This is a genomic window from Bacillus sp. SD127 (assembly GCF_058566445.1).
Window position 1 is genome coordinate 691,707 of the sequence record NZ_CP191226.1, and the last position, 57,671, is coordinate 749,377.

General features: G+C 45.6%; 58 protein-coding genes, 1 tRNA gene and 1 pseudogene (2 of these 60 cut by a window edge). 43 read left to right on the plus strand and 17 right to left on the minus strand.

Annotated features, from left to right (window positions below):
• Window positions 1–91, plus strand: partial view of an HPr family phosphocarrier protein gene (locus tag ACQVGS_RS03575; RefSeq protein ID WP_024122965.1) — the 3' portion only. 167 nt of this gene lie to the left of the window's left edge; 91 of the gene's 258 nt are visible here — the last part of the coding sequence; the start codon falls outside the window, past its left edge; the stop codon is at window positions 89–91.
• A gap of 10 nt (window positions 92–101) precedes the next feature.
• Window positions 102–857, plus strand: coding sequence for an arylamine N-acetyltransferase family protein (locus ACQVGS_RS03580; RefSeq protein ID WP_106019615.1), 756 nt, complete (start codon window positions 102–104; stop codon window positions 855–857).
• A 35-nt stretch (window positions 858–892) separates the two neighbouring features.
• Here the strand turns inward: ACQVGS_RS03580 and ACQVGS_RS03585 are convergent, their stop codons facing one another.
• Window positions 893–1,102, minus strand: coding sequence for a hypothetical protein (locus ACQVGS_RS03585; RefSeq protein WP_010331995.1), 210 nt, complete (start codon window positions 1,100–1,102; stop codon window positions 893–895).
• A gap of 148 nt (window positions 1,103–1,250) precedes the next feature.
• Between ACQVGS_RS03585 and ACQVGS_RS03590 the strand changes: the two genes are divergently transcribed.
• From ACQVGS_RS03590 to ACQVGS_RS03605, 4 genes are all read left to right on the plus strand, one after another.
• Window positions 1,251–1,964: a response regulator transcription factor gene (locus ACQVGS_RS03590; RefSeq protein WP_106019614.1), complete on the plus strand. Its 714-nt coding sequence runs from the start codon at window positions 1,251–1,253 to the stop codon at window positions 1,962–1,964.
• The gene (locus tag ACQVGS_RS03595) at window positions 1,958–3,028 is read left to right on the plus strand and encodes a HAMP domain-containing histidine kinase (protein ID WP_106019613.1); all 1,071 of its coding nucleotides are present in this window, start codon (window positions 1,958–1,960) and stop codon (window positions 3,026–3,028) included. Before ACQVGS_RS03590 ends, ACQVGS_RS03595 begins: the two co-directional genes overlap by 7 nt.
• A gap of 84 nt (window positions 3,029–3,112) precedes the next feature.
• Complete coding sequence (gene psdA / locus ACQVGS_RS03600; protein WP_024122961.1) at window positions 3,113–3,892, plus strand: lantibiotic ABC transporter ATP-binding protein PsdA; 780 nt, start codon at window positions 3,113–3,115, stop codon at window positions 3,890–3,892.
• The gene (locus ACQVGS_RS03605; protein WP_105953978.1) at window positions 3,867–5,807 is read left to right on the plus strand and encodes an FtsX-like permease family protein; all 1,941 of its coding nucleotides are present in this window, start codon (window positions 3,867–3,869) and stop codon (window positions 5,805–5,807) included. Before psdA ends, ACQVGS_RS03605 begins: the two co-directional genes overlap by 26 nt.
• 37 nt (window positions 5,808–5,844) lie before the next feature.
• Here the strand turns inward: ACQVGS_RS03605 and ACQVGS_RS03610 are convergent, their stop codons facing one another.
• A complete protein-coding gene (locus ACQVGS_RS03610) occupies window positions 5,845–6,822 on the minus strand; it encodes a 2-hydroxyacid dehydrogenase (RefSeq protein WP_095712950.1) in 978 nt (325 codons plus the stop codon).
• Between the two features lie 403 nt (window positions 6,823–7,225).
• On the opposite strand from ACQVGS_RS03610, the gene ACQVGS_RS03615 reads away from it, so the two are divergent.
• Complete coding sequence (locus tag ACQVGS_RS03615) at window positions 7,226–7,810, plus strand: beta-class carbonic anhydrase (protein WP_095712951.1); 585 nt, start codon at window positions 7,226–7,228, stop codon at window positions 7,808–7,810.
• Window positions 7,811–7,828: 18 nt separating this feature from the next.
• The gene (locus ACQVGS_RS03620; protein ID WP_106019611.1) at window positions 7,829–9,439 is read left to right on the plus strand and encodes a SulP family inorganic anion transporter; all 1,611 of its coding nucleotides are present in this window, start codon (window positions 7,829–7,831) and stop codon (window positions 9,437–9,439) included.
• A gap of 30 nt (window positions 9,440–9,469) precedes the next feature.
• Here the strand turns inward: ACQVGS_RS03620 and ACQVGS_RS03625 are convergent, their stop codons facing one another.
• Window positions 9,470–9,790, minus strand: a complete 321-nt coding sequence (locus tag ACQVGS_RS03625; RefSeq protein WP_106019610.1) for a MazG nucleotide pyrophosphohydrolase domain-containing protein — start codon at window positions 9,788–9,790, stop codon at window positions 9,470–9,472.
• A 116-nt stretch (window positions 9,791–9,906) separates the two neighbouring features.
• Between ACQVGS_RS03625 and ACQVGS_RS03630 the strand changes: the two genes are divergently transcribed.
• Window positions 9,907–10,482: an LOG family protein gene (locus ACQVGS_RS03630; RefSeq protein WP_106019609.1), complete on the plus strand. Its 576-nt coding sequence runs from the start codon at window positions 9,907–9,909 to the stop codon at window positions 10,480–10,482.
• A 34-nt stretch (window positions 10,483–10,516) separates the two neighbouring features.
• Here ACQVGS_RS03630 and clpP read toward each other — a convergent pair whose 3' ends face one another.
• Entirely contained in the window at window positions 10,517–11,113 is a 597-nt protein-coding gene (clpP, locus tag ACQVGS_RS03635; protein ID WP_003219849.1) for an ATP-dependent Clp endopeptidase proteolytic subunit ClpP, read from the minus strand.
• 280 nt (window positions 11,114–11,393) lie between these two features.
• On the opposite strand from clpP, the gene ACQVGS_RS03640 reads away from it, so the two are divergent.
• Window positions 11,394–11,469: transfer RNA gene (locus tag ACQVGS_RS03640), tRNA-Arg, on the plus strand.
• A gap of 151 nt (window positions 11,470–11,620) precedes the next feature.
• Window positions 11,621–12,964: an FAD-binding oxidoreductase gene (locus ACQVGS_RS03645; protein ID WP_151174537.1), complete on the plus strand. Its 1,344-nt coding sequence runs from the start codon at window positions 11,621–11,623 to the stop codon at window positions 12,962–12,964.
• Window positions 12,965–13,041: 77 nt separating this feature from the next.
• Here the strand turns inward: ACQVGS_RS03645 and ACQVGS_RS03650 are convergent, their stop codons facing one another.
• A complete protein-coding gene (locus ACQVGS_RS03650; RefSeq protein WP_188323327.1) occupies window positions 13,042–13,191 on the minus strand; it encodes a hypothetical protein in 150 nt (49 codons plus the stop codon).
• A 62-nt stretch (window positions 13,192–13,253) separates the two neighbouring features.
• Here ACQVGS_RS03650 and ACQVGS_RS03655 point away from each other — a divergent pair, with 62 nt between their 5' ends.
• The gene (locus ACQVGS_RS03655) at window positions 13,254–13,769 is read left to right on the plus strand and encodes a DUF3231 family protein (protein ID WP_024122953.1); all 516 of its coding nucleotides are present in this window, start codon (window positions 13,254–13,256) and stop codon (window positions 13,767–13,769) included.
• Between the two features lie 44 nt (window positions 13,770–13,813).
• Here the strand turns inward: ACQVGS_RS03655 and ACQVGS_RS03660 are convergent, their stop codons facing one another.
• The 6 genes from ACQVGS_RS03660 to sacB all read right to left on the minus strand — a co-directional run bounded on the left by ACQVGS_RS03660 (window position 13,814) and on the right by sacB (window position 19,960).
• Complete coding sequence (locus tag ACQVGS_RS03660; protein WP_024122952.1) at window positions 13,814–14,128, minus strand: DMT family transporter; 315 nt, start codon at window positions 14,126–14,128, stop codon at window positions 13,814–13,816.
• A complete protein-coding gene (locus ACQVGS_RS03665; protein WP_044160350.1) occupies window positions 14,128–14,463 on the minus strand; it encodes a DMT family transporter in 336 nt (111 codons plus the stop codon). Before ACQVGS_RS03665 ends, ACQVGS_RS03660 begins: the two co-directional genes overlap by 1 nt.
• A 77-nt stretch (window positions 14,464–14,540) precedes the next feature.
• Window positions 14,541–15,125, minus strand: a complete 585-nt coding sequence (locus ACQVGS_RS03670) for a TetR/AcrR family transcriptional regulator (protein ID WP_101864733.1) — start codon at window positions 15,123–15,125, stop codon at window positions 14,541–14,543.
• A 95-nt stretch (window positions 15,126–15,220) separates the two neighbouring features.
• The gene (gene aspP / locus ACQVGS_RS03675; protein WP_024122949.1) at window positions 15,221–16,783 is read right to left on the minus strand and encodes an aspartate/proton symporter AspP; all 1,563 of its coding nucleotides are present in this window, start codon (window positions 16,781–16,783) and stop codon (window positions 15,221–15,223) included.
• Between the two features lie 127 nt (window positions 16,784–16,910).
• Window positions 16,911–18,461, minus strand: a complete 1,551-nt coding sequence (locus ACQVGS_RS03680; protein WP_151174536.1) for a glycoside hydrolase family 32 protein — start codon at window positions 18,459–18,461, stop codon at window positions 16,911–16,913.
• 77 nt (window positions 18,462–18,538) lie between these two features.
• The gene (gene sacB / locus ACQVGS_RS03685) at window positions 18,539–19,960 is read right to left on the minus strand and encodes a levansucrase (RefSeq protein WP_095712955.1); all 1,422 of its coding nucleotides are present in this window, start codon (window positions 19,958–19,960) and stop codon (window positions 18,539–18,541) included.
• Between the two features lie 595 nt (window positions 19,961–20,555).
• On the opposite strand from sacB, the gene ACQVGS_RS03690 reads away from it, so the two are divergent.
• The 8 genes from ACQVGS_RS03690 to padC all read left to right on the plus strand — a co-directional run bounded on the left by ACQVGS_RS03690 (window position 20,556) and on the right by padC (window position 26,829).
• A complete protein-coding gene (locus ACQVGS_RS03690) occupies window positions 20,556–20,897 on the plus strand; it encodes an ArsR/SmtB family transcription factor (protein ID WP_105990931.1) in 342 nt (113 codons plus the stop codon).
• Window positions 20,898–20,908: 11 nt separating this feature from the next.
• The gene (locus ACQVGS_RS03695) at window positions 20,909–22,207 is read left to right on the plus strand and encodes an arsenic transporter (protein ID WP_095712957.1); all 1,299 of its coding nucleotides are present in this window, start codon (window positions 20,909–20,911) and stop codon (window positions 22,205–22,207) included.
• Between the two features lie 22 nt (window positions 22,208–22,229).
• Entirely contained in the window at window positions 22,230–22,649 is a 420-nt protein-coding gene (gene arsC / locus ACQVGS_RS03700) for an arsenate reductase (thioredoxin) (protein ID WP_151174535.1), read from the plus strand.
• Window positions 22,650–22,982: 333 nt separating this feature from the next.
• A complete protein-coding gene (locus tag ACQVGS_RS03705) occupies window positions 22,983–23,549 on the plus strand; it encodes a C1q-like domain-containing protein (protein ID WP_106019602.1) in 567 nt (188 codons plus the stop codon).
• Between the two features lie 132 nt (window positions 23,550–23,681).
• A complete protein-coding gene (locus ACQVGS_RS03710) occupies window positions 23,682–25,046 on the plus strand; it encodes a serine hydrolase (RefSeq protein WP_151174534.1) in 1,365 nt (454 codons plus the stop codon).
• 25 nt (window positions 25,047–25,071) lie between these two features.
• On the plus strand, window positions 25,072–25,758 hold the full coding sequence (locus ACQVGS_RS03715) for an aspartate/glutamate racemase family protein (protein WP_151175182.1): 687 nt from the start codon (window positions 25,072–25,074) through the stop codon (window positions 25,756–25,758).
• A gap of 107 nt (window positions 25,759–25,865) precedes the next feature.
• Window positions 25,866–26,321 (plus strand): DUF3237 domain-containing protein, encoded by a 456-nt coding sequence (locus ACQVGS_RS03720; RefSeq protein WP_101864739.1) that lies wholly within the window; start codon window positions 25,866–25,868, stop codon window positions 26,319–26,321.
• A gap of 22 nt (window positions 26,322–26,343) precedes the next feature.
• Complete coding sequence (gene padC, locus ACQVGS_RS03725) at window positions 26,344–26,829, plus strand: phenolic acid decarboxylase (RefSeq protein WP_003235304.1); 486 nt, start codon at window positions 26,344–26,346, stop codon at window positions 26,827–26,829.
• A 28-nt stretch (window positions 26,830–26,857) separates the two neighbouring features.
• On the opposite strand, the pseudogene ACQVGS_RS03730 reads toward padC, so the two are convergent.
• From ACQVGS_RS03730 to slrR, 3 genes and pseudogenes are all read right to left on the minus strand, one after another.
• A pseudogene (locus ACQVGS_RS03730) lies at window positions 26,858–27,044 on the minus strand (hypothetical protein); the annotation flags it as partial.
• Between the two features lie 10 nt (window positions 27,045–27,054).
• Window positions 27,055–28,515 (minus strand): para-nitrobenzyl esterase, encoded by a 1,461-nt coding sequence (gene pnbA / locus ACQVGS_RS03735; protein WP_151174533.1) that lies wholly within the window; start codon window positions 28,513–28,515, stop codon window positions 27,055–27,057.
• A gap of 74 nt (window positions 28,516–28,589) precedes the next feature.
• Window positions 28,590–29,048, minus strand: coding sequence for an HTH-type transcriptional regulator SlrR (gene slrR, locus ACQVGS_RS03740; protein ID WP_101859908.1), 459 nt, complete (start codon window positions 29,046–29,048; stop codon window positions 28,590–28,592).
• Window positions 29,049–29,293: 245 nt separating this feature from the next.
• Here slrR and ACQVGS_RS03745 point away from each other — a divergent pair, with 245 nt between their 5' ends.
• From ACQVGS_RS03745 to ACQVGS_RS03815, 15 genes are all read left to right on the plus strand, one after another.
• Window positions 29,294–29,986, plus strand: coding sequence for a YveK family protein (locus tag ACQVGS_RS03745; protein ID WP_394373937.1), 693 nt, complete (start codon window positions 29,294–29,296; stop codon window positions 29,984–29,986).
• A gap of 22 nt (window positions 29,987–30,008) precedes the next feature.
• Window positions 30,009–30,692 (plus strand): protein tyrosine kinase EpsB, encoded by a 684-nt coding sequence (gene epsB, locus ACQVGS_RS03750; RefSeq protein WP_024122936.1) that lies wholly within the window; start codon window positions 30,009–30,011, stop codon window positions 30,690–30,692.
• Window positions 30,693–30,925: 233 nt separating this feature from the next.
• A complete protein-coding gene (locus tag ACQVGS_RS03755; protein WP_491830988.1) occupies window positions 30,926–32,746 on the plus strand; it encodes a polysaccharide biosynthesis protein in 1,821 nt (606 codons plus the stop codon).
• An 11-nt stretch (window positions 32,747–32,757) separates the two neighbouring features.
• On the plus strand, window positions 32,758–33,903 hold the full coding sequence (locus ACQVGS_RS03760) for a glycosyltransferase family 4 protein (protein ID WP_491830990.1): 1,146 nt from the start codon (window positions 32,758–32,760) through the stop codon (window positions 33,901–33,903).
• Window positions 33,900–34,736: a glycosyltransferase EpsE gene (epsE, locus tag ACQVGS_RS03765; protein WP_255002034.1), complete on the plus strand. Its 837-nt coding sequence runs from the start codon at window positions 33,900–33,902 to the stop codon at window positions 34,734–34,736. The genes ACQVGS_RS03760 and epsE overlap by 4 nt, the downstream gene beginning before the upstream one ends.
• Entirely contained in the window at window positions 34,729–35,877 is a 1,149-nt protein-coding gene (locus tag ACQVGS_RS03770; RefSeq protein WP_099043507.1) for a glycosyltransferase family 1 protein, read from the plus strand. Before epsE ends, ACQVGS_RS03770 begins: the two co-directional genes overlap by 8 nt.
• 2 nt (window positions 35,878–35,879) lie before the next feature.
• Window positions 35,880–36,983, plus strand: a complete 1,104-nt coding sequence (epsG, locus tag ACQVGS_RS03775) for a biofilm exopolysaccharide biosynthesis protein EpsG (protein WP_151174529.1) — start codon at window positions 35,880–35,882, stop codon at window positions 36,981–36,983.
• Between the two features lie 24 nt (window positions 36,984–37,007).
• Window positions 37,008–38,042 carry a glycosyltransferase family 2 protein gene (locus ACQVGS_RS03780; RefSeq protein ID WP_487446415.1) on the plus strand — a complete coding sequence of 345 codons (1,035 nt, stop codon included), beginning with the start codon at window positions 37,008–37,010 and terminating at the stop codon, window positions 38,040–38,042.
• A gap of 4 nt (window positions 38,043–38,046) precedes the next feature.
• Window positions 38,047–39,123 carry a polysaccharide pyruvyl transferase family protein gene (locus tag ACQVGS_RS03785; RefSeq protein ID WP_491830994.1) on the plus strand — a complete coding sequence of 359 codons (1,077 nt, stop codon included), beginning with the start codon at window positions 38,047–38,049 and terminating at the stop codon, window positions 39,121–39,123.
• The gene (locus ACQVGS_RS03790) at window positions 39,120–40,154 is read left to right on the plus strand and encodes a glycosyltransferase (protein ID WP_188323321.1); all 1,035 of its coding nucleotides are present in this window, start codon (window positions 39,120–39,122) and stop codon (window positions 40,152–40,154) included. The genes ACQVGS_RS03785 and ACQVGS_RS03790 overlap by 4 nt, the downstream gene beginning before the upstream one ends.
• Window positions 40,151–41,668: an MATE family efflux transporter gene (locus ACQVGS_RS03795; protein ID WP_151174527.1), complete on the plus strand. Its 1,518-nt coding sequence runs from the start codon at window positions 40,151–40,153 to the stop codon at window positions 41,666–41,668. Before ACQVGS_RS03790 ends, ACQVGS_RS03795 begins: the two co-directional genes overlap by 4 nt.
• Entirely contained in the window at window positions 41,665–42,273 is a 609-nt protein-coding gene (locus ACQVGS_RS03800; protein WP_101864748.1) for a sugar transferase, read from the plus strand. The genes ACQVGS_RS03795 and ACQVGS_RS03800 overlap by 4 nt, the downstream gene beginning before the upstream one ends.
• The gene (locus ACQVGS_RS03805) at window positions 42,270–42,908 is read left to right on the plus strand and encodes an acetyltransferase (protein WP_188323320.1); all 639 of its coding nucleotides are present in this window, start codon (window positions 42,270–42,272) and stop codon (window positions 42,906–42,908) included. The genes ACQVGS_RS03800 and ACQVGS_RS03805 overlap by 4 nt, the downstream gene beginning before the upstream one ends.
• A gap of 16 nt (window positions 42,909–42,924) precedes the next feature.
• On the plus strand, window positions 42,925–44,091 hold the full coding sequence (locus ACQVGS_RS03810) for a DegT/DnrJ/EryC1/StrS family aminotransferase (RefSeq protein ID WP_188323319.1): 1,167 nt from the start codon (window positions 42,925–42,927) through the stop codon (window positions 44,089–44,091).
• Window positions 44,070–45,038 (plus strand): polysaccharide pyruvyl transferase family protein, encoded by a 969-nt coding sequence (locus tag ACQVGS_RS03815; protein WP_188323318.1) that lies wholly within the window; start codon window positions 44,070–44,072, stop codon window positions 45,036–45,038. The genes ACQVGS_RS03810 and ACQVGS_RS03815 overlap by 22 nt, the downstream gene beginning before the upstream one ends.
• Before the next feature lie 9 nt (window positions 45,039–45,047).
• Here the strand turns inward: ACQVGS_RS03815 and yvfG are convergent, their stop codons facing one another.
• Window positions 45,048–45,266 (minus strand): protein YvfG, encoded by a 219-nt coding sequence (gene yvfG / locus ACQVGS_RS03820; protein WP_010331943.1) that lies wholly within the window; start codon window positions 45,264–45,266, stop codon window positions 45,048–45,050.
• 78 nt (window positions 45,267–45,344) lie between these two features.
• Here yvfG and rpoN point away from each other — a divergent pair, with 78 nt between their 5' ends.
• Window positions 45,345–46,655 (plus strand): RNA polymerase factor sigma-54, encoded by a 1,311-nt coding sequence (rpoN, locus tag ACQVGS_RS03825; RefSeq protein WP_106021974.1) that lies wholly within the window; start codon window positions 45,345–45,347, stop codon window positions 46,653–46,655.
• Between the two features lie 26 nt (window positions 46,656–46,681).
• On the opposite strand, the gene lutP is transcribed toward rpoN, so the two are convergent.
• Window positions 46,682–48,373, minus strand: a complete 1,692-nt coding sequence (gene lutP, locus ACQVGS_RS03830; RefSeq protein WP_106019586.1) for an L-lactate permease LutP — start codon at window positions 48,371–48,373, stop codon at window positions 46,682–46,684.
• Between the two features lie 224 nt (window positions 48,374–48,597).
• Between lutP and lutR the strand changes: the two genes are divergently transcribed.
• The 7 genes from lutR (at window position 48,598) to ganB (ending at window position 57,485) form a co-directional block, all read left to right on the plus strand.
• Window positions 48,598–49,320, plus strand: a complete 723-nt coding sequence (gene lutR, locus ACQVGS_RS03835) for an L-lactate utilization/bacilysin biosynthesis transcriptional regulator LutR (protein WP_024122919.1) — start codon at window positions 48,598–48,600, stop codon at window positions 49,318–49,320.
• A 172-nt stretch (window positions 49,321–49,492) separates the two neighbouring features.
• Window positions 49,493–50,485 (plus strand): galactan degradation operon transcriptional regulator GanR, encoded by a 993-nt coding sequence (ganR, locus tag ACQVGS_RS03840; RefSeq protein ID WP_151174524.1) that lies wholly within the window; start codon window positions 49,493–49,495, stop codon window positions 50,483–50,485.
• A 150-nt stretch (window positions 50,486–50,635) separates the two neighbouring features.
• Complete coding sequence (gene ganS / locus ACQVGS_RS03845; RefSeq protein WP_151174523.1) at window positions 50,636–51,901, plus strand: arabinogalactan oligomer ABC transporter substrate-binding protein GanS; 1,266 nt, start codon at window positions 50,636–50,638, stop codon at window positions 51,899–51,901.
• Between the two features lie 39 nt (window positions 51,902–51,940).
• Window positions 51,941–53,197 (plus strand): galactooligosaccharide ABC transporter permease GanP, encoded by a 1,257-nt coding sequence (ganP, locus tag ACQVGS_RS03850; RefSeq protein WP_024122916.1) that lies wholly within the window; start codon window positions 51,941–51,943, stop codon window positions 53,195–53,197.
• A gap of 3 nt (window positions 53,198–53,200) precedes the next feature.
• On the plus strand, window positions 53,201–54,052 hold the full coding sequence (gene ganQ, locus ACQVGS_RS03855; protein ID WP_188323317.1) for a galactooligosaccharide ABC transporter permease GanQ: 852 nt from the start codon (window positions 53,201–53,203) through the stop codon (window positions 54,050–54,052).
• Between the two features lie 18 nt (window positions 54,053–54,070).
• Entirely contained in the window at window positions 54,071–56,134 is a 2,064-nt protein-coding gene (ganA, locus tag ACQVGS_RS03860) for a beta-galactosidase GanA (protein WP_188323824.1), read from the plus strand.
• Window positions 56,135–56,198: 64 nt separating this feature from the next.
• Complete coding sequence (gene ganB / locus ACQVGS_RS03865; RefSeq protein WP_127696460.1) at window positions 56,199–57,485, plus strand: arabinogalactan endo-beta-1,4-galactanase; 1,287 nt, start codon at window positions 56,199–56,201, stop codon at window positions 57,483–57,485.
• A 49-nt stretch (window positions 57,486–57,534) separates the two neighbouring features.
• On the opposite strand, the gene rsbP is transcribed toward ganB, so the two are convergent.
• On the minus strand, window positions 57,535–57,671 hold the end of the coding sequence (gene rsbP / locus ACQVGS_RS03870; RefSeq protein ID WP_474393402.1) for a phosphoserine phosphatase RsbP. 1,063 nt of this gene lie beyond the right edge of the window; the window shows 137 of its 1,200 coding nt (coding positions 1,064–1,200); the start codon falls outside the window, past its right edge — the gene reads right to left on this strand; its stop codon occupies window positions 57,535–57,537.

The window sequence follows — 57,671 nt, forward strand, 5'->3', positions numbered from 1 at the left end:
CACAGGCACAGAAGTCACATTGATTGCCGAGGGAGAAGATGAACAAGAGGCGCTGGAAAAGCTTTCGGCGTATGTTCAAGAGGAAGTTTAGGTGATGCAAAATGAATGATTTTCTGAAAGACTGTTTTAAGAAAATCGGCTGGAAGAAGGATCATGTCAGCTTCGACGATCTTCCCCTTTTTCTAAAAGCGATGGCGTACCGATACCCTTTTGAAAACCGGGCAGTTCTTGCAAAAGAGAATTATAAGGTAACCAAAGAGGAGCTTTGGCGCCGTCTGATCAAAGAGCAGCATGGGGGACTATGCTACGACCTGAATGGTTTTCTTTACTATGTCTTACGCGATGCCGGTTTTCATGTGAAGCTCATTCGCGGAACAGTTTATGCAGGAAAGCAAGAAGAGTGGGCATTAGAAGGAACCCATGCTGCTGTATGGCTGTCGGCAGAAAAGGGAGATTACATCGTTGATATTGGTTTTGGCATCAACCTGGCGCTGGAGCCGATACCGCTTTCCGGAGAAACGGTACAATCTCCTGTGGGAGCATTCCGAATCAAGGAAAAAGCGACGGAAATGGGCACCCATCTTCTGTTGATGGACAAAGGAGAAGGCTGGAAAATCGGTTATGCCTTTACCCTTGAAGAGAGGGATCCCGGTGATTTAGATGACATGAAGGACCTGATTCATTCTCATGAAAAATCTCCTTTTAACAAATCACTGCTCGCCTCAAAGTTGACACCGAACGGGCGGATGGTCATGTCAGACCGCCATTTTACGATTCATGAAAACGGCGGAGAAGGCCAAAAAAGTGACATCGCCCCTTCAGAGTTTGAAGAGAAATTAAACACTTATTTTTTGTAATGTGAAAAGCTTGCAGACATACTGCAAGCTTTTTCTTATGAACAAGTATTGATTACTACATCAAATGCATCTTCCGGGATATACAGTTTCCCTTTTTCATATTGATAAGGAATGTGATTCTCTTTAAAGCACTCTTTTTCGTATTCAGTCAGTGAATCTCCAATTTCTATGTATTCCCCGGTATAGTTCGGCTGGCATGCTGAAAGAGTTGACGTAATGGTTACAAGTAGCATGATTATCTTCATAATGACACCTACTTATTAAGAAATTTTCCCCTTTTTTCATTCTACCATAACGAATAGAAAAAGACCGATTTACTATCCCCCACATGCTATAATGAATTTTGGAATCTTCTAGAAAAATCAACGCGCTAGACATATAAGGGGGATAAACGTGTATCGGATCTTACTCGTGGAAGATGATGAACGGATTGCTTCATTGCTGGGCGGCCATCTTCAGAAATACGGATATCATATAAAAATAGCTGAAAAGCTGAATAACATAAAGGAAGAATTTGCGGAAATGAAACCGGATCTTGTGCTGCTCGATATTAATCTTCCTTTTTTTGACGGGTTTTATTGGTGCAGGCAAATCCGAACGGTTTCAAATGCTCCGATTATTTTTATCTCGGCGCGGACTGATGAACTGAATCAGGTGATGGCGATTGAGAACGGGGGCGATGACTATATCACAAAGCCGTTTCACTTAGAAGTCGTCATGGCCAAAATCAAAAGCGTGCTGCGCAGGACCTATGGTGAGTATTCTCCTTCTTTGTCCCAGGAATCAAGACTGGTGGAGCTTGGCGGTCTAACGATATATCCAGACCAATATGAAGCGGAGTGGAAGAACAGCCGCATCTCGTTTTCACAAAAAGAATTTCAGCTGCTTTCGATTTTCATAAGAGAGCACAAAAAAATTGTCTCGCGTGATGAATTGCTGGAGGCATTATGGGACGACGTTGATTTTGTTGATGATAATACATTAACGGTCAATGTCAATCGGCTGCGGAGAAAGCTGGAGAATGCCGGATTGAAAGATGCCATTGCAACCATCAGGGGGCAGGGCTATGTATTTGAAGTCAATCGGAAGGATGAACGGGAGTGTTAAAGACTTATATCATCGACCGATTAGCCATTATTCTTTTTTCCTTATTAAGCATAGGTGCCGCCATGTTTATCGCATATTTAAGCATTATAGAGAGCGGTGCCGAGCCTTCTGCAGAAAATATGATGTACATATGGGTTCTGCCTGGTGTCCTTTTGGCGGCCGGTTTTACTGCCGATTACATCCGGCAAGTGTCCTTTCTGGCATTTTTGAAAAAACTGGCCGACCAGGCACCCGCTTCAAATGACATAGGGCGGTCACTTGAAGCCCGCAAGCCAAGAACAAGAGAGCAAGCCCTCTGGACAAAAATGATTAACGCGCTTGGCGATCAATATGCCGGAAAGCTCTCACAATATATCAATAAACAAAAACAGCATTATACATTTACGAATCAATGGATTCACCATATGAAAACACCCGTATCCGTCATTTCCTTAATGATTCAAGAAGGAAAGAACGGGACCGCTTCTTCCTTTCAGACATTTTTAGAGGAGCTGGAAGATGAAAATGAACGGTTTCGCCATGGGCTGGATATGATGCTGCAAACAGCCCGGTTGGAGGAGTTCGCTTTTGATGTAAAACCAGAAACCTTTGATTTGACAGAGCTTGTCCGCTCATTGATCAATCAGGAAAAACGGCAGTTTATTAAACGGCGGCTTTTTCCGAAATTACATGTGCCATCAAACGCCGTCCAGGTTTCCAGTGATCAAAAGTGGCTCTCCTTTGTTGTGGAGCAAATCCTTTTCAATGCCCTGAAATATTCAAAGCAAGGCGCTGGGGACCATATTACCATCCGGATTGAAACGCAAGGCCGTGAAACGCGTTTATCAGTTGCAGATGACGGTATCGGCATTCCGGCGCAGGATCTTCCCCGGATTTTTGATCCGTTTTTTACTGGTGAAAACGGGCGAAGCATGACGCAGGCGACAGGAATGGGCCTATATTTGGCGAAAGAGGTGTGCAGCCAGCTGGGCCATAAACTGTACGCGCAATCAAAAGAGGGAGCGGGCACCGTGATGACAATCGTCTTTTCAAGTGACACCCTGGCGAATGTGACAGTATTGTAAGGTTCGAAAGCGAGATTGAAAGAAAGTTCGATGGGAGGCTGCTGACTTCCTTTTTATAATAAAGAAAAAAGGAGGATCAGAGGCATGAACGTGCTGCAAACAACGAAGCTGTCAAAAACATATTATTCAAATAAAGGAACGATGTCATATCAGGCACTTAGCGATTTTGACCTCAGTGTAAATAAAGGAGAATTTGTCGGCATCATGGGGCCGTCAGGAAGCGGAAAAACCACGCTCCTGAATTTGCTGGCCACCATTGATAAGCCGACCCAGGGCGAGATGATGATCAACGGCATTCAGCCGAAAACGTTAAAGGATCAAGAGATGGCTCTGTTTCGCAGAAGAGAGCTGGGCTTTGTCTTCCAAGACTTTAATCTGCTTGATACGCTGACGATTCGGGAAAACATCCTGCTTCCGCTCGCGTTGGACAAGGTAAAGCTGAGTGAAATGGAAAACCGCTTAGATGAACTGGCAGATACATTGCAAATCAAACATATTCTGGACCACCGTACATACGAAGTGTCCGGAGGCCAGCAGCAGCGTGCGGCCTGTGCAAGAGCCATTATTCATAATCCGGCTCTGATATTGGCAGATGAACCGACAGGCAACCTTGATTCAAAATCTGCAAAACAGGTCATGAACACGCTGGCTCAGCTAAATGAAGAAAAGGAAGCAACGATACTATTGGTTACGCATGATGCCACAGCGGCAAGCTTCTGTAAACGGATCGTCTTTATTAAAGACGGAAGATTTTTTTCAGAGATCCGCAGGGGAACGAATCAGCAGGTGTTTTATCAAAGTATCCTGGATACCCTGAGTGTGTTGGGAGGCGATTTTCATGAATTTGAGAACCATCGCCCGTAAGAACATTATTGGGAATCTGCAAAGATATGTTGCTTACTTTTTAAGCTGTGTGTTTGCCGTCTCGGTCTTTTTCGTCTTCACATCTTTTATTTTTCACCCGGATGTGACGGAAGACAATGTGTATGGCGGAAGCCTTGTGAAAACGTGTTTGAGCGCGGCTCTTATCGTCATCATCGTGTTTTGTATATTCTTTATTTCTTATTCAAATTCAGCATTTTTACAAGCGAGAAAAAAAGAGTTTGGCTTGTTTACGCTGTTCGGGACATCAAAGCAGCAGCTCCGAAAGATGATTTATTATGAGCAGTCGCTGATTTCTCTTGCGGCGATTGCGGCCGGTATCGGCACGGGGCTGTTATTTTCAAAACTGTTTTTTATGGTCATGACATGGATGCTCAGTGTGAAGGTGCCGATCTCGTTTGCGATTGTACCGAAAGCATTTGTGCTGACGGCGGTCGGTTTTCTCATATTGTTTCAAGTCCTGCTTATTTTATCGCTGGGGCAGATTCGCAAGCTCGAAATCATAGATTTGATTAAATCAGCTCAAAAACCTAAAAATTTACCGGCCTATTCAAAATGGCTCACTGTGCTGTCTTTGCTTTGTCTGGCTGGCGGTTATTATCTGTCTGCCACAGCCAATGCGATCGACATGATGTTTCGTGTCTTTCCGATTTTGATTTTAGTGTTAATCGGCACGTATTTCTTTTTTACACAAAGCAGTGTTGCGTTTTTCCGCATGCTGTACAGAAAGAAACACAGCTTTTACAAAGGAACCAATATCATTGTGCGTTCCAACATGATATTCAGGCTGAAAGATCACGCACGCATGCTGTTTTTAACCTCTGTGATTACAGCAGTCATTTTAACCGCTACAGGTGTGATCTATATGTTTTATGCTGATTTAGAAAGGCAGGAGGAGCAAAGCATTCCTCAATCTGTTGCCTGGGTGGAAAAAGACGCTTCCCGTTTTCAGGTTATGAAGCCTGAGACGGCTGAGAATACATTGAAAAGAGCAGATGCTGAGATTAAATATAAGGTGAATGCCACAGGTATTCCTGTTACATTTCAATCAGACTTGCCGTATGGAAACAGGAAGGCGGAAGCAGAGGCCTTGCTGATCTCAGAGAAAATCTATAATCAAGTCGCAAAGGAAAAAGGTTTTCCCGTTATTCATTTACAAGAAAATGAAGCGTTTATCAATGTTCCGTTTCAAATGATGGTGAAAGATACGTTCGGGGAAGGGGAAAAAGCAGCGTTTCATATGAAGTCAGGAAAATCACTTTCCTATGTCATGAAAAAGCAGCAAAACAAAGGGATATTGATGTCAGTCGGAGGAGTCAGCCGTTTATTGGTTGTCAGCGAAAAAAGCTTTGACAGCCTGACACAGGAGGTGCCGCTGAAGGATCAGACGAGAGTGGTAGGCTATGAGCTTGAGCATTGGCAGGAGACGGTGGACGTCTCTGAGAAGCTTGAAAACATGGTGCCGAAAGAACATACATCTGATTTTCAAACGCGTGCTCCGAGTTTTCAAGTTGTGAAGCAGGGAGTCGCATTAATGCTGTTTATCGGTCTGTTTGTCAGCGTGCTGTTTTTTATCGTTCAAGGAAGCATGCTGTATTTGCGGATGTTTACTGAAATAGAAGATACGAGAGTGCAAGTGTTAGCATTAAAGAGAATGGGGATTACGGACAAAGAGATTCACTCCATCCTTGGAAGACAGATTGGATTTTTGTTCTTCATCCCGTTTATCGCGGGCACGATTCACGCCGGTTTTGCGTATGTGGCGTTAAGCAACATGCTGAATGCTAACTTATTTCTTGAGGCCGTGATTGTCATCTTCATTTATTTTGTGTTCCAGGCTGTTTATTATATCGTCACTCGTCATATTTATAAGCGTGCTGTTCTCCAGCATATGTAATATGAAATCCGGTCTTCATCAGACCGGATTTTTTAATTTACTGAAATTCTCTTGTCAGATTTTTCGGTGTTTCCCCTTTGATAGCTGCGATCATGTTTTCAGCGGCCTGTTTACACATATTGAAACGCACTTTAGCTGTTGCTGAGCCAATATGCGGCAGTAGGGTGACATTATCGAGCTGCAAGAGCGGGTTGTCTTTTGCAACAGGTTCTTCTTCGTACACGTCTAAACCGGCACCGCGAATCCAGCCTTCTTGAAGAGCGCGGATGAGGGCTTTTTCATCAACCGTCTTTCCCCGGGAAATATTGACGAAAATTGCGGAATCCTTCATCAGTTTAAATTCACGTTCCCCGATCATGTGATACGTTTCGTCAGTCAGCGGAGTAATCAGCAGAACAAAATCTGATTGCTCCAGCAGTGTGTCAAGCTCAGCGTATTTGACGCCGATGCTTTCTTCAGTTTCTTGTTTGCGATGGCGGTTATGATAAAGCACGTCCATATCGAAACCGAATTTGGCGCGTCTGGCCGCTTGCTCGCCGATTCTGCCCATGCCGATAATGCCTAATGTTTGATGATGGACGTCAATGCCGAAAAGGTCTTCTTCTTCAACCGTACCCCATTTACCGGCCCGGACGAAACGGTCCAGTTCAGCAACACGTCTGGCCGATGATAGAATTAAAGAAAAGGCCAGATCGGCCACTGTGTCATCCAGTGTATAAGGCGTATGAGTGCCGACGACGCTTTTTTCTTTCATCGCTTCTATATCAAAATTATCGTAGCCGACGGATTGATTGCTGACGACCTTCAGCTTAGGAGCATGTTCAAGCAGCTCGCTGTTGATGGACGGCCCAGATGTTCCAGTAGTTAAAAGCCCTTCAGCATCTTTCATTTTTTCGAATAGCACCTCTTGCGGAAGTGTATCCTCCTGCCATATCTCATAGCGGCAATGCTCACTGATCATGTTTTCAATCTCTTCAGGAATCGGTTTGGTGATAAATACAAATGGTTTCAACAAGGCTCCCCCTTTATGGCTGTTGTCTATTTTATTATATCGGAAAGAAATAGAAGTTAGAAATATTGCTGCGTTTGTTAAAATTTCTGGTTCTTTTGAACTTAAAATGATCGTGATGAATGAAAAAATAGCAGCCTCTGCTTAAATAAGTTTTTTAATTATCTGAATTCGCCTATATTTTTTGTCAGACAAATCACCAAAATACCAGCAGAACCTGGATTATAGGATTCAATAAATATAAATTTTATTATCTTTGAAAGATATAAATTTTTGAGTTTTTATTTTACAGTCCAATTAGATCGTCTTTTGTTGAAAGCCTTTTCGCGGCCTGTTCCTATGCTATAATTCCTTACTGTAAGCTGGGTAAGAAGGCTTGCAAAATCATATGGATGGGAGATGAATTAGAATGGTTTCTTTAACATCAATTTTGGAACACAATCAGCAGTTTGTCAGAGAGAAGAAGTACGAACCCTACAAAACGACAAAATTCCCTTCAAAAAAGCTCGTTATTGTTACCTGTATGGATACAAGACTCACAGAACTTCTTCCGCAAGCAATGGGGCTTAAAAACGGCGACGCTAAGATTGTAAAAAACGCGGGAGCCATCGTTTCTCACCCATTTGGAAGTGTCATGCGCAGCATATTGGTCGCCATTTATGAATTGCAGGCTGAAGAGGTTTGCATTATCGGCCACCATGAATGCGGGATGTCAGGCCTGAATGCGGCCTCGATTCTTGAAAAAGCAAAGGAACGTGGGGTAGAAGCAAGCTGTCTGAGTTTGCTTGATAGCGCCGGATTAGACTTAAAAACTTGGCTGACCGGCTTTCACAGTGTGGAAGAAAGCGTTTCCCACAGTGTCAATCTGATCAAGAATCATCCGCTGCTGCCAAAAAAGCTGCCGGTTCACGGGCTTGTGATACACCCGGAGACAGGCAAACTTGATGTCGTGATTAACGGTTATGAAACTGAGTTCATAAAGACTAATTCATAAGGGAGGTTTTAACAAAATATGCGATTCTCTGGGAGATTCAAGGGATACAATTTGCAGAAATTTCAGAAAGACCTCATTGCAGGTATCGTAGTAGGAGTCGTGGCAATTCCTTTAGGGATGGCGTTTGCCATTGCCTCGGGAGTCGAGCCTGAATACGGGCTGTATACTGTTGTCGTGGCGGGGATCTGTATTTCTTTGTTCGGGGGATCTAAATATCAAATTGGCGGTCCGACTGGCGCGTTTGTCCCGATTTTATTCGGTATTGTGATGCAGTACGGGCTGGAAAATCTGCTGATAGCGGGATTTATGGCAGGCGTCATGCTGGTGCTGTTCGGATTGTTTAAGCTCGGCAAAATTATGAAGTATGTGCCGAAGCCAGTTATCGTCGGGTTTACGGCTGGAATCGCCGTGTTAATCTTCACTGAACAAATCGCTAATTTTCTCGGTTTGAAAAACGTAGAAAAACATGAGAACTTTCATCACAACATGTTTGAAATTGCACAGAAGCTCGGCACCTTTAACGGATATGCCATTTTGACAGCAGTCATCGGACTTGTCATTTTGCTTGTATCCGCCAAAGTGATGCCAAAAGTACCCGGAGCTTTATTGGCTCTTCTCATTTCTACGCTTGTTGCGGTTGTGTTTTTCCCTGACCGCATGGCAACGATTGGCTCAACCTATGGAGATATTCCTCGCCATTTGCCTGAATTTCAGTTTCCGGAGCTGACAATAGATAAAATGGTCATGCTGTTTCCGGCAGCGCTTGTCATCGCGCTTCTTGGCGGCCTCGAGTCAATATTATCCGCGATGGTTGCCGATAATATGAAAGGGTCAAAGCACGACAGCAACAAAGAGCTTGTCGGCCAGGGGATTGCGAATATGGCCGCGCCGCTGTTTGGCGGAATCCCGGCTACCGGAGCGATTGCGCGGACGGCAACCAATATTAAAAACGGAGCGGTTTCGCCTGTCTCAGGTGTCGTTCACGGCGTCGTGGTTCTTCTTGTACTGCTTGTATTCGCGCCTTATGCTTCCCACGTTCCGCTTGCAAGTATGGCGCCGATATTGATGGTTGTCGCATGGAATATGAGTGAGCGGAAGGAAGTCGCAAACATGCTGAGATTGAAAAACGCCGATTCCTTCATTTTAGCCGCTACCTTTGCCCTGACGGTTCTGTTTGATTTAATCGTCGGTGTGGCGACCGGATTGCTACTCGCATTTGTGTTCTTCATCAGAAGAATGAGTGAAGCGACCCGTATTCACAATCAGGAGTCTCATCCAGCTCTTGCGAAAGCGGCTAAGAGGGAGCAGGGGACAGATCCTTCTGTCAGCATGTACTCCATAGAAGGACCGCTGTTTTTCGGATCGATTGATTCGCTTGAATCGTCATTGTTAGAGCATGTACAGAAAAAGCCGAAGACCCTGATTTTACTCATGAATAAAGTGCATTACATGGATACGTCCGCAGAAGCGGTGCTTGTGAACATCATGAACAGAATTAAGCGCCACAACGGAAAGCTGATGATCGTAGGGCTGCAGTCTCAACCTAAAGAGCTCCTGCATAAAACAGGCCTCTTTCACAAAATAGGAAAGCAGCATTTCTTTGATCATCATGATGAAATCACAGGATGAAAAAACGGCCGACTAACGGCCGTTTTTTTTTTATGCATGCTCAAATCGCTTTGTCAGTTTTTCTTGGTGGGTTTTCATCACGTCTTCTAAAGAAACGCCGTACATATCAGCAAGGATGGCGATATTTCCGATGACGTCTCCCATTTCTTCAATCAATTCTTGTTTTTGCTCAGCTCGTGTCGATTCTTTCTCATCCGGCCGGTCTCTGCCGATTTCATATGCTCTGACAGCCCGTGCCAGCTCTCCGGCTTCCTCCATTAAAAACCCCACTCGAATAAACGGTCCGTATTCCGTCCAGCCCCTTTTTTCGTAAAACTCTTTCATCCATTTTTCAGCATCAGCCAGCTGCAACATCATCACTCCTGCATTCTTTATGTATTTCATATTGATATTATCACATGAAGATGGGACAATATATAGTGTGTTTTTTGAATGTTAACACGATATATAGATGCGGAGATGACGAGATGAAAACAATTTGTGTATTTGCGGGCTCAAACCCGGGGGGAAATGAAGCGTATAAAAGAAAAGCGACAGAGCTTGGCATGTATATGGCAGAGCAGGGAATCGGCCTGGTATACGGGGGCTCTCGTGTAGGGTTGATGGGCGCGATTGCCGATACGTTAATGGAAAACGGCGGCACTGCAATTGGCGTGATGCCAAGCGGCCTGTTCAGCGGAGAGGTTGTCCATCAAAATCTGACAGAGCTGATTGAAGTCAACGGCATGCACGAACGGAAGGCAAAAATGAGCGAACTGGCTGACGGCTATATCGCCATGCCGGGCGGTTTCGGTACATATGAAGAATTATTTGAAGTGCTTTGCTGGGCGCAGATCGGCATTCATCAAAAGCCGATCGGACTTTACAATGTGAACGGGTATTTTGAGCCGATGATGAAAATGGTCAAATACAGCATTCAGGAAGGATTTTCTAACGACTCTCATCTTAAACTGATCCACAGCTCTTCACGGCCCGATGAGTTAGTTGAGCAAATGAAGAACTACTCATATCCGATTTTAGAGAAAAAGTGGACAGAAATTTAAAAAAGAGCCCTCCGAAAGGAAGGCTCTTCTCGTTTTACTTTTGCTCTTCTGTGTTGCGAGTCAGAATTTTGTCAATCAGGCCGTATTCAAGCGCTTCTTCAGCAGACTTGAAGTTATCGCGGTCTGTGTCGCGTTCGATCACTTCAAGCGGCTGGCCAGTACGTTCAGCAAGCACTTTGTTTAATTTGTCGCGAAGCAAGAGAATACGTTTCGCGGCAATTTCAATTTCCGTTGCCTGACCTTGCGCACCGCCAAGAGGTTGGTGAATCATAACTTCACTGTTCGGAAGCGCATAGCGTTTGCCTTTTTCTCCGGCAGCAAGCAAGAACGCGCCCATTGACGCAGCCATACCGATACAAATTGTAGATACCTTCGGCTTAATAAACTGCATGGTATCATAGATCGCCATACCAGCCGTGATAGAGCCGCCCGGGCTGTTGATGTAAATGGAAATATCTTTTTCAGGGTCTTCCGCTTCTAAGAATAAAAGCTGTGACACGATGGAGTTCGCAACGTTGTCATCAATCGCAGATCCAAGCATGATGATACGATCCTTTAATAGACGAGAATAAATGTCATACGCTCTTTCCCCGCGGTTCGTTTGTTCAATGACTGTAGGTATTAAATTCATAATGCTCCTCCTTCACCTTTTAGGTAAGTATGTAGTTACATGATACATTTTTGGTCAATAAAGGTCAAACAAAAAGCTGGCTTGACATGCAAACTCTTCTCTTTTTCCCATTTTCCCCAAAAATACAACGGTTCAAACCATCGTATGTGAGCTTCGGAAAGAAGATGATGTGTCTTCTTAAAAAAACAGCCCTTTAAAATAGAGGGTTGTTATTTCGGCTGAAATGCGGTATAATGAGTTATGCTGACGTTATCATCACGAAGTGAAAATATGTCAATATGCGCTCGTAGCTCAGTTGGATAGAGCGGTGGTTTCCGGTACCACGTCTGCCGGGGGTTCGAATCCCTCCGAGCGCGTCCAATAGAACAACAGGAAAGACAAGGGTTTGGCATTTTGCCCCTCTTGTCTTTTTTGTATGTTTTTAAGTTCGTAGAAAATTTGTCTAAGAATTTATCCGGATCCTACATATGCTGATATCGGAATCAAATTTTATTGGGAGTGAAATATATGGGATCAACACAGTTAACAGGGCGTGTAATCTTCAAAGGGGACCCCGGCTATACACAGGCAGTTAAGAATTGGAACCCTTATGTTGATGTCTATCCTCTTGTCTTTGTTTTTGCACAAGATTCATACGATGTAAGTAATGCTATTAAATGGGCTCGTGAGAATAATGTGCCCTTACGTGTCAGAAGTGGTCGCCATGCTCTAGATAAGAACCTTTCAGTAGTAAGTGGAGGAATTGTTATTGATGTGAGTGACATGAATAAAGTTTTCTTAGATGAAGAAAACGCGATTGCAACCGTTCAAACTGGCATTCATGTTGGCCCGCTTGTAAAAGGATTAGCTCGAGATGGTTTTATGGCTCCGTTTGGAGACAGTCCAACAGTTGGAATCGGAGGAATTACGATGGGCGGTGGATTTGGAGTAGTCTCACGATCGATTGGCCTTATAAGTGATAACCTTCTCGCACTGAAAACGGTAGATGCAAAAGGCAGAATTATTCATGCAAATCAATCTTGCAATGAGGATTTACTATGGGCTTCTAGAGGTGGCGGCGGAGGGAATTTTGGATATAATACCCAATATACTTTCAAAGTTCATAGTGCCCCTAAAACAGCAACTGTCTTCAATATTATTTGGCCATGGGAACAATTGGAGACGGTTTTTAAAGCCTGGCAGAAATGGGCACCGTTTGTAGATGAACGATTAGGATGCTACCTTGAAATTTACAGCAAAATAAATGGTTTGTGTCATGCAGAAGGAATTTTCCTCGGTCCAAAAAATGAATTGATTAAATTATTAAATCCTTTATTAAATGCTGGAACTCCAACACGAGCAGATATCAAAACATTATCCTATCCAGATGCTATAGATTTCTTAGACCCTGACGAACCCATCCCTGGCAGAAATGATCAGAGTGTTAAATTCTCCTCAGCCTGGGGACATGATCTTTGGCCTGACGAACCCATTTCAATCATGAGAAAATTCTTGGAAGAGGCCACTGGAGCAGACTCCAATTTCTTTTTTATAAATTGGGGGGGGGCTATAAGAAGAGTACCTAAAGACGAAACAGCCTTTTTTTGGCGCCATCCACTGTTTTATACGGAATGGACGGCTAGTTGGCAAAATAAATCACAAGAAGCTTCAAACCTTGCCTCAGTTGAAAGAGTACGTCAGCTGATGCAACCATATGTAGCAGGTTCATATGTTAATGTTCCAGATCAAAACATTGAAAATTTCGGAAAAGAATATTATGGTGCAAACTTTGCAAGGCTTCGAAAAATAAAAGCGAAATATGATCCCGAAAATTTATTTTGTTTTCCACAAAGCATCCCGACAGCTCGTTAAAAATTAATTCGTTTCGAAAATAAAACCCCCTGAGTTTATAACTTTAATTAAAAAATAGATGGAATCAATAACTCATACTACAAAAGCATTTGAATGGTTTCCGGTACCACGTCTGTCGGGGGGCGAATCCCTCCGAGCGCGTCCAATAGAACAACAGGAAAGACAAGGGCTTGGCATTTTGGCGCTTTTGTCTTTTTTTGTTTTATAAAAATTCCCCGCTGAAACATAAATATTCCTCCTCTCGGGCACGTTATGAGATGTACGATATGAATTTGCAAGGAGGATGAACATGGGTATTTTAAGCGGAAACCCGCAGGAAGAACCGATGCATTACGGTGAGGTATTCAGTTTGTGGAGTTATGTGATGGCGGGAAATAAAATGATCGGCAATTACCAGATGTTATTGCATCATGTTGGTGATGGCGATTTAAAGAAGCTGCTTCGTGAGTCCATCGAGAAATGCCAAGATGAAATCAAACAGGTCAGCAATATCCTGAAAGAAAATGGCGTGGGGCTTCCGCCCGCTTCTCCTGAGCCGCCGGATGCAGATCTTAACGACATTCCGCCGGGCGCACGGTTTCTCGATCCGGATGTGGCCGCATCTGCAGCGGCGCAAAATGCAGCCGGTCTTGTGACATGCAGCAAAATTATGGGGCAGTCGATTCGCGAAGACATCGCCATGATGTTTGGGCAATTTCATATGACCAAGGCGGCAACAGGGGCAAAATACTTAAGGCTGCTGAAAAACAAAGGCTGGCTCATCCCGCCGCCGCTTCATCTTCATAAACATCAAGATGATGAGTAAAAGATAAAAGGCATATACAGCTTTCTGTATATGCCTTTTATGATCTAAGACGTAAGACGCAGGCCGATGACGCCGGCAAGTATCAGGCAAAGAGAAATCAGCTGAGAAAGCTGAAACCGTTCCTTAAACCAAATCAGGCTGACTGCTGTTACGCCTATGCTGCCTATACCGGTCCAGACGGCATAAGCAACACCGGAAGGCAGGACTTGCATGGCCTGTGATAGACAGTAAAAAGATAAAGCAAATCCGGCAGTCATCACAATAATCGGCCATTTTTTCTTTGTGCCGTCTATATATTTCATGGCGATGGCAGCTATAATTTCTTCTATACCCGCAATGAATAATAAAAACCACGCCATTATTTTTCACCTCTCGGCTGAGTTTTATTTTCTTTTGTGAAAAGCTTCATTCCTAAAATACCGGCTAGCAGCAGCATCAAAAAGAAGATTTGCGCTGCTGAGAAGGATTCGCCTAAGAAGATCCCGGTCGTGTAGGTTCCGACCGTTCCAATTCCGACAAATACGGTATACGCCGCGGCCATAGGAATTTTTCGATAAGAGCGGATTAACAGTATAAAGCTTATCGCTATTAATAGAAAAACGATAATCCAATCAAAAAGCGAATCCGCATGTTTGAGGGAGGAGGCCCAAACCACTTCTAGAAGCCCTGCTATCAAAACAAGTACCCAATACAACAGTAACACCTCTTTTTGTGAATGAACGTCAGTCATTTTTAGGCATTAAAAAATGAGCGGTGTCACCCAGTCATTTTTTAAGCTTTACCTAAGCTCCGTTTTAAGAATGTGAAAATTTCTTTTTTAGATACTTCAAGGTTTTCATCTTGTTCAAACCCGATATAAAACCGTTCTGCTGTGTTCTCAACCAAATTGATGATGGTTCTTGCCGTCCACTTTGCATTGATGCCTTCGATCACATCTTGGCTGTCGATCGCCTTGTTGATGATGTTCTCAAGCCAGGAATAATAAGGCTGATAAATGGTCTCCCATTTTTCCATGGAATGGTCGATGGCAAGCCCCGAATAGCAGAGGACAATAATATCTTTATGGCGCTCTGTGATGTGAAACGTCTCATCAATTAAGGTTTGTAAGACGGTCCAAAAATCTTCCTCGCCATTCAGTCTTCCTTTGATTTGCTCCAGCGTATGAGTGAGAAGGTTTTCCGCAATGGCCGGAATCAGAGCATTTTTGGATGAAAAATATAAATAAAACGTTCCTTGGGCAGTGCCGGCTCTTTTTACGATCTCTGAGATGGAGGCTTTATCGAGTCCCTTTTCCGAAATGACTTCAATCGCCGCCTGCAGAATCTTTTCATATTTTCCTGATGTTTGTTTTGGCACGGGGAACACCTCCTGTAATGACTGACTATCATTCATTTTATCTTAAGTGATGGTGTTTGTAAAGCGAAAAAAGAAGCAAGAGAAACTCCTGCTTCTTATTTATCATAATCTATCGCGGCTTTCGGGAGCCCGGTATACTTTGCCCAATAGTAAATCGCAAGCGAGCCGATGGCAACCAATATGAGATCGACGGGATTGCTGATAATGCCTAAGCCATGCCCGAAAGAGCCGATATAGGAAAAAATCAGCATCATGACATAAAATCCGACGAGCCACCAGGCTGATTTCAGCTGCTGGGCCAGGCTGACGTCTTCTTTAGGCGCGTATTTGCTGAAGCAGAGATAGATCAAAAACATGACGAGCTGTGAGCCGAGAAGCCAGGAAACGGTTGTCCATCCTGACCAGTACACAATAAACGCCGTAAAAATAAATGAAAGCGGCCCGATGATGCTCATTCCTTTTAAATAAAACGGCCTGTTTAAGTCCTTCGCATTTACTCTCAGTGCGGCTGAACAAATTGGTGCAATCGCATAAGAAAGGATGAGAGCGACAGAACAGACATTGACGAGCGCGTTCCACGAAGGGAAGGGGAGCGTCCAGAAAATCGACATGGCAAATGAAAGCCAGAGTGAAGCACGGGGTGTCCCCGTTTCTTTATTGACCTTTGAAAATATGCCAAATAATGTGCCATTCCGCGCCCAAGCGTAAACGAGGCGAGATGTCGTATTCATAAAAATATTCCCGTTTCCTCCCGGAGACAGAATGGCGTCTAAAATGACAAGCGTTGCAAGCCATCCTAAACCGAGCATAACCGCAATGTCTTTAAACGGCAATGAAAATTCACGGCCGATTGCCGGCCAGCCGTTTTTCAGCGTTTCTGTCGGAATCGCACCGATAAAGGTGATTTGCAAAATCGTGTAAATAATGGTTGAAACGATAATACAGATAATTAAAGCGATCGGGATATTGCGTTTCGGATTTTGTACCTCACCGGCAACAGACACAATAGGGTGCAGCCCGAGATATGCAAACATGACACCCCCCGTCGAAATGGCGGCCTGTATGCCTGTAAAACCAAAAGGCGCAAACCCTTCAACCGATAAGTTTCCCGGCTGAAAATGAAAAAACAGCACAATAATGATCGTGACCGGTACGATATATTTAAAAATAGAAATAATGAAATTGGCCTTTGCAAAGGTTTTAACGCTCCAGTAATTCAGCAGGAAAAACAAGCAGAGCAAGGCAAACTGCAAAATCCAGCCTGCAATGGTCGGTGAGTCAGAGCCCTCTTTGGTCAGGCCAGGAAACCAATAGGCCACATATTGCCGGACGGCTGTGACTTCAATCGAAATCAGGCTTGTGTAAGCTACAATTGTGACAAATGAAATTAAATAGCCGACCAAATGGCCGTGTGAATAGACCGGATACCTGATGATGCCTCCAGTGCGGGGTAAAGCGGCTCCGAGTTCTGCGTACACCAGTCCGATTAACAGAATAATGGCTCCTCCGATAATCCAGGAAAAAGCGCCGGAGGGTCCTGCTTTTGAAGCGACATTACTGACAGCGAACAGCCATGCTGATCCAAAGATAGCTCCCATCCCGATCAGAATCAGATCAAACAGCGACATCGATTTTTGAAAATTTCCTTGTTTAGACATCCGCTTCCTCCTTAGAAACAAGCCTTATATTTCTTACAATGCCCAATATGAAACAGACAATACGCACAGGCTGACTGCTGTTTCGGCTCTCATAAAAAAACAGATGCAGCAAGCGCTGCATCTGTTTTTATTGATGAATCGTATCAAAATGTTTCACTTTTATATTTTTAAAGGAAGCTGAGCCGCCTTCAGAAAAGAGAGTAATGCCTTTATCCTCGGATTTTGGGAACACTTCATTTGAAAAAACGGTTTTCCCGTCACCGACAAACACTTCTATCGTTGTTTTATCAACGAGAATTTTTAAGTGCGCGTTTTGTTTGCTGGTGTCATAGGGCGCTTTGCTTTCAACGTACATTTTGCTTTTATCCGGCTGGTCTGTGAAAGCTCTGTTGACATACGCATAGCCGCCTTCAGCGAATATGCCGACATCAATATGGCGTTTTTTGTCTGCCGATTCTCTCAGCCGGACGCCAGCGTTTTTCATATCTGTCCAAGAAAGGTCCATATCCAGCTGATACGTATCGCCTGCTACGGACAGGGTTTTGGAGCCGTTGACATTCAGTTCTTTCACTTCGTCAGTGGAAGCGGAAAGCTGCTGCAATGCTTCGACAGGCTGTGAGATGAGACTGTATGCGCCGTCCTGCTGCTGGAGCCGGATTTCCCGCACGATTGAATCTGTGCCGTTAAAGCCATTTTTTCTGGTCGGCGTGTTATTGGCGTAATCCCAATTGTTCATCCAAGCCAGCGCGTAACGCTTATTCAATTGATCTGTGTTTTTCCCGTCCTCAAATGTTACGCCTCCGTACCAGTCAAATCCGTAATCAAGCCATTGGGGTTCGGTTTGATCCGCAGAAAATTCTTTTCCGTCAAAGCCTCCGGTCCAGTAGGCGTACGTATTGGGTTTGCCCCACGGTTTCCCGTTTGCGCTGGCGCCGAGAATCCATTTCGTCGTCCCGTCACTTGCCCGCATCATGTAAAGGTCGGGGCATTCAATGATGCCTGCCTGCTCTGTAAAGAAACCGCTTGTGTACTGCCAGTCCTTTAAATTATCGGATTCGTAAAAGCCGATTTTTGTTCCTTCAGCCATGACCATTACCCATTTATTATGCTGATCATCCCATATGACTTTTGGGTCTCTGAAATCCTTTGTCCCCGGATTGGGCATAATGGGATCGTCAGTGTAGGGCTTAAATGTTTTCCCTTTGTCTGTGCTGTACCATAAATGCTGCTCCTGCTTTTTGTCTTTGGCTGAAGGCTGAGTCACAATGGCGACAAGTGCATTTTTGCCAAAGCCGGCTGTATTTTCTTTATCGATGACGAATGATCCGGTCCAGATGTCGCCGTTTGGATTTGTGTATTTGGGAATTGCCACGCCTTCATCTGTCCAATGCACCAAATCCTCTGACACAGCATGCCGCCATTCCGTGCCATTGCCGTTTGGATAATCACCGTTATACAGATAGTAGTAATGATACTTTCCATCGAAATAGATGGGTTTTTGGGGATCATTTTTCCATTTGTCAGGAGCCGTAAAATGATATGCCGCCCGGTAGTCCGGTCTATGGGCAGATTTTGATTTTTTGTCGGGCTCCTCGTTTGACCATAAGTCTATAAACAAAAGTATTCCTGTAAAGATGAGGAATACGGCTGACCATTTGCATGTTTTTTTATATTTCATTTCGGTTTCTCCGCTTTAGATTTTAATAAAGAAATAAAAGAAAATGCCAATAGGGTATCGGCATTTTCTTTTGCGTTTTATTTGTTAACTGTTAGTTGGCCTTGTTCAAGGATGCTGTTTTTCACGACAGATGTCTTTTTGCCTTTGATGTTCAGTAAGAAGCTTGGCGCAAACGTTGCCTGTTTGTCTGCATAGAAACCTCTGTTTGTCATGTAGCTTGTAATAACGACATTGTTCCCTTCAGCTTGCGGTACGGCAAAGTGTGAGTAAGTAAAGGTCACATCGTTAGGATCTAGATCCATTTTCAGCACAAGGCCGGTTTTGTTCAGCGGCTTGTACGGGCCTGTTAAGGAGTTAGAGACATAACCCAGCATGTAAATATCGTTAGATGTAATGCCGTCGATTGTCATTTTTGATCCTCTAGAGTCAGTGAACAGATACCATTTGCCGTTCATTTTGAAGACATTCGCACGTTCGATTTCGTCAGTTACTGTGTTAGATGTGATCAGCGGCTTCATGACTTTCTTCAGTGTGTAGTCATCGTTAAGCTCAATCATGCCAAGTGCGCCGTTAGCTAATTCTGCAGTGCGTTTTTTATCGCTTTGCAGAAGTTTTTGACTTTCTTGACGGAAGAATGATGAGCTTTTGCCATAATAAGCTTTGTTAAATAAAGATTCTTCGCCTTGGTAGCCGTCTTCAGTTCCTGTGTTCGCTTCAAATACCAGGTATTTGCGGCCATGATCTTCCACATAGTGAGGGTCTCTCAGCGTATGGTTATCGCCTGAACTATAGTTGCCCTCATCAATGAACTGCTGAACATTTTGATATGTTTTGCCGTCGCCGTCAAAGATGGACTTGTGATCTTCTACACCGTTAATCGTAAGAGAGCTGTCTGAAGTTGACACGTTAACCTGTGCAGTTGTCAGTGTTTGTTTGCCGTAATGTTTACCGGAAAAGTCAGTGTAGAATAAACGGATTTTGCCGTCAGATGTAAATGTAGCTGATCCTGACCATTCTTGTGTCTGATCTTTTAAGATGGGATCATTTGCATCAAACTTGTCACTGTCTTTAAAGACACGGCCTGCGTTCTTCCAGCTGTCAATGGAAGTCTCGCCAACTTTTTGATAGAACATGTAAATCGATGTGTCATCCGCGTTTTTAGGGTCTCCGGCTAATGCAAAGACAACATGGTAGCCATGATAGTTTGCGACTGTGCCGTCCGCGTTTTGCAATGGCCAGCTGTCCCACACGTCCAAACCTTTTGCAGAAGAGATGTTTTTAATCTTCGATTGGTCAAATTCAGGCACCTGATATTTTTCATTCTTTTGCTGTTCAGGGATTTGCAGCATGTCGTGGCGGGTAATATGGGAAATGCCGTATGTTTCTTTATACGGTTTGTGATCTGCTTCTTTCGCAAACGCTTGAGTCGCGCCTCCTGCCAGCAGTGCGGTTGTAAAGGTTAATACTGTTGCCTGTTTGGCAAACTTTTTGATGTTCATCGTTCATGTCTCCTTTTTATGTACTGTGTTAGCGGTCTGCTTTCTTCCAGCCCTCCTGTTGATAATGGCAAGTCGGTTACGTGCAATAAAAAAAGACCTAAAATATGTAAAGGGGTGACGTCAGAGAATACACTTTGCCCTTAACACATTTTAGGTCTTGCCTGCTTTATCAGTAACAAACCTGCGTAATTTACTTTTCGACATAATTCTATTAGACACTGATTCTTATTTCAACGGGTCTATTTTCCTCTTTTGTTTGATAGAAAATGAAGAAAAAGAATTTAAGAGTACAGGTCTTATGGACTAATCTGGCTGATTGTTTCTTTGCATCTTCTACAGGTTATAAAAAGCTTTCGCATGGGCATAAAGTTCCTTTTTATCAGGCCTATCCGACAACACAAAAGTGATAAAGAAATGTAAATTCATAAATCATTCACAATATGTGACAGTATAAATAAAGCCATTTTAGCTTCATAAGGGCAGGAATGATAATAAAAAAGATTTTAAACGGTGGTCCTTTTTCTTCTAGCATATAAGTATTGACTTATATAATTGGTGAATTATACAATGAACGCGGAAGGGAGCTGATGCTTTGATGAAGCATGCCTTGACATCTGCTGAAATCAGTCACTGCCTGAAGCTTCTTCATGATCAAACCAGGCTTTTGATCATGAAGCTGCTGGAGGAAAAAACATACTGTGTCTGCCAGTTTGTCGATATGTTTGACATGAGCCAGCCAGCTATCAGCCAGCATTTACGGAAGCTGAAACAGGCCGGATTTGTGAAAGAAGAGAAAAAGGGACAATGGCGGTTTTATTCAATTAATTCGGCTTGTCCTGAATATGGATTGATTCAATCGATTCTCGGTCACATCAGCTCAGATGATGACGTGTTGCAGTCTATTCAGAAAAAAGAAACTCAAGTTTCTTGTAAGTAGGAGGTTCTCGTTTGAGTTCAGCAGTTTTAGCAGCAAGTATCTTTATCCTTACACTTATTTTTGTTATTTGGCAGCCGAAAAATCTGTCTATTGGCTGGTCAGCCTGCGGGGGAGCGGTTTTGGCCTTGCTTGCGGGGGTTGTGAGCGTAAAGGATGTGGCGGACGTTACCGGCATTGTATGGAATGCGACTCTGGCGTTTGTGGCGATCATTCTCATCTCGCTCATTTTAGACCACATTGGCTTTTTCGAATGGGCTGCTTTGCATATGGCGAAGGCGGCCAAAGGCAGCGGCCTTCGTATGTTTATTTATATTTCCGTTTTAGGCGCCGTCGTGGCGGCGTTTTTTGCCAATGACGGTGCGGCGCTTATTTTAACGCCGATTGTGCTTGCGATGATGCGGGCTTTGCGTTTTGAAGAAAAGCTGGTGTTCCCATTTATTATCGCGAGCGGGTTTATCGCTGATACAACATCGCTTCCGCTTGTGGTCAGCAATTTGGTGAATATCGTGTCGGCCGATTTCTTTCACGTCGGGTTCATTGAATATGCGGCACGGATGATTGTCCCGAATCTCTTTTCGCTTGCGGCAAGTATACTCGTCTTATACTTATTTTTCAGAAAAGGGATTCCGAAACATTATGATCTCAGTCAGGTGAAGAAACCGGCTGACGCCATTAAAGATATAAACATGTTTCGTATGTCATGGCTTGTGCTGGCCATGTTATTAATCGGTTATTTTGTAAGCGAAATATGGTCCATCCCCGTATCCTTTATCGCCGGTGCGGTGGCTGTTTTCTTTCTTATTATGGCGAAGAACAGCCCGGCCGTTCATACGAAGCAGGTGGTCAAAGGAGCACCGTGGGCGATTGTGTTTTTTTCCATTGGGATGTATGTCGTCGTGTACGGGTTAAGAAACGCCGGCTTAACAGACCTTCTGTCCAGCCTTATACAGGCAGCCGCAGACCAGGGGCTGTTGGCGGGAACCATGGGAATGGGCTTTATCGCGGCTATTTTATCATCGGTAATGAATAACATGCCGACCGTCATGATTGATGCTATTGCGATAGCTGGTACGGATACACATGGAATGATGAAAGAAGCCTTAATTTATGCAAATGTCATCGGTTCTGATCTGGGGCCGAAAATCACGCCGATTGGGTCGCTGGCGACGCTGTTATGGCTTCATGTTCTCGCGCAAAAAGGAGTGAAAATCTCTTGGGGGACATACGTGAAAACAGGGGTGATCCTGACTGTTCCGACCCTGCTGATGACTCTTTTTGGCCTTTATATCTGGTTATTGATCATTCACTAAAACATCTGGGAGATGAACAAACATGACTAAAAAAATCATCTACTTTTTATGCACGGGCAACTCCTGCCGCAGCCAAATGGCTGAAGGCTGGGCGAAACAATATCTGGAAGATGAATGGAATGTATACAGCGCGGGAATCGAAGCGCACGGGCTCAATCCGAATGCTGTAAAAGCGATGAAGGAAGCGGGGATCGACATCTCCGGCCAAACATCAGATATCATCGATCCGGCTATATTAAACAGTGCTGATCTTGTCGTGACGCTTTGCGGAGACGCGGCTGATAAATGTCCGATAACGCCGCCTCACGTCAAGCGCGAGCATTGGGGCTTTGATGACCCTGCAAAAGCAGAAGGATCGGAAGCGGAAAAATGGGTGTTCTTTCAGCGAGTTCGTGACGAAATCGGCGAGCGGCTCAAGCGCTTTGCGGAAACAGGTAAATAAGCTGGAAAGGCCGGGAGGATGGTATCCCGGCTTTTTTGTGGCTCTCATCGCGGTGATGATGCTGGCTGTACCCGCAGATAACAGGGGATACCAAACGATATTGCCATTGGTAATTCTCGTAATCGCAATTTAAAATGTGAATTGATCTTATATCTTTTTTATAGGTCTTGTAATAGAGGCAGTAATCCGTTTTGGAACTAGCAGCTTTCATTTTTGTTTTGAGTTTAGTCGGGCAGATACCGTTTCAAACCCTGTAACGATCAATATAATAATGTATTGCGAAAGCAAACAAATGATAGAAGCGAAAGAAAAAGTATAAGGAGGAATAAGTCAATGCCGCCACGGCCAACTAAATGGATTAAGAGAAACGATCGACCGGAACCTCTTTTATCACCAAGTGTCATGCAAGGCAGAAATGGAAATACCCCATCCACTCAACAAAACCAGCTCTTCGCACCAATTACATCAGATACGAACCAGCCTATTTCTGCTTTCAGAGCCACCAGCAATGCGAACCTGTCAGTGGCTGCAAATGCAGCTAGCGGAGTCCGATTTCAAAATGTACAATTTGATTTGGCGAATGAATATAACCCCAACACATCTACATTTTCACCGAGAACAGCAGGCGTATATTCTTTAAATGCATCAGTTGAGTTTCAACCGAATGCGATTGTTGACTTCAACTTAGAAGTCGTATTTCTCGTGAATCAAGATGTGGTAGGCGGAAATAGCCAATTTCAAGCAGGAAATCTTCCGGCAGTCGTAGCCATTACGGAAATTCTTCAGTTAAACGCCGGAGATACGGTGACAGTTGCAATGAGAAGTACTGCCGCCGGATTCATTCAAGCGACTCCGAGAACCCGTTTTGCAGCCGCCAGAGTTCCTTCTCCGACTGCGTAAAAAGGAGATTTTGATTCAATGTAAATCTAAAGTTGATTTTTCCTGTTAGAGGATTGATCAGCTTTTTTTATATTTTCAAAATAATTGAAACATTAATAGCTCAGTATCGTATGAAAAAGGGGAGGTGGAGCAATGAAGCAGAAGAAAAGGAAGGAACTTAAGACTTTATTTGAAACATTAGGTGAAAGAAAACATTTCAACGGGGCGGTTTTAGCCGCAGAGGATGGCGACATATTATATCATCACGCTTTCGGTTATGCGGATTTGCCGGGAAAACGGCTTTTGCAAGAGAATTCTTTGTTTGAGCTGGCATCACTATCAAAGCCTTTTACAGCAATGGCAGTTGTTCTATTGGAGGAGAAAGGGATGCTTGGTTATGAGGATACGGTGGAGCGCTGGATTCCCGGATTTCCTTATGAAGGCGTTACGATTCGGCACTTATTGAACCATACATCCGGGCTTCCGGAATATATAGAGTGGTTTTTTGCCAATTGGAATAAAAGCAAGATTGCAGTGAATCAGGATGTAGTGGATATGCTGATGAATGAGCAGCCGCCTTGCTATTTTGCTCCGAATGAAGGCTGGCTGTACAGCAATACGGGGTATGTGCTGCTGGCAGTTTTGATTGAGAAGGCATCGGGCATGAGCTATGCGGACTTTTTGAAACAACATATTTTCACCCCGGTCGGTATGGCGAACACGAGAGTATATAACAGAAGGCTGCGTCCTGAGCAGATTGAAGGCTATGCGTATGGTTATGTGTATGATGTGCATTCCGGACAGTACGTTCTTCCTGATGATCTGGAGGAAACCAGCTATGTTGTGTATCTGGATGGAATACAGGGAGACGGTACAGTGAATTCTGTCACAAGCGATTTATTTCGATTTGATCAGGCTTTATATCAGGACAAATTGATCAGCGAGGTTTCTAAGGAAGCAGCGTTTTCTCCTGTACAACTGAACAATGGGGAAACGGTTGACTACGGATTTGGCTGGGTGCTGCAAAACAGTCCTGAAAAAGGACGAATTGTCAGCCATAGCGGAGGCTGGCCCGGCTATTCGACGATGATGATCCGATATATAGACCATCGTAAAACGCTGATCTATTTGAGCAATATGGAACAGGATGCTGATTATGAGCAAGCGATACTGAAGGCGGCGGAGAATATTTTATTTGACCAGCCTTATGAAATCCCGGAACGTCCTGCTGATAAAAAGAAAAAAGACATTGATACAGCGATTTACAGCCGCTATGTTGGCAGCTACTCCATTCATGATGGGACAGCTGCGGCGGTGACAGCCGAGAACGAGCGGCTTTATCTGCAAATTACCGGACAGATGAGGTTTGAATTATTTCCTTCCTCGGAAACCCGTTTCTTTATGCAATCATTGCCTGTTGAAGTTGAATTTATGTTAGGGGATGGTGCTGCGAAGAGCTTTATCATTTATCAGGACGGAACAGAGGAAGAAGCGGTCCGGACGGATAGAAAGGAATGAATTTGAGATTGGCATATTAGCTGGAATGGGGCCAAAATCGACCTCTCCGTTTTTAGATAATGTCATTGATTACTGTCAGAAGCTCTATGGCGCTTCACATGATATCGACTACCCGCAGATGATGATTTATTCCTGTCCGACACCCTTTTATGTCGATCGTCCAATCGATCATGATGAAATGAAAAAAGCGATTATTGATGGAGCCGTCAAGCTGGAGAAGACCGGTGCGGACTTTATTTCTCTTCCTTGTAATACCGCGCATGCCTATTTTGAAGACATCCAGCAGGCATTGTCGATTCCTTTGTTACATATCATTGAGGAAACGATGAAGGAGCTTCCGGATTCAGCACAAAAAGTGGCTGTTTTAGGAACAGATTCAACCATACAATCCTGTATTTATCAAAAAGGGTTGAAGGCGGGCGGACATGAGTTTATTCATGAGAAACATTGGCAGCGGGAAGTCAATCAGCTCATCGCCGCGATCAAACAGCCGAATCATGTTCACAAAACTCAGGACATATGGCGGGAGCTATATTTGGAAATCAGTAAAAGAGCGGATCTCATCATTTCGGCTTGCACAGATTTGAACACGGTGTTAGATCATTTTCACGGTGATATCCCGATTATAAATTCCTCTGATTGTCTCGCAAAAAGCACGGTCAGCACGTATCTTACCTATCAAAACGAACCATTCAACAAGGGCTGTATGTAATCGGCTCTTGTTTTTTTGTGTTCTTATCGTTTGACAGCCTCATGTAATGTTGTTAAAGTAAACATGTAAATAGTTACACGATCTCTTCTGAAGGTCAGGTGGTGCTTATGAAGAAGCCAGTTTTAAAGAAATTCGTCTCTCTAGACATGAAGGTTGATCCTCCGATCACCATTGGTGAGACAGGCTTAGGGCTGAGACGTTGGATTCCGATTCGATCGGGAACAATAACCGGGGAAGTGGAAGGACGTATTTTGCCGGGCGGAGCTGATTCGCAAATCATTCGCGCTGACGGCAGAACAGATTTATCTGCCAGATATGTCATAGAAACTGCAGATCATGAACTGATTTACATTGAAAACAATGGAATACGGCAAGTCAGCGAGCCGTTCCGAACCCAAGCAGCTGCCGGAGAAATTATTGACACCGAGCATGTTTATTTCCGTACGGTGCCGACTTTTGAGACAGGCAGTGAAACCTATCAATGGCTGCATGACCGCTTGTTTATCGGTTCCGCAGAAAGAACCCCTGATTACGTTCGATTAGATATTTATGAAGTAGAGTAAAAGACTAAGGAGAGTGTGAAATATGGAAAACTTTATCGGAAGCCACATGATTTATACTTATGAAAACGGTTGGGAATACGAGATTTATATTAAAAATGACCATACAATTGATTATAGAATTCATAGCGGAATGGTTGCCGGACGCTGGGTTCGGGATCAGGAAGTGAACATTGTCAAACTGACAGAGGGCGTATATAAAGTGTCTTGGACAGAGCCGACAGGCACAGATGTTTCGTTAAACTTTATGCCGAATGAAAAACGCATGCACGGCATTATTTTCTTCCCGAAATGGGTGCATGAACATCCTGAAATTACGGTCTGCTACCAAAATGACCACATTGACCTGATGAAAGAATCACGCGAAAAATATGAAACCTATCCAAAATACGTAGTGCCTGAATTTGCGGAAATTACATTTTTGAAAAATGAGGGAGCCGATAATGAGGAAGTCATTTCTAAAGCACCTTATGAAGGAATGACAGACGATATTCGCGCAGGAAAATTGTAAAAAAACAAAAACCCGGTAAAGAGAATGACTTCTCTTTACCGGGTTCTTTTTGCTGAGTATGTGGGCACCATCACAATTCCTGCGAAAAACAGTATGATTCCAATCCAGCGAATGGGCTGGTAATAAGCTGTGTCTCGCAAAAAAACGACTGCTGATAAAATGAAGATACACGCTGCCACAACGATGACGGCACCCAAGCAGCCCGATTTCCCCATGTGATTCTCCTTATGAGTTTAATAGTTTTTTCCGCTTCTCACCATCAGGATCATGCTCAATAGAAAGTTCGGAATTCAAAATCAAGGTTTCTCGTTTGTCTTCAGTATAAGCCGGCCATTGTACATCCTCGCAGCTTGGATTTCCTGTTTTTGCGAAGGCAAGCCATGCTGATTGTATCGTGTGTGAGAGCTGTTTGACCTCATCCGTAATGTCTGCTTGTACCATTCGTTTCAGTCCGTTTAGATTGCCGAACACAAACGGCAGTTCCAGTGCGTGAAACGCTTTATTGTACGGCGGCTTGTCCGGATGCCAGTCGAATCGGTACATCCAGACAGGTGCGTAACGGGACTGGGCGGAGGCGCAGGCGACGGCCGGGCGCCAAAACAGCAAATCGGTCATGATATGAATTTGGCTTTCGAGAGAGCGCGGATACAGCTCGGCCGCTTTCTTTGCCAGCGGCTGACCCAATAGATACTCAAGCGCTTCATCAATTGTTTCCTGAGAGTGAACTTCTGAATCCGGCGTGAAAAATAAATACCCTTCATCACGATTTGTTCCGATTAACAGCGGAATGCCGTCAGCGGCTCCTTCAGCGATGGCTTTCTCCGGCTCAGCAGGCAGTGTTTTCGGATCAAGTGCAGGCTGGAAGAACAGCTGAAAGATATTTTCATTTTCGGTTTTTCGCAGCTGGTCGGCGGCTTTAAGCAAATCTTCCGCAGACACAGTATGCAGCCTGTCCAATTGGTAACGGTCAATTCCAAGGATTCGTAAAAAAGCATGCGCGGTGCTTGCCGCTTTTTCTTCTGTCATGGTTCGGGAAGAGCCGCTTTCCAAGATTGCTTTCTGGAACAGGCCTTTTGCAGCAGGCATGGCAAGCAGTGCGGCAATGCTCATACCGCCTGCTGATTCTCCAAACACCGTTACATTTTCCGGATCGCCGCCAAACGCAGAGATATTGTCCTTGACCCATTTCAGAGCCGCGGTTTGGTCAAGCAGTCCAAGGTTGTTGGAATACGCTTCATCAATGGAAGACAAATGCAAAAAGCCGAATGGCCCCAGCCGATAGTTCAGAGTGACGACAATGACATCTCCCTGAGCTGCCAGGTTCGAGCCGTCGTATAAAGGCTCACTGCCCGCGCCGAGATAAAATGTGCCGCCATGAATCCACACCATGACAGGACGATTTTTGCCCGGAGTGTCAGGTGCAAATACATTTACATACAGGCAGTCCTCAGACTGGCGGGGGAGTTCAGGGTATGAATATGACAGTAAATCAGGCGGCTGCGGGCAAACCGGGCCGTATGCAGTTGCGTCCAGTACGCCTTCCCAGGCCGCCGGCGGATCAGGTGCTTTAAAGCGCAATTGTCCGACGGGCGGCTTTGCGTAGGGGATGCCTTTCCATGTTTGGACACCGTTTTTTGAAATGCCTTTCACTGTGCCGTATTGCGTTTTGACCACTGATTCAGACATAGCGTTCTCTCCCTTTTTCCCCCATTATAAACAAATTTGTCCTTACGATGCGAACCTCAGCCCTTCTACGATATTCATTTTCCCATCGTTTTTAAAAAGGATTTGACTTCCTGAACCGTCAGGCCGATTTCTCTCGCTTCCGCCATCAGCGCTTTCCACTCTTCTATATTCGATTCTGTCAGCTTTCGGTTTCGGTAGGAGGCGGTTTCAGGCTCCTCTTTCTTTAGCTTGTTCGTAAAAGTGAACAATTCTTCTTTTTCCATTCCGGCTTGAACAGCTTGTACAAGATGCACACGCCATTCTTCCTCTCCGCCGCTGATTTTTTGATACATCATCGTTTCAGCGTCGAATAATTCTGTTAATTCGACATCCAGGGTTGCTGATACTTTTTTCAAAAATTGAACGGACGGATTCGTATGAACGCCTCTTTCAATCTTGCTTAAATAGGATTTAGAAACGCCTGACTCGATAGCCAGCTGATTAATAGAATAGCCTTTTCTTTTGCGGTACAAACGGATAATTCTTCCAATCATAATATGAAATTCTCCTCTATTCCTGTCGTTATTTCGTTCATTATAAGGAATTATTCGTTCTTTATAAAATTTAAAATAATAAGGGAAGCGCAGTAAATAAGAGGAAAATCATGATATTGTTCTCTAAAGAGAACTTATTGGCTTATTTTGCAATTTTTAAATAATAAAGTTTTCTTTTATAATCCAATCATTAACAGAAAGGGGCTTGGGAAGCCAGCCGTGAGAAGGCTGAAGGCTATGAATATATGAATGAGAATATGAGTTTTAAAGAGTTATACGCGATTGTCAGACATAGATTCGTGCTGATTCTGCTCATCACAATAGGCGTCACCTTTATTACAGGTTTTGTGCAATTTAAGGTCATTTCACCGACTTATCAGGCGTCGACTCAAGTGCTGATTCATGAATCAGACGGTGAAGAAAACTCGAATCTCAGTGACATCCAGCGAAATCTTCAGTACAGCAGCACGTTCCAATCGATTATAAAAAGCACGGCCTTGATGGAAGAGGTCAAGTCGGAATTGCATCTTTCTGAATCGGCTTCCTCGCTGAAAGGAAAAGTGATGACAAGCAGTGAAAATGAATCAGAAATTATCACCGTTGCCGTTCAGGATCACAATCCGGAGCGAGCGGCTAAGATTGCGAACACGTTAGTCAGCAAGTTTGAAAAAGAAGTAGATGAAAGAATGAATGTCCAAGGCGTACATATTCTATCAGAGGCGAAGGCTTCTGAAAGCTCGATGATCAAGCCGTCCCGAATGAGAAATATGGTCATGGCTTTTGGGGCGGCCGTGATGGGCGGCATTACACTGGCATTTTTTCTGCATTTTCTCGATGATACGTGCAAAAGCGCACGGCAGCTCAGCGAGAAAACCGGATTGCCCTGCTTAGGCTCCGTCCCTGATGTCAAAAAGAAACGGAATCGCAGGGTTGGATAAAACATTTCGAGGAGTGAAGTGAGTGGTCTTTAGAAAAAAGAAAGCAAGGCGAGGTTTGGCTCAAATATCCGTTTTACATCATAAATCAATTGTTGCGGAACAATATCGCACCATTCGGACAAACATTGAGTTTTCATCCGTACAGACCAACTTGCGGTCCATTCTCGTCACCTCCTCTGTGCCTGGTGAAGGAAAATCGTTCAGTGCAGCGAATCTTGCGGCAGTCTTTGCGCAGCAGCAGGAAAAGAAAGTGCTGCTGGTGGACGCCGATTTAAGAAAACCGACAATTAACCAGACGTTTCAGGTTGAAAATCTGACCGGGCTGACAAATGTGCTGGTCGGCAATGCTTCTCTAAATGAAACGGTGCAAAAGACACCGATCGATAACTTATATGTGCTGACAAGCGGACCGACGCCGCCGAATCCGGCAGAACTGTTATCCTCGAAGGCAATGGGAGATTTGATATCAGATATCTATGACCAATTCAGTCTGGTGATCTTTGATTCTCCTCCGCTTTTAGCTGTCGCGGACGCTCAAATTTTAGCGAACCAGACAGATGGAAGCGTGCTCGTTGTCTTAAGCGGAAAAACAAAAACCGATACCGTCCTGAAAGCGAAGGACGCACTGGAGCAATCCAATGCAAAGCTGTTAGGCGCGCTCTTAAATAAAAAGAAAATGAAAAAATCTGAACACTATTCCTATTAATTTTGCTTTTAGGTGATGTCTCCTTACCTGTATCAATGGAGGCACTCGGCTCCGCTGTGGGCAAGCTTGAACAGGCTGCCTTAGATGCTGGTCGTCGCTGGCGGGGCGTGAGGACGGGTTAAATGCCCACTTATTTGATATACATAGGAAATGTTATCGGTTTAGCTGCTGTCGTTTTTTAGATGACGAAAACCGCCGCAGCTAAACCGATAAAAGTATTAGGGGGGAAAAGGTTGAGTTACCGGAGAAGACTGTCAATGATTATCGCGCTGGATACTTATCTCGTTTTGAATTCAGTTATTGCAGGATATCAATTTTTAAAAGATTCTTATCAATTTTATGACTCCGGAGCATTATTGCTTACCGCTGTCAGCTTGCTCCTCAGCTATCATGTATGTGCTATCCTGTTCCGTCAGTATAAACAAGTCTGGACATACACCGGGCTTGGCGAACTGATCGCTCTGCTTAAGGTCATTACGATTTCAGCCGCTGTGACCGGCATCATTCAGTACGCTGTGTATCATACAATGTTTTTCCGGCTGTTAACGGCGTGCTGGGTGCTTCAGCTTCTGTTCATCGGGGGGACCCGCGTTTTATCGAGAATATTAAAAGAAAGCATCAGAAAAAAACGCAGCACGTCGGCCCGCGCATTGATTATCGGAGCGGGATCAGGCGGAACCCTGATGGTCAGGCAGCTGCTGCAGAAAGACGATCCTGACATTACACCTGTCGCTTTTATTGATGACGATCAAACGAAACATAAGCTGGAAATGATGGGACTGCCCGTCATCGGCGGAAAAGAAAGTATCATGCCTGCGGTGCAAAAGCTCAAAATTAACTATATTATCATTGCGATTCCTTCTCTCCGTACCCATGAACTGCAGGTGCTATACAAAGAATGCGTGCGGACCGGAGTGAACATCAAAATCATGCCTCATTTTGATGAAATGCTGCTTGGAACGCGCACTGCCGGGCAAATCAGAGATGTAAAGGCTGAGGATTTACTCGGCAGGAAGCCGATAACCCTCGACACAAGCGAAATTTCAAACCGCATCAAAGAAAAAACAGTTCTCGTCACAGGAGCGGGCGGTTCAATCGGCTCGGAAATCTGCCGGCAAATCAGCGCGTTCCAGCCTAAGGATATCGTTCTTCTCGGCCATGGGGAAAACAGCATTCATTCTATTTATTCTGAACTGAATGGACGATTCGGCAAACACATCGTGTTCCACACAGAAATTGCGGATGTGCAGGACCGCGACAAAATGTTTACCTTAATGAAAAAATACGAACCGCACGTCGTCTATCATGCGGCTGCCCATAAGCATGTGCCTTTAATGGAGCACAACCCCGAAGAGGCAGTCAAAAACAACATTATCGGAACAAAAAATGTGGCGGAAGCGGCAGATATGTGCGGGACAGAGACATTTGTGCTCATTTCATCTGATAAAGCGGTGAACCCGGCCAATGTAATGGGGGCAACAAAACGCTTTGCTGAAATGATTATTATGAATTTGGGGAAATTCAGCAGAACAAAATTCGTCGCTGTCCGCTTTGGCAATGTGCTTGGCAGCCGAGGCAGCGTCATTCCGGTTTTTAAGAAACAGATTGAAAAAGGCGGTCCCGTTACGGTGACACATCCGGCGATGACCCGTTATTTCATGACCATTCCCGAAGCGTCACGGCTTGTCATCCAAGCTGGAGCGCTGGCGAAAGGACGCCAAATTTTTGTTCTTGATATGGGCGAGCCCGTGAAGATTGTCGATCTCGCCAAGAACCTCATTCATTTATCTGGCTACACGACGGAGCAGATTCCGATTGAGTTCACAGGCATTCGCCCGGGTGAAAAAATGTATGAGGAGCTGCTGAACAAAAATGAAGTTCACGCTGAACAAGTTTTTCCGAAAATCCATATCGGCAAAGCGGTGGACGGCGACTGGCCATTGCTGATGCGCTTTATAGAAGATTTCAATCAGCTGCCGGAAGCCGAGCTCAGAGAGCGGCTGTTTGCGGCAATAGACACATCAAACGAAATGACGGCTGCCGGCGTTCGTTAGGGGGAGTGGAGATGACGAAAAAAATACTATTTTGTGCCACTGTCGATTATCACTTTAAAGCTTTTCATCTTCCTTACTTTAAATGGTTTAAACAATTGGGCTGGAAGGTTCATGTTGCTGCGAGCGGACAGACGCGGCTGCCGTATGTCGATGAGAAATTCTCCATTCCGATCCGAAGGTCACCCTTTCATCCTCAGAACATTGCCGTTTACAGACAGCTGAAGAAAGTGATCGAGACCAATCAGTACGACATCGTCCATTGCCATACGCCGGTCGGCGGTGTTCTTGCCCGGCTTGCGTCACGGCATGCGAGACGAAACGGAACAAAGGTGATCTACACCGCTCACGGATTTCATTTTTGCAGCGGAGCGCCGATGAAAAACTGGGTCCTTTATTATCCGGTTGAAAAATGGCTTTCTGCCTATACAGACTGCCTGATCACCATAAATGAAGAAGATTACACACGAGCGAAAGGGCTTCAAAGACCGGGCGGAATGACAGAAAAAATTCACGGCATCGGCGTTAATACAGACAGGTTCCGGCCAGTCAGCCTTGAAGAGCAGCATAGGTTGAGAGAAAAGCACGGCTTCCAAAAAGACGACTTTATATTGATCTATCCGGCTGAACTGAACCTCAACAAAAATCAGAAGCTGTTAATTGAAGCTGCCGCACTGCTGAAAGATAAGATTCCTGAGCTCCGTCTTGTTTTTGCCGGAGAAGGAGCGATGGAACAAACGTATCGGGCCTTAGCTGAAAAGCTTGGAGCTTCCCGCAATGTTTGCTTTTACGGCTTTTGCCGCGATATTCACGAGCTGATCCAGCTTGCGGATGTATCTGTCGCATCCAGCATCAGAGAAGGCCTCGGCATGAATGTGCTTGAGGGCATGGCGGCGGAGAAGCCGGCGATTGCCACTGAGAACCGCGGACACCGGGAAATCATCCGGGACGGAAAAAACGGGTTTCTCATCAAAATTGGCAACAGCGCCGCTTTTGCCGATCGGATTGAACAGCTCTACCTTGAGCCGGAACTGCGGAGAACACTCGGACAGGAAGGCCGCCAAACAGCCTTGCGCTTTTCGGAAGCGCGAACGGTAGAAGAAATGGCAGATATTTATTCCGTGTACATGGATATGGATAAAAAGGAGAAAAGCGTATGAATTCAGGACCGAAAGTTTCTGTCATTATGGGCATTTATAATTGTGAACGCACTTTGGCGGAAAGCATTGAATCCATTCTCAGCCAATCCTATAAAAATTGGGAGCTGATTATGTGCGATGATGCGTCAACAGACGGCACGCTCCGTATTGCGAAGCAGTATGCCGCTCATTACAGCGACCGCATCAAGCTGATTCACAATCAAACAAACAAGCGGCTGGCCGCTTCGTTAAATCACTGTCTTTCTTATGCGACAGGCGAGTATATCGCCCGTCAGGACGGAGATGATCTGTCCTTTCCGCGCCGTCTGGAGAAGCAGGTTGCCTTTTTAGAAAAGCATCGGCACTACCAGGTGGTCGGCACCGGCATGCTAGTGTTTGATGAATTTGGCGTAAGGGGCACACGGATGCTGCCTTCTGTTCCGGAGCCGGCCATCATGGCGAAAGGGACGCCGTTTTGTCATGGGACAATCATGATGAGAGCCAGCGCTTACCGTACGCTGAAAGGCTATCGTTCGATGCGGCGGACAAGACGAATGGAGGATATCGATTTGTGGCTCCGCTTTTTTGGAGAGGGCTTCCGAGGCTATAACCTCCAAGAAGCGCTGTATAAAGTAAGGGAAGACAGCGACGCATTCAAGAGGCGGTCTTTTACCTATTCAATCGACAACGCTATTCTTGTGTACCAGGCATGCAGACGCCTGAAGCTTCCTTTTTCCGCTTACATCTATATCGCAAAACCGCTCATTCGCGCGTTTATGCCTCCTGCTGTGATGAATCGTTATCATAAAAAAAGAGTGATGAATCAGAAGGAAGGGCTTGTGAAGCATGAATAACAGCCAGCAGCGCGTGCTCCATGTTCTCAGCGGCATGAACAGGGGCGGCGCGGAAACCATGGTCATGAATTTATATCGGAAAATGGATAGAAGCAAGGTGCAATTTGATTTTTTAACCTATCGAAATGATCCGTGCGCTTATGATGAAGAAATTTTATCGCTAGGCGGGCGGCTTTTTTATGTCCCGAGTATCGGACAAAGCAATCCCCTCACATTTGTGAAGAATGTAAGAAACACAATAAAAGAAAACGGGCCGTTCAGCGCGGTTCATGCGCACACAGATTTTCAAACCGGCTTTATCGCGCTTGCGGCAAGGCTAGCCGGGGTGCAGGTCAGAGTATGCCATTCCCATAACACCTCGTGGAAGACCGGCTTCAATTGGAAGGACCGCCTGCAGCTGATGGTGTTCAGACGCCTCATTTTGGCTTATGCGACTGAATTGTGCGCTTGCGGAGAGGATGCGGGCCGGTTTTTGTTCGGGCGATCCAATATGGAGCGGAAGCGTGTTCATCTGCTGCCGAACGGAATCGACCTTGATCTGTTCTCTCCCGCCGGGCAGGCGGCCGATGACGAAAAAAAAGCACGCGGCATAGCATCTGACCGTCTGATCATTGGTCATGTGGCCCGATTTCATGAAGTGAAAAACCACGCGTTTTTGCTGAAGCTTGCCGTTCACCTGAAAAAACGGGGAGTTCGTTTTCAGATGGTTCTCGCAGGAGACGGACCGCTGCGGGAGCAGATGGAGGAGGAAGCGCGGCGGCTGAATCTGCTTTCAGATGTCCTCTTTTTAGGAACTGAAGAACACATTCATGAGCTCATGCGCACCTTTGATGTATTTGTCATGCCGTCATTGTACGAAGGCTTGCCTGTTGTGCTTGTGGAAGCGCAGGCTTCGGGCCTTCCGTGCATTATTTCCGACACGATCACAGAAAAAGTCGACACGGGGCTCGGACTTGTGAAAAGGGTGAGTCTCTCTAAGCCGATGGATATTTGGGCTGAAACAATTGTAAGAGCGGCCGCCGCAGGCAGGCCGAAGCGGGAGCTCGTGAAAGATACCCTTGCGAAACTTGGCTATGATGCGCGGCGAAATGTGGGTGCATTGATGAATTTATATCAGATTAGCACTGAAAAAGGACAATAAAAATGATTGTGTATGTCGTCAATATGGGAATTGTATATATTTGGTCTTGGTTTGCTAAAATGTGCGGCGGCCGGGATGAGTCACTTGCGACCGGCTATCGTCCGAACAAGCTTCTCATTTGGATTCCGCTTGCCTCACTTGTGCTTGTTTCGGGCCTGCGTTACAGGGTCGGTACAGATTTTCAGACGTATACGCTGCTGTATCAAATGGCAGGAGACTATCAAAATATTTGGCAGATATTCGGTTTCGGCACGGCGAAAACGGCAACAGATCCGGGCTTTACCGCACTGCTATGGCTGATGAATTTCATCACGAAGGACCCGCAAATCATGTATGTGACCGTTGCGGCCGTGACCTATATCTTTATTATCAAGACGCTGGCAGACTACGGAAGACCGTTTGAGCTGAGCGTCTTTTTATTTTTAGGAACCTTTCATTATTACGCATCCTTTAACGGAATCAGACAATACATGGTGGCAGCCGCTTTGTTTTGGGCGATTCGCTATATCATCAATGGAAACTGGAAGCGTTATTTTCTGATTGTGCTGGTCAGTTCGCTCTTTCACTCCTCGGCGCTGGTGATGATTCCGGTCTATTTTATTGTCAGAAGAAAAGCCTGGTCACCGGCAATATTCGGCCTCTCAGCTTTATTTCTCGGCATGACCTTTTTGTATCAGAAATTTATTTCGGTATTTGTCGTTGTCCTTGAAAACAGCTCATACAGCCATTATGAAAAGTGGCTGATGACAAATACAAACGGAATGAATGTGGTCAAAATCGCTGTTTTGGTCCTGCCGCTGTTTTTGGCCTTTTGTTACAGGGAGCGCCTCCGAAAGCTGTGGCCGCAAATCGATATTGTCGTCAATTTGTGCCTTCTCGGATTTTTATTCGGGCTCTTGGCCACAAAGGACGTGATCTTTGCCAGGTTTAATATTTACTTCGGACTGTATCAAATGATCCTAATCCCTTATTTTGTCAGGATATTTGATGAGAAATCGAATGCGTTGATCTATATCGCCATTGTGGTTTGTTATTTTTTATACAGTTATTTGCTTATGCCGGTTGATTCTTCCGTTCTGCCGTACAGAACGATTTTTTCCCGGTAATTTATGCAAGAGGAGCCGGTCATTATGGAAACACCTGCGGTTAGTCTGTTAGTCGCTGTTTATAATACAGAAACCTATATCAGAAACTGCCTTGAATCTTTGAGGAACCAGACATTGGACAATATTGAAATCATCATCGTCAATGACGGTTCGGCAGACGCCAGCCCGGACATCGCGGAGGAATATGCAGAAGAGGATAAACGATTCAGAGTCATTCACCAGGAAAACCAAGGGCTCGGTGCGGTCCGGAACAAAGGGATCGAAGCGGCCCGCGGCGAATTTGTGGCTTTTATTGACTCAGACGATTGGATCGAGCCTGATTATTGCTTGCAAATGGTTCAGGCAGCATCGGAGGAAACCGATCTGGTCATTTGCAACTATGCCGCGGAGTTTGAGGATACTGAAAAAACCGTTGTCTCAGACATTGCGGAAACCTATCAGGATCAGCCGAAGGAGTCTTATATCAAGGCGTTATTCGAAGGGAAGGTCAGGGGATTTTCATGGAATAAACTGTACCGAAGAAGCATGATTGACGCACACCGGCTTTCGTTCCCGCTCAGAGGTGAGCTGGAGCATGTCGAGGATCAGTTTTTCAGCTTCAGGGCACATTTTTTCGCCCGCTCGGTTTCCTATGTAAAAGCGCCTCTCTACCATTATCGCATTCACCTTTCCTCCATCGTGCAGGGTTATCAGAAAAAACTGTTTGAATCAGGACTGGCGCTGTATCAGGCGAACGCAGGGTTCTTACAGGAGAACAACAAGCTGGAGGAGTACCGAAAGGAGCTTGATTTCTTTATCGTTCTCCATGGGACCATTTGTCTTTTGAACGAATGGAAAACAAGCGCCAGCCGGCGTCTTTTGGAAAGGCTCAAAACGGTCGGCGTGATTTGCGCTGATCCGGTGTTTCAAGGCAGTCTGTCGAAAACGGGGACAGCGCCTTTTGACGCAAAACGGTCATGCCTGCTGCTGATGGCGAAATACAGAATGATTCCGCTCGTTGCCATGGCGTCCGCCGCGTATCAGCGAGTGATCGAGTACAAAATGAAAATCAGAGGGTGAAGACATGTCGTTACATTCATTGAAAATCAATCTTGCAGAATGGCTGCTGCTAAAGGTCAAGTACCCGTCTCAATTTTGGCTGGGGGCGGCCGATCAGCCGGAAAAGGCTGCCGCACATAAAAAGAAAATCATTCTGACCCTGCTGCCTTCCCATGACAATTTGGGGGATCACGCCATTGCTTATGCGAGCAAAGCGTTTCTTGAGCAGGAATACTCCGATTTTGAAATCGTTGAGGTCGATATGAAGGACATATACAAATCAGCAAAAGCGCTGATCCGCTCCCGCCACCCGGAGGATATGGTCTTTATCATCGGCGGCGGAAACATGGGGGATTTATACCGGTATGAAGAGTGGACGCGCCGCTTTATCATTAAAACGTTTCATGATTATCAAATCGTCCAGCTACCGGCAACTGTTCATTTTTCTGATACGAAAAAGGGACGAAAAGAGCTGAAACGGGCGCAGAAAATTTATAACGCGCACCCCGGTTTATTGCTGATGGCGCGTGATGAAACTACGTATCAATTTATGAAGCGGCATTTTAAAGAAAAAAAGATTCTGAAGCAGCCTGATATGGTGCTGTATTTAGATAGAAGCAGCACCCCTGCGGAACGCGAAGGGGTGTATATGTGTTTACGCGAGGATCAGGAAAGTGTGCTTCAGGAGGATCAGAGAAACCGCGTGAAGGCCGCTCTTTTTGATGAATTTGGTGATATCAAAGCTTTTACGACAACGATCGGTCGCCGGGTCAGCCGCGGCACACGGGAACAGGAGCTGGAAGCGCTTTGGTCTAAGCTGCAAAGTGCTGAAGCCGTTGTCACAGACAGGCTGCACGGCATGATTTTTTGTGCGCTGACAGGAACGCCGTGTGTAGTGATCCGGTCTTTTGATCATAAAGTCATGGAAGGCTACCAATGGCTGAAAGGTATTCCAACCATGAAGCTGATTGAACAGCCGGAGCCGGAAATTGTGACAGCCGCAGTGAAAGAGCTGCTGACAAAAGAAACAAACCGTGCCGGCTTTCCGCGGGATATGTATTTTAAAGGGCTGCGGGATAAAATCAGCGGTGAAGCACAATGACACCGCTCGTCAGCATTATTGTCCCGATGTATAACGTTGAACCATTCATTGAAGAATGCATCAATTCACTGCTTGCCCAAACGCTTTCCGATATAGAAATCATCCTTGTTAATGATGGAACACCCGATCGATCTGGTGAGATGGCAGCGGCATACGCGAAACGGGATGCAAGAGTTCAAGTCATTCATAAAAAAAATGGCGGCTTGAGTTCGGCTCGAAACGCGGGAATCAAAGCGGCGCGCGGCACGTATATCGGGTTTGTAGACGGAGACGATTATGTCTCTCCCGCCATGTTTCAAAGGCTTGCAGAAGAAGCGGAGCAGCACCGGCTCGATATCGCTGGCTGCGGATTTTATAAACAGTTTGAAGACAAACGGGTATACGTACCGCCGCAGCTCGAAACAGGCCGTATGCTGACAAAAGCGGATATAGCTGAGCAGCTCCAACGTGCCCACGAAACGAGATTTATCTGGTATGTATGGCGATATGTGTATCGCCGTGAGCTTTTGGAAAGGGCGAACCTGTGGTTTGATGAAGACATCCGTTTTGCTGAAGATTCACCCTTTAATTTATCTGCTTTTTATGAAGCCGAGCGGGTAAAAGTGCTGGATGAAGGCTTGTACATATACCGTGAAAATCCGAACAGCCTGACGGAACTCCCTTATAAACCTGCGATGGATGAAAATATCCAAAAACAATATCAAGCCAAACTCGCATTTTACAATCAGTGCGGCTTATCGGCTGTGTGCAAAGAAGATTTAGATGTGTACATTTGCAAGCACCAGCTTCCGATGCTTCTGGCAAACGCCTGTGCCTCATCGCAGCCGGCGAAAGACATCAAAAAACAGATCAGACAGATTTTATCCTATGACATGGTTCGGCAGGCTGTCAGACACACACCGTTCCAGCATGAGAAATTAGGCAGAGGCGAGCGATTGGTCTTAGGACTGTGCAAATGGCGGCTGATCTTTCTCATCAAGCTGTTTTTTGAGACACGCGGAACCATGAAAGGCAGTGCAAAGCAGGCATGAAATTCACTATTAACTTCAGCGCCAATCTTACAGCTTTTCTTCTGTCCGTATTCCTGTCTGTCTGGATGACGCCTTTTATTGTCAAAACGCTCGGTGTCGAGGCTTTCGGCTTTGTGAATTTAACGCAAAATGTGATTAATTATTTCTCCATTATCACGGTGGCGCTCAGCTCCGTGGTTGTGCGTTTTTTTTCTGTCGCAGCCCACAGGGGAGAGCAGGAAAAAGCAAATGCGTATATCAGCAATTATTTGGCTGCGTCTGTTTTGATTTCATTGCTGCTTCTGCTGCCTCTTTTGAGTGCGGCTTTTTTTATTGACCGCGTTATGAACGTCCCTCAGGATCTTTTGGCTGATGTTCGGCTGTCGATTTTGATTGGAAGTTTGCTGTTTCTTTTAACATTTTTGATGGCGGGGTTTGGGGCGGCGCCGTTTTATGCCAATCGGCTGTATATCACCAGTTCTATTCAGGCGGTGCAAATGCTCATCCGTGTATTGTGTGTGCTGGCGCTGTTTGCCTGCTTTACGCCAAAAATCTGGCAGATTCAGCTTGCCGCTTTAGCCGGTGCCGTCATAGCGTCTATTCTGTCTTTCTGCTTTTTCAGAAAACTGATTCCATGGTTTTCATTTAGGCTGAAAGACTTGTCATTCCGCATAAGCAAGGAACTGTTTCAGGCAGGAACCTGGAACTCAGTCAATCAGATCGGCGTGCTGCTTTTTTTGCAGATCGACCTATTGACCGCCAACTTGGTGCTGGGTGCATCTGAAGCGGGAAAATACGCGGCGATTATCCAGTTTCCGCTGCTGCTGCGCAGTTTGGCAGGAACAGTCGCATCTCTATTTGCGCCTGTCATTACTTCTTATTATTCAAAAGGCGATATGGACGGCTTGGTCAAGTACGCCAATCAGGCAGTGAGACTGAACGGGCTTTTGCTTGCGCTTCCGGCTGCATTATTGGGAGGTTTGGCCGGGCCTTTTCTGACGATCTGGCTTGGACCGTCCTTTTCCTCTGTAGTGCCGCTTTTATATATTCACGCCGGATATTTGGCGGTCAGTCTTGCCTTTATGCCGCTGTTTTATATATGGACCGCCTTTAATCAACAAAAAACACCGGCGCTCGTCACCCTGCTGTTAGGCGCAGTGAATGTTGTGCTGGCGGTCACATTAAGCGGGCCGGCGCATCTGGGGCTTTACGGCATTACGCTGGCCGGGGCGATTTCGCTTGTGCTGAAAAATGTCATCTTTACGCCGCTATATGTATCACGCATTACCGGCTACAAAAAGCATGTGTTCTTTACAGGCATGTTCGGTCCGGTCTTTGCCGCTTTATTTGCCTGGGCGGTTTGTGAGGCCATTCAGTTATGTATCACCATTGAAAGCTGGACATCACTGATTGCCGCAGGTGCCGCTGTCAGCTGCTGCTACGGGGTATTCGCTTTTATGCTTGTTTGTACGAAAGAAGAACGACAGCTGGTGCTGAAACGGTTTAGAAAAACGAAAGGAGCTGTAAATATTTGATCCTGAAACGTCTTTTTGATCTGACGGCCGCTATTCTTTTATTGTGCTGCACGGGTGTCATTATTCTATTCACTATCGCCGTTGTCAGGCTGAAAATAGGATCGCCTGTCTTTTTTAAACAAGTACGGCCCGGCCTGCATGGGAAGCCGTTCACCCTTTATAAATTCAGAACGATGACGGACGAACGGGACAGTGAGGGAAATCTGCTGCCGGATGCAGTCAGGCTTACGAAAACAGGCAGGCTGATCAGAAAGCTGAGCATTGATGAGCTGCCACAGCTTCTGAACGTTTTGAAAGGAGACCTCAGCCTCGTCGGTCCCCGGCCGCTGCTGATGGACTATCTGCCGCTTTATACGAAACAGCAGGCACGGCGCCATGAGGTGAAACCCGGGATTACAGGCTGGGCGCAGGTCAACGGCAGAAACGCGATTTCCTGGGAAAAGAAATTTGAACTGGATGTTTGGTACGTTGACAACCGTTCATTCTTGATCGATTTGAAAATTTTATGTCTGACGGTACGCAAAGTTCTTGTGTCAGAAGGTATACAGCAAACCAATCATGTGACCGCAGAACGCTTCACAGGAAGCGGAGATGTGTCCTCATGAGAAACGTGGCCATTGTGGGAGACGGCGGTCACGGAAAGGTGATCAGAGAACTCATAAGCGCCCGTTCAGACACGCGCTTAGCTGCGGTGCTGGACGATAAATTCAGCACATTTGATGCTGAGAAAGAGCTGTACACAGGCCCCTCGGAAGCAATTCCTGAATTGCGCAGACTGATCCCTGACGTCATGTTTGTGATTGCAATTGGAAACAACAGCGTCAGGAAACAGCTGGCGGAGCGGCTGGGGTTATACAAAGAAGATTTCATCACATTAATCCACCCGTCAGCCATCATCAGCAAATCGGCTGTCATCGGGGAGGGAACGGTTATTATGGCCGGTGCGATTATTCAGGCTGATGTTCAGATCGGCGCCCATTGTATCATCAATACGGGCGCGATTGCAGAGCACGACAATCAGATCGGCGATTTTGTTCATCTTTCTCCGCGCGCCACGCTTTCTGGTGGTATTGCGGTTCAAGAAGGGGCTCATGTGGGCACCGGGGCCTCCGTCATTCCGCAGGTTACTATCGGCTCTTGGAGCATTATCGGCGCAGGCTCCGCGGTGATCCGCTCCATCCCTGACGGAGTAACGGCAGCCGGCACCCCGGCGCGCGTGATTTCCTCTATTCAAACCTAAAGCAAAGGATGGTTACATGCATAAAAAAATTTACTTATCCGCCCCTCATATGAGCGGCAGGGAGCAGCACTATATTTCAGAAGCCTTTCGCTCTAACTGGATTGCGCCGCTTGGGCCGCTTGTGAATACATTTGAAGAAAAACTGGCTGAACGAGTCGGCGCCAAAGGGGCGGCTGCGGTCAGCTCAGGCACCGCCGCGATTCATTTGGCGCTACGTTTGCTGGATGTAAAAGCGGGAGACATCGTGTTTTGTCCGTCCTTTACATTTGTGGCAACGGCAAACCCGATTTTATATGAAAAAGCGGTGCCTGTTTTTATAGATTCTGAGCCGGATACGTGGAATATGTCTCCGAAAGCACTTGAAAGAGCACTGGGGGAAGCGAAACGAAATGGAAATCCGCCAAAAGCGGTCATTGCCGTCAACCTGTACGGACAAAGCGCGAAAATGGATGAGATTGTAAGCCTGTGCGGCTTATACGGCGTGCCGGTCATTGAGGATGCGGCTGAATCCCTCGGTTCGGTCTATAAAGGGAAGCAGAGCGGGACATTCGGCCGTTTCGGCGTTTATTCATTTAATGGAAACAAAATCATTACCACTTCAGGAGGCGGGATGCTTGTATCAGACGATGAAGCCGCCATTGAAAAAGCAAGATTTCTCGCTTCACAGGCCCGCGATCCTGCTGTTCATTATCAGCACAGTGAAATCGGGCACAACTACAGATTGAGCAATATCCTTGCCGGAGTCGGCATTGCCCAGCTTGAGGTGCTGGATGAGCGGGTGGAGAAAAGACGGGAGATTTTTGCGAGGTACGAAAAAGCGCTTGGCAGCATAGATGGCGTTTGCTTTATGCCGGAATACTCGGAAGGCGTGTCCAACCGCTGGCTTACTGCACTCACGCTCGATAACGGGCTGATTCCATATGAGGTAGTTCAGCATCTTGCTGAAGAACAGATTGAAGCGAGACCGCTTTGGAAGCCGCTGCATACCCAGCCTCTGTTTACTTCGTCTGCATTTTATTCCCATTCAGATTCTGAAAGTGTGTGCGAAACCTTATTCAGGCGAGGGATCTGCCTCCCATCCGGAACAAATATGACCGAAGAAGATCAAGACCGAGTAATCGATGTGTTGTTACACTTATTCCAAACAACAGAGGTGAAGAGATGGACAGCAAGCATTCAATGATCAGCCTGAAGAAAAAACTGGCCGGGCTGCTCGAAATGATTCCGAAGCAATCCGAAATCATTTACGCCGACTATCCTCTATACGGAAATGTAGGGGATCTATTTATTATGAAAGGAACGGAAGCCTTTTTTAAAGAAAATGACATTCGGGTCAGAAACCGCTGGAATCCAGACAATTTCCCAATCGGGCGTAAGCTTGATCCGAATCTGATCATCGTCTGCCAGGGAGGCGGCAACTTCGGGGATTTGTATCCGTACTATCAAGGATTTAGAGAGAAAATCGTTCAAACCTATCCAAACCACAAAATCGTCATTCTGCCGCAATCCATCTATTTTCAAAATGAAGACAACTTAAAACGGACGGCTGACATTTTCTCTGCCCATTCAAATCTGCATATCATCACAAGGGAAAAAGCCTCCTATGCCACGGCACAGGCGTACTTTCAAAACAATCATATCAAGCTTTTGCCTGATATGGCCCATCAGCTGTTTCCCATCATTCCGACACAGCAGCCGACCGGCCAAAAGCTGAGATTTATCAGAACAGATCATGAAGCAAATGATGAGCTTCAAAGACATGCGCAAGCGGAAAGCTATGACTGGCGTACAGTGCTGTCAGCTTCAGACCGCCGGACAATCGCTTTTCTCCAAACGCTGAACGTCCTGAACAAAAAAGCGGGCAATCCTCTGCCGATCGCATTTATATGGAGAAAATACTCGGATTACATCGTCACCAAAGCCATTCGCTTTTTCAGCCGTTACAAATCGGTGGAAACGTCAAGGCTGCACGGCCATATTTTGTCTTCTCTTCTTCAAAAAGAAAACACGGTCATTGATAATTCCTACGGAAAAAACGCCAATTACTATCATACTTGGATGGAGGGAGTGCCAAATACTCAAATCATTCGGGACGCCTCAAAGAAGGAAAACCTTCCTGCTCATATGTGAGCGGAAGGTTTATTTTGTTTCTCCGCGTTTTACCTTGTTGTAGGCTTCATCTAAATGCTGAATCCGCTTCAGGACAACTGAGTTTTTTGTCAGCTGATCCTGCACAAGTGTTGAGACCACAGAACGGTAGTAGCTGTTCATTGCGTGGATCTTATCCTCAGACGGGTTCATTTCAATATGCTGCTTTAAGTTTTCAATAAAATACGGTACAGAAAAAAGTTCAGACATTTCTTTGGCAGCTCCTTTTTCATAAATGTATACGGTGTCATCCCAATCATGTACAATGAAGAAAGGGGAGTGAGCAAGATGGATATGAAACTTCAGCAAGTACAAGTACTAAAGCCTCAACTGACACAGGAGCTCAGGCAGGCCATCACGCTGCTTGGCTATCATTCGGCGGAACTGGCCGAATACATTGATGAGCTCTCACTGGAAAACCCTCTTATTGAACGAAAGGAAACAGACACACCGCCACTATCTTACCATAAAACAAGCAAAAACAGGATCAGCAGGCAGGAGACGGGCCTTCAATTAAGCAATCCGCAAAAAACACTGCAGGATGTCCTCAAACAGCAGTCGCTGGATATGAATCTGTCAAACACTGAAAAAAAGATTTTTAATTATCTGATACATTCGCTTGATTCAAACGGATATCTGGAGGAAGATGTGGAGGAGGCAGCCCGGCGCCTGTCTGTTTCGGCAGAGGAAGCGGAAGCGGTTCTGAGAAAACTTCAGTCGCTTGAACCAGCGGGAATCGGCGCAAGATCTCTTCAAGAGTGTATTCTGCTGCAATTACAGCGTCTCCCGAACAGAAATGAACAGGCAGAACTGCTTGTTTCAGAACACTTTGATGTATTTGCGCAAAAAAACTGGAAAGCGCTTTCAAAAGAAACTGGAATCCCGCTTCACGCGATTCAGGATATTTCTGATAAAATTGCTGCGCTTCACCCAAGACCCGGCCTTCTGTTTGCCAGTCCGGAGCAGGATATGTATATTGAACCTGACATTTTCATCATCGTTAAAAACGGCCAGATCACAGCGGAACTGAACAGCCGCTCGTTCCCGGAGATTGAGCTGCATCCGCAGTACAGGCCGCTTCTATCGTCGGGCGCCTGTCAGGATACGGTTTCCTATTTATCTGCGAAATATCAGGAGTGGCGCTGGCTGAGCCGCGCGCTGAGGCAGCGGAAGCAGACGATCACCAGAATTGTAAATGAGCTGACCGCACGTCAAAAAGATTTTTTCCTGAAAGGGCGGAGCGCCATGAAGCCGCTGACACTGAGAGAGGTGGCGGATTGTCTGGGCCTGCATGAATCAACCATCAGCCGGGCCATTAAAGGGAAAACGATACAAACGCCTTACGGATTGTTTGAGATGAAGATGTTCTTCTCAGGAAAAGCAGAGGCCTCTGGGGATGGCGATACATCCAACTATGCGGTCAAAACGCATCTTCAAGCATTGATTCAGCAAGAGGATAAAACAAAACCCCTCTCAGATCAAAAGCTTGCCGACCTGTTATATGAACAGCACCGCATCCAAATCTCCAGACGCACAGTGGCGAAATACCGCGATCAATTGAACATTCCGTCATCGGCAGCAAGAAAACGGTACAAATAAAATCCTCCCTGTAAGGGAGGATTTTTTTACGGGATCATCCAGCTGAAAAACTGGTGCTGCAAAAAGGTGATGATACAGACGAGCAGCAGCAAAAACAAGCTGTGCTTGATCGTAAAGCGGAAAAGATCCGACTCCTTCCCGGCGAGTCCGACTGCCGCACACGCGACCGCGATTGACTGCGGGGAAATCATTTTGCCGGTGACGCCGCCTGATGAATTGGCCGCGACCGATAGGACAGGGTCCATTCCGACCGATAAGGCCGTTACTTTCTGCAGGTTTCCAAACAGCAGGTTAGCCGACGTATCCGAGCCGGTAATAAAGACGCCGAGCCAGCCGAGAACCGGCGAAAAGAAGGTAAACATCGAGCCTGTCAGCGCCAGCGTCATGCCGAGCGTCGTGCTCATTCCCGAGGAGTTGGTGACATATGCAAAACCAACGACCGAGGCGATCGTTAAAATCGGAAACTTCAATTCCTTCAGTGTTTCGCTAAAAACAGCTCCCCAGTCTTTCCACGAAATCGACGTGATGAATTTTGACAGCACTGCGGCAATTAAAATCGCGGTGCCTGCCGAACCGAGCACCTCAAGCTTATAAACCGCTTCAATCGGAGTGCCGTCAGCATTGACGATCTGTTTGTTCAAAAAAGGCACCCCAGGAGCAAAAGTCAGCTGTTCTCCAATCACATTCAGCCATTTTAAGACAATGGCTGTGCCTTCATAATGCCCTGTCAGCGCGGATTTGACCGAAGGAATGCCCCAAACAGAAATCATCACCGTCAGCAGCAGAAACGGCGACCAGGCCTTAAAAATCTGCCCGCCGGTGTAAGCCGGTGCATCAGGGTGCAGTTTTGCCGTTTCAATCGCGGCGGCCGATTCCCGCTCCCCCGCAAACCGGAATGTCTTCTTCGGCTTCCACCATTTCAAAAACACAGCTAGCGCAGCCATCGACACTAGCGCCGACAAAACATCCGGCAGCTCCGGCCCCAGAAAGTTGGAACTGAGATACTGAACAGCGGCAAAGGAAACACCGGAAACAAGAATCGCCGGCCATACCTCAAAGGCTTTCCTGAATCCGCTCATAATGATAATTAAATAAAGAGGAATAAATACAGATAAAAACGGCAGCTGCCGCCCGACCATTTGAGAAATCTCCATCGCCGGAATCCCTGTCGGCCCTTCTACAGCTGTAATCGGAATCCCAATCGCCCCAAAGGCTACTGGCGCCGTATTGGCAATCAAACAGATCCCCGCCGCATAAAGAGGGTTAAAACCGAGACCGACAAGCAGTGCGGCCGAAATCGCGACCGGCGCCCCGAAGCCCGCCGCTCCTTCTAAAAAAGCCCCGAATGAGAAAGCGATCAGCAGCGCCTGAAGCCGGCGGTCATCGGTAATGGAGAGAACAGAGCTGCGAATAATATCAAACTGTCCCGTTTTTACAGTGATTTTATACAAAAAAACAGACGTCACAATGATCCAGCCGATTGGCAGAATGCCGTATACGGCTCCTTGTGTAGCGGACATCAGCGCTTTTTCCGCCGGCATCCCGTAAATCAATACAGCAATCAGCAGCGCGATTCCCAAGGTGGACAATCCCGCTGTATACCCCTTCATTCGTTTAATTGCGAGTGCCCAGAAAAAGAAAATAATCGGTACAAGTGCGGCAAGCGCAGATAAAAGCAAATTTCCCCCTATAGGCGTATATGCCTGTGTCCATTGCATCTCAAACCCCTCCTTCAAACATAACTGGCTATGTGTAAGCGGTTTCTAAAGGTGATATGATCATCTGATGACTAGATAATAAGACCAGTTACCTAGCATTATATTTTGAAAAAAATCAAAGTACAAGACTTTTTGACGAAATTGTCTAAATCTTTTGGCGGCGCCCAAAAGGGAGTATAATAGATCGTAAACAGCCAGACCTACAAGTTGCGGGGTGAATTGCATTGAAATATAAACAGATTAAAACAAAAAAGATATATGAAGAAGTAGCGGATGCATTATTAGATATGATCAAAACCGGCCAACTGAAGCCGGGGGATAAACTTGACTCCGTTCAGGCGCTTTCCGAAAGCTTTCAAGTCAGCCGTTCAGCGGTGCGCGAAGCGCTTTCCGCATTAAAAGCGATGGGGCTTGTCGAAATGAAACAGGGAGAAGGCACCTATCTGAAGGAGTTTGAACCTGATCAAATTTCTCAGCCTCTGTCAGCCGCCCTTTTAATGAAAAAAGAAGATGTCAAACAGCTGCTCGAGGTCAGAAAGTTGCTTGAAATCGGCGTGGCTTCATTAGCTGCCGAAAAACGGACAGAAGAGAATCTCCAAAGCATTCATGCGGCGTTAAAGGAAATGGGGGAGATTGAAGCAGACGGGGAGCTAGGTGAAAAAGCAGACTTCGCCTTTCATTTGGCACTCGCTGACGCTTCACAAAACGATCTGCTCAAACATCTGATGAATCACGTATCATCATTGCTGCTGGAAACGATGAGAGAAACGCGGAAAATCTGGCTGTTTTCCAAGAAGACCTCGGTACAGCGGCTTTATGAGGAGCATGAACGGATTTATAATGCCGTGGCTGCCCAGGATGGAGCACAGGCGGAAGAAGCGATGCTGGCACACTTGACGAATGTGGAAGATGTCCTTTCGGGATATTTTGAGGAAAACGTGCAATAACCGACTCATTTCCCGGGCAATTCTGCCGGTGCATACACACAACCAAGACTGAGCTGTAATGGTTCAGTCTTATTTATATTGTGCGGCTGACACAGCTTGACATTTACGAAAAAGAAAGTAAAATATTTTACTAAAACGACCACTGGCATGCTTAAAAATGGAGGCAGATATAATGGCGACAATTAAAGATATCGCACAAGCCGCGGGATTTTCGATTTCAACCGTTTCCCGCGTTTTAAATAACGATGAGAGCCTTTCTGTACCGGACGAGACGCGTGAAAAGATCTATGAAGCCGCAGAGAAACTTAATTATCGCAAGAAAACTGTAAGGCCGCTGGTGAAACACATTGCTTTTTTATATTGGCTGACAGATCAAGAGGAGCTGGAAGATGTCTATTTCAAAACAATGAGATTAGAAGTAGAGAAATTGGCGAAAACCTTCAATGTCGACATGACGACCTATAAAATAACGGACGGTATTGAATGCATTCCAGCTCATACAGAAGGTTTTATTGCCGTGGGCACCTTTTCTGATAAAGAATTAGCGTTTCTCAGAAATCTGACGGAGAACGGTGTTTTTATTGACTCTTCCCCTGATCCCGACCATTTTGATTCGGTAAGGCCGGACTTAGCGCAAATGACGAAGAGAACGGTAAACATCCTAGTTGAAAAAGGGCATAAGAATATCGGATTTATTGGCGGCACGTACAAAAATCCGAACACGAATCAAGATGAAATGGATATTCGTGAAAAAACGTTCCGATCCTATATGCAGGAAAAAGGGATGCTGGACGAGCGCTATATTTTATGCCACCGCGGCTTCTCCGTCGAAAATGGCTACCGCCTGATGACTAAAGCGATTGAAGCATTGGGTGATCAGCTTCCGACCGCCTTTTTTATCGCGGCAGACCCGATTGCGGTCGGCTGTCTGCAAGCCCTGAATGAAAAAGGAATCGCGATACCAAACAGAGTGAGCGTCGTGAGCATCAATAACATCAGCTTTGCCAAGTACGTCTCTCCGCCGCTGACGACCTTTCATATTGATATCAAGGAACTATGTAAAAACGCTGTGGAATTATTGCTTGAGCAAGTGCTGGAAAAGCGGAAAACGGTTAAAACGTTATATATGGGAGGTGAATTAATCGTCAGAAAGAGCATGAATTAAATCGTATTTCAAAATGGCTTAGTATCCTAAGTCATTTTTTGTTTGGTAAAAAAATTTACTTATAAGAGTAAATAGTTTGTTTACACATTTTCTCAGTTATGCTATATTATTTTTAAAGCGCTTTCATCTAATACGGAAGGGTGACAATTGATGAAAATGATAAAAAAGTACGCCGGTGTCATGCTCTGCGCGGCTGTCAGTTTATCTTTAGCCGCCTGCGGACCGCAGGAAAGCAGCAGCGAAAAAACAAGTTCAAAGGGCTCGGAGCTTGTCGTGTGGGAGGATAAAGAAAAAAGCATCGGCATTAAAGACGCTGTTGCCGAATTTGAAAAAGAGCATGATGTAAAGGTCAAAGTTGTTGAAAAACCTTATGCCCAGCAGATTGAAGATTTGCGTATGGACGGCCCGGCCGGCACAGGGCCTGACCTGTTGACCATGCCCGGTGACCAGATCGGAACGGCTGTCACAGAGGGATTAATCAAAGAATTAAACGTTGAAAAGGATGTTCAATCGCTCTACACAGACGCATCCATTCAGTCTCAAATGGTGGATCAGAAGCTTTATGGCCTACCTAAAGCCGTCGAAACAACAGTGCTTTTTTATAACAAAGATCTCATCTCAGAGGACGAATTGCCGCAAACGCTGGAAGAGTGGTACGACTACTCTAAAAAAACGGCTGATGGCAGCAAGTTTGGATTTTTAGCCTTATTTGATCAAATTTATTACGCGCAAAGTGTCATGGGCGGGTACGGCGGATATATCTTTGGAAAGGATAAGGATGGAAACGATGATCCGTCTGATCTTGGAATCAATAATGAAGGCGCTGTCAAAGGCGCTGAGCTGATTCAGAAGTTTTATCAAGACGGCTTATTCCCGGCTGGCATTGTCGGAGAGCAGGGAATCAATGTACTCGAATCACTGTTTACAGAAGGAAAGGCTGCTGCGATTATCTCAGGCCCGTGGAATGTAGAAGCCTTTTCGAAAGCGGGAATTGATTATGGCATCACCAAGCTTCCGAAGCTGGAAAACGGCAAAAACATGAGCTCCTTTATCGGCGTCAAAAGCTACAATGTCAGCGCATTTTCAAAACATGCAGAGCTGGCGCAAGAGTTAGCCGTTTTTCTGACAAATGAAAAGAATTCCAAAAAACGATATGAACAAACGAAAGAAGTTCCGGCCGTTCAATCGTTAGCAAGTGACACGGCTATTATGAAAAGCGAAGCGGCACGGGCGGTTACCGAACAATCCCGTTTCTCAGAGCAGACGCCGAATATACCGGAAATGAATGAAATATGGACCCCGGCTGATTCGGCATTACAAACGATTGCAACAGGAAAAGCGGACCCGAAAAAAGCCTTAGATCAGGCTGCCGAAACGGCCAAAGGGCAGATGAAGGCAAAGCATAGCGGAACATAAAGAGAAAAGTAGATTTGTATTGTAAGAGAGGTGAAAACGGTGCAGCATCGTAAAGTCGCTTTGTTATTGTCAATCATTCCGGGCCTTGGTCAATTCTACAACAAACAATGGATTAAAGGCCTCCTGTTTCTCCTCTTGGGCGCATCGTTTTTTGCGGTATTTGGAGATTTGCTGAATATGGGGCTTTGGGGAATCTTTACGCTGGGAACAGAGGTGCCGCGGGATAACTCGGTGTTTCTGCTGGCGGAAGGCATTATCGCTGTCATTGTGACATGCTTTGGACTTGCGGTATATTATGTGAATTTGCGAGACGCTTATCAAAGCGGAAAACGCCGTGATGAAAAGAGGCCCTTGAGCTCTCTCAAGGAACAATATCAAAATATCGTCGCTCAGGGCTATCCATATGTCGTCAGCGGACCATCTCTGTTTATTTTAGTTTTCGCGGTGATTTTTCCCATCTTATTCAGCTTTGCCTTAGCTTTTACAAACTATGATTTATATCATTCTCCTCCTGCTAAATTAGTAGATTGGGTTGGTTTTCAAACCTTCACTGATATTTTTACTGTCGATATTTGGCGCTCGACCTTTTTTGATGTGCTGGCTTGGACGGTGGTGTGGACGCTTTGTGCTTCTACTCTGCAAGTCAGTCTGGGGATATGGCTGGCGATCATTGTGAATCAGAAAGACATCCGGTTTAAACGGTTTTTCCGGACTATTTTGATTTTGCCATGGGCTGTTCCCGGATTTGTCACGATTTTAATTTTTGCCGGTTTGTTTAACGATAGTTTCGGCGCAATGAATCATGACATCTTGGCTTTCTTTGGCATTGATCCGCTTCCGTGGATGACAGATGCGAATTGGTCGAGGCTGGCGCTGATCCTCATGCAAGGCTGGCTTGGTTTTCCGTATATCTTCCTTGTTTCAACGGGTGTTTTGCAATCGATTCCTGAAGATCTTTATGAAGCGGCGACAATTGATGGTGCTTCCATCTTCTCAAAGCTGAGATACATCACGCTCCCGATGGTGTTCATTGCGATGGCTCCGATTATCATTACGCAATTCACATTTAATTTTAATAACTTCAATATTATTTATCTTTTCAATGGAGGCGGTCCGGCTGTTGCGGGATCAACAGCCGGCGGAACAGATATCCTCGTATCGTGGATTTATAAATTGACGATGCAGTCCAGCCAATATTCCCTTGCGGCTGCTTTAACCATTTTATTGTCTGTGTTTGTGATCGCCATTGCATTGTGGCAATTCAGACAGACGAAGTCTTTTAAAGAGGAGGGCTGAGACATGCTGGCAGATATGAAGGTCAGAAAATTTATGCGGCTCCTTTTCTCTTACTTGTTTTTAGCCTGCATGGCGGTCATCATTTTGTATCCTCTCCTTTGGACGGCAGGCGCCAGCTTTAATCCCGGCAACAGTTTAATCAGTACATCCCTCATTCCGAAGAATCCGACATTTGACCACTACAAAGAATTATTTGCGGGCAAAGAAAGCCTTCAATATGTGCAGTGGTATATCAATTCGATAAAAATCAGCCTGTTTACGATGGCTGGCTCACTGATCTGTGTGACGTTTACGGCTTATGCGTTTTCCCGCTTTCGGTTTAAAGGGAGGAAATACGCATTAACGCTCTTTTTATTGCTGCAAATGATTCCTCAGTTTTCTGCATTGATCGCCTTGTTTGTGCTGGCTCAAATGTTAGGAATGATCAACAGCCATTGGCTGCTGATCCTGCTTTATATCGGCGGCCTGATCCCGATGAATACGTACTTGATGAAAGGATATATGGATTCCATTCCGATTGATTTAGACGAAAGCGCAAAGATTGACGGGGCAAGCAGCACGAGGATCTTTTTGCAGATCATCCTGCCTTTGTCAAAACCGATGGCGGCAGTGGTTGCGATGAATGGATTTACCGGCCCGCTCGGAGATTTTGTTTTGTCATCAACGATATTGAGAACACCTGAATCATATACATTGCCCGTAGGCTTATTCAATTTAGTCAATGATGTCATGGGAGCAAGCTATACGACATTTGCGGCGGGTGCCTTGCTCATCAGCATTCCGGTTGCCGTCATCTTTATCATGCTGCAAAAGAATTTTGTGTCCGGATTAACCGCAGGCGGAACGAAAGGATAAGAGAATAAGGGGGAGAAAATCATGTCAAAGCTTGAAAAAAAGCACGTTACAAAAGCGAAGTTTATGCTCCACGGAGGAGACTACAACCCTGATCAATGGCTGGATCGGCCGGATATTTTAGCCGACGATATAAAGCTGATGAAGCTTTCCCATACCAATACGTTTTCTGTCGGCATTTTTGCATGGAGTGCGCTTGAGCCGGAGGAAGGTGTATATCAATTTGAATGGCTTGATGATGTTTTTGACCGTATCCACAGTATCGGCGGCCGTGTCATTTTAGCAACGCCGAGCGGAGCGCGTCCTGCCTGGCTGTCGCAAACCTACCCTGAAGTGCTGCGGGTCAATGCCTCCAGAGTGAAACAGCTGCACGGAGGCCGGCATAACCACTGCCTGACGTCCAAGGTCTATCGTGAAAAAACGCGGCACATCAACCGTTTATTAGCAGAAAGATACCGCGGACATCCATCGCTTTTCATGTGGCATATTTCCAACGAATATGGAGGAGAATGCCACTGTGACCAATGTCAGCACGCTTTCAGAGAGTGGCTGAAAACGAAATATGACAATAGTCTCAAGGTATTAAATAACGCGTGGTGGACGCCGTTTTGGAGTCATACATTTAATGACTGGTCACAAATTGAAAGCCCTTCCCCGATTGGAGAAAATGGCTTGCACGGCCTGAACTTAGACTGGCGCCGGTTTGTCACGGATCAAACGATTTCCTTTTATGAAAATGAAATCGTACCGCTGAAAGAGCTGACGCCGGACATTCCGATAACAACGAATTTTATGGGTGATACACCAGATTTAATTCCTTATCAGGGTCTCGACTACAGCAAATTTGCAAAGCATGTGGATGTTATCAGCTGGGACGCTTATCCTGTGTGGCACAATGATTGGGAAAGCACAGCAGATTTGGCGATGAAGGTCGGCTTTATCAATGATCTGTACAGAAGCCTGAAGCAGCAGCCCTTTCTATTAATGGAGTGTACGCCTAGCGCTGTCAATTGGCATAACGTAAACAAAGCAAAACGCCCGGGCATGAACCTGCTTTCATCTATGCAAATGATTGCCCACGGATCAGACAGCGTCCTCTATTTCCAATTTCGAAAATCACGAGGATCATCGGAAAAACTGCATGGGGCGATTGTGGATCATGACAACAGCACAAAGAACCGCGTCTTTCAAGAAGTGGCAAAAGTCGGGGAGACATTGGAACAGCTGTCTGAAGTCGTTGGAACGAAGAGACCGTCTGAAGCTGCTATTTTGTATGATTGGGAAAATAATTGGGCGCTTGAGGACGCTCAGGGATTTGCAAAAGCGACAAAGCGTTATCCGCAAACACTGCAGCAGCATTACCGCACATTCTGGGAACAGGATATCCCGGTCGACGTCATTACAAAAGAACAAGATTTTTCAGCGTATAAGCTGCTGATCGTCCCCATGCTGTATGTAATCAGTGAAGAAACCATTTCGCGATTAAAGAAGTTTACGGCTAACGGCGGAACCTTGGTGATGACCTATATCAGCGGAATCGTCAACGAGCATGACTTAACGTACACAGGCGGCTGGCACCCAGACTTGCAAACGATATTTGGAATTGAGCCGCTCGAAACAGATACGCTGTATCCGAAAGACCGAAATGCCGTCAGCTACCGCAATCAAACGTATGAAATGAAAGATTATGCAACGGTGATCGAATTGAAAGCCGCAACGGCAGAGGGTGTGTATCAGGATGACTTTTATGCGCATACTCCTGCGGTTACAAGCCATCAATATGAACAAGGAAAAGCGTATTTTATCGGCGCGCGTTTAGAGGATCAATTTCACCGGGATTTTTATCAAGATTTGATAAAAGAACTGTCTTTGTCTCCGGTTTTTCCGGTTAAGCATGGTAAAGGCGTCTCCGTACAGGCGAGACAGGATCAGCACAATGACTATATCTTCATCATGAATTTTACGGAACAACAGCAGCTGGTTTCGTTTGATAAGCGTGTGAAGGATATCGTTACTGGTGAAATGCTTTCAGGAGACCTGATCTTGGAAAAATATGAAGTGAGAATTGTCGTGAACTCACATTGAGGTGTGCCTCAGCTCTATATGGGCAGGGTCTTTTTTGAAATCGCTTACGTGAGAGGGTGGAAATATGAAAAGCAGAATCATCGTGCTGTTAGCCGCTGTCATCGTCTGGAGCGGGATCGGAAGTTCGACGGGATATGCCGCCGCAGAGGGGGAGAAATATGTGTCAGAGCTTCAGGCAAATGACCTTTTTGTTAAAAAGGTAGCGGGCATGAACAAGGACTTTATCAAAGGAGTTGACGTGTCGAGCATTATTGCTTTAGAAAACAGCGGTGTAACCTTTTACAATGCAAGCGGAAAACGTCAGGACATCTTTACAACCTTAAAGCAAGCAGGCGTCAACTATGTCCGCGTCCGCATTTGGAATGATCCGTATAACGCTTATGGCAATGGTTATGGGGGAGGCAATAATGATGTTCAAAAAGCCATCCAAATCGGAAAAAGAGCAACCGCGAACGGGATGAAGCTGCTGGCAGACTTTCATTATTCCGATTTCTGGGCAGATCCTGCAAAACAAAAGGTGCCAAAGGCTTGGGCGAACTTAAGCTTCGAAGCTAAGAAAGCGAAGCTCTATGGATTTACAAAACAAAGTCTGCAAGCCATGGTCAAGGAAGGCATTGATATCGGTATGGTACAGGTCGGAAACGAAACAACAGGAGCATTTGCCGGTGAAACGGATTGGAAGAAGATGAGTCAATTATTCAATGAAGGAAGCCGGGCAGTCAGGGAAACAAATCGTGACATATTGGTCGCGCTGCATTTCACCAACCCAGAAACGTCAGGACGATATTCATATATTGCTGAAACCCTCAACAAAAACAAAGTCGATTATGATGTATTTGCCAGCTCATATTATCCATTCTGGCACGGTACGTTACACAATTTGTCCTCCGTGCTGAAAGCTGTTGCGGATACGTACGGCAAAAAAGTCATGGTGGCGGAAACGTCATACACCTATACGGCTGAAGACGGAGACGGACATGAAAACACAGCGCCTAAAAGCGGTCAGACGCTGCCATACCCGATTTCAGTGCAAGGCCAGGCAAATGCCGTAAGAGATGTGATGGACGCAGTGGCAAAGACAGGAACAGCCGGATTGGGCGTTTTTTATTGGGAGCCTGCGTGGGTTCCGGTCGGCCCGAAGACGCAATTGGAGAAAAATAAAACGATATGGGAAACATATGGTTCCGGATGGGCCTCCAGCTATGCAGCCGAATACGATCCTGAAGACGCAGGTAAGTGGTATGGAGGAAGTGCAGTGGATAATCAAGCTTTGTTTGATTTCAACGGACATCCGCTGCCGTCCTTACAGGTATTCAAATACGCGGAAACAGGCCATATCCCGAAAAAATAATGAAAATCCATGAGGTGTAACAACGCATTGTTATCTCTCATGGATTCTTTTATTTTACATCTACTAAAATAAAACACTCATCATCGTTTTTGGGCTCAGTTTGAAGAGATGAGAGGATTTTGTTTTTCAGCTCAGCTATAGGCAAATCAGGATGATTCTTTATTAAACGGTGTAAATAACATGATG

Bases quoted from the DNA above. Each gene is read 5' to 3' on its own strand.
- ACQVGS_RS03580 (WP_106019615.1), top strand. From the start codon at position 102: ATGAATGATTTTCTGAAAGACTGTTTTAAGAAAATCGGCTGGAAGAAG.
- ACQVGS_RS03585 (WP_010331995.1), bottom strand. From the start codon at position 1,102: ATGAAGATAATCATGCTACTTGTAACCATTACGTCAACTCTTTCAGCA.
- psdA (WP_024122961.1), top strand. From the start codon at position 3,113: ATGAACGTGCTGCAAACAACGAAGCTGTCAAAAACATATTATTCAAAT.
- ACQVGS_RS03605 (WP_105953978.1), top strand. From the start codon at position 3,867: ATGAATTTGAGAACCATCGCCCGTAAGAACATTATTGGGAATCTGCAA.
- ACQVGS_RS03615 (WP_095712951.1), top strand. From the start codon at position 7,226: ATGGTTTCTTTAACATCAATTTTGGAACACAATCAGCAGTTTGTCAGA.
- ACQVGS_RS03620 (WP_106019611.1), top strand. From the start codon at position 7,829: ATGCGATTCTCTGGGAGATTCAAGGGATACAATTTGCAGAAATTTCAG.
- ACQVGS_RS03630 (WP_106019609.1), top strand. From the start codon at position 9,907: ATGAAAACAATTTGTGTATTTGCGGGCTCAAACCCGGGGGGAAATGAA.
- clpP (WP_003219849.1), bottom strand. From the start codon at position 11,113: ATGAATTTAATACCTACAGTCATTGAACAAACGAACCGCGGGGAAAGA.
- ACQVGS_RS03645 (WP_151174537.1), top strand. From the start codon at position 11,621: ATGGGATCAACACAGTTAACAGGGCGTGTAATCTTCAAAGGGGACCCC.
- ACQVGS_RS03650 (WP_188323327.1), bottom strand. From the start codon at position 13,191: ATGTTTCAGCGGGGAATTTTTATAAAACAAAAAAAGACAAAAGCGCCA.
- ACQVGS_RS03655 (WP_024122953.1), top strand. From the start codon at position 13,254: ATGGGTATTTTAAGCGGAAACCCGCAGGAAGAACCGATGCATTACGGT.
- ACQVGS_RS03660 (WP_024122952.1), bottom strand. From the start codon at position 14,128: ATGGCGTGGTTTTTATTATTCATTGCGGGTATAGAAGAAATTATAGCT.
- aspP (WP_024122949.1), bottom strand. From the start codon at position 16,783: ATGTCTAAACAAGGAAATTTTCAAAAATCGATGTCGCTGTTTGATCTG.
- ACQVGS_RS03680 (WP_151174536.1), bottom strand. From the start codon at position 18,461: ATGAAATATAAAAAAACATGCAAATGGTCAGCCGTATTCCTCATCTTT.
- sacB (WP_095712955.1), bottom strand. From the start codon at position 19,960: ATGAACATCAAAAAGTTTGCCAAACAGGCAACAGTATTAACCTTTACA.
- ACQVGS_RS03690 (WP_105990931.1), top strand. From the start codon at position 20,556: ATGAAGCATGCCTTGACATCTGCTGAAATCAGTCACTGCCTGAAGCTT.
- arsC (WP_151174535.1), top strand. From the start codon at position 22,230: ATGACTAAAAAAATCATCTACTTTTTATGCACGGGCAACTCCTGCCGC.
- ACQVGS_RS03705 (WP_106019602.1), top strand. From the start codon at position 22,983: ATGCCGCCACGGCCAACTAAATGGATTAAGAGAAACGATCGACCGGAA.
- ACQVGS_RS03710 (WP_151174534.1), top strand. From the start codon at position 23,682: ATGAAGCAGAAGAAAAGGAAGGAACTTAAGACTTTATTTGAAACATTA.
- ACQVGS_RS03715 (WP_151175182.1), top strand. From the start codon at position 25,072: ATGGGGCCAAAATCGACCTCTCCGTTTTTAGATAATGTCATTGATTAC.
- ACQVGS_RS03720 (WP_101864739.1), top strand. From the start codon at position 25,866: ATGAAGAAGCCAGTTTTAAAGAAATTCGTCTCTCTAGACATGAAGGTT.
- padC (WP_003235304.1), top strand. From the start codon at position 26,344: ATGGAAAACTTTATCGGAAGCCACATGATTTATACTTATGAAAACGGT.
- pnbA (WP_151174533.1), bottom strand. From the start codon at position 28,515: ATGTCTGAATCAGTGGTCAAAACGCAATACGGCACAGTGAAAGGCATT.
- slrR (WP_101859908.1), bottom strand. From the start codon at position 29,048: ATGATTGGAAGAATTATCCGTTTGTACCGCAAAAGAAAAGGCTATTCT.
- ACQVGS_RS03745 (WP_394373937.1), top strand. From the start codon at position 29,294: ATGAATGAGAATATGAGTTTTAAAGAGTTATACGCGATTGTCAGACAT.
- ACQVGS_RS03760 (WP_491830990.1), top strand. From the start codon at position 32,758: ATGACGAAAAAAATACTATTTTGTGCCACTGTCGATTATCACTTTAAA.
- epsE (WP_255002034.1), top strand. From the start codon at position 33,900: ATGAATTCAGGACCGAAAGTTTCTGTCATTATGGGCATTTATAATTGT.
- ACQVGS_RS03770 (WP_099043507.1), top strand. From the start codon at position 34,729: ATGAATAACAGCCAGCAGCGCGTGCTCCATGTTCTCAGCGGCATGAAC.
- epsG (WP_151174529.1), top strand. From the start codon at position 35,880: ATGATTGTGTATGTCGTCAATATGGGAATTGTATATATTTGGTCTTGG.
- ACQVGS_RS03780 (WP_487446415.1), top strand. From the start codon at position 37,008: ATGGAAACACCTGCGGTTAGTCTGTTAGTCGCTGTTTATAATACAGAA.
- ACQVGS_RS03785 (WP_491830994.1), top strand. From the start codon at position 38,047: ATGTCGTTACATTCATTGAAAATCAATCTTGCAGAATGGCTGCTGCTA.
- ACQVGS_RS03790 (WP_188323321.1), top strand. From the start codon at position 39,120: ATGACACCGCTCGTCAGCATTATTGTCCCGATGTATAACGTTGAACCA.
- ACQVGS_RS03795 (WP_151174527.1), top strand. From the start codon at position 40,151: ATGAAATTCACTATTAACTTCAGCGCCAATCTTACAGCTTTTCTTCTG.
- ACQVGS_RS03805 (WP_188323320.1), top strand. From the start codon at position 42,270: ATGAGAAACGTGGCCATTGTGGGAGACGGCGGTCACGGAAAGGTGATC.
- ACQVGS_RS03810 (WP_188323319.1), top strand. From the start codon at position 42,925: ATGCATAAAAAAATTTACTTATCCGCCCCTCATATGAGCGGCAGGGAG.
- ACQVGS_RS03815 (WP_188323318.1), top strand. From the start codon at position 44,070: ATGGACAGCAAGCATTCAATGATCAGCCTGAAGAAAAAACTGGCCGGG.
- yvfG (WP_010331943.1), bottom strand. From the start codon at position 45,266: ATGTCTGAACTTTTTTCTGTACCGTATTTTATTGAAAACTTAAAGCAG.
- rpoN (WP_106021974.1), top strand. From the start codon at position 45,345: ATGGATATGAAACTTCAGCAAGTACAAGTACTAAAGCCTCAACTGACA.
- lutP (WP_106019586.1), bottom strand. From the start codon at position 48,373: ATGCAATGGACACAGGCATATACGCCTATAGGGGGAAATTTGCTTTTA.
- ganR (WP_151174524.1), top strand. From the start codon at position 49,493: ATGGCGACAATTAAAGATATCGCACAAGCCGCGGGATTTTCGATTTCA.
- ganS (WP_151174523.1), top strand. From the start codon at position 50,636: ATGAAAATGATAAAAAAGTACGCCGGTGTCATGCTCTGCGCGGCTGTC.
- ganQ (WP_188323317.1), top strand. From the start codon at position 53,201: ATGCTGGCAGATATGAAGGTCAGAAAATTTATGCGGCTCCTTTTCTCT.
- ganB (WP_127696460.1), top strand. From the start codon at position 56,199: ATGAAAAGCAGAATCATCGTGCTGTTAGCCGCTGTCATCGTCTGGAGC.